At 60.9% G+C, this 52165-nt stretch carries 77 protein-coding genes (1 of these 77 cut by a window edge); 66 read left to right on the top strand and 11 right to left on the bottom strand.

What is annotated here, in order from left to right; genetic code table 11:
- From BMY25_RS16460 to BMY25_RS16375, 19 genes are all read left to right on the top strand, one after another.
- A protein-coding gene (locus BMY25_RS16460) for an ATP-binding protein (RefSeq protein ID WP_092498558.1) crosses the window boundary here: on the top strand, positions 1-1381 show its 3' portion. The gene continues 980 nt to the left of window position 1, outside the view; only the last 1381 of its 2361 coding nucleotides appear in the window; its start codon lies beyond the left edge, outside the window; its stop codon occupies positions 1379-1381.
- Entirely contained in the window at positions 1378-2715 is a 1338-nt protein-coding gene (locus BMY25_RS16455; protein ID WP_143062019.1) for a helix-turn-helix domain-containing protein, read from the top strand. Before BMY25_RS16460 ends, BMY25_RS16455 begins: the two co-directional genes overlap by 4 nt.
- A gap of 85 nt (positions 2716-2800) precedes the next feature.
- Complete coding sequence (locus tag BMY25_RS16450; protein WP_092498554.1) at positions 2801-3430, top strand: HD domain-containing protein; 630 nt, start codon at positions 2801-2803, stop codon at positions 3428-3430.
- Between the two features lie 3 nt (positions 3431-3433).
- Positions 3434-3682 (top strand): hypothetical protein, encoded by a 249-nt coding sequence (locus BMY25_RS16445; RefSeq protein ID WP_092498552.1) that lies wholly within the window; start codon positions 3434-3436, stop codon positions 3680-3682.
- Positions 3636-3980 (top strand): adenylate kinase family protein, encoded by a 345-nt coding sequence (locus tag BMY25_RS20515; protein WP_143062018.1) that lies wholly within the window; start codon positions 3636-3638, stop codon positions 3978-3980. The genes BMY25_RS16445 and BMY25_RS20515 overlap by 47 nt, the downstream gene beginning before the upstream one ends.
- A gap of 1 nt (position 3981) precedes the next feature.
- Positions 3982-4515 (top strand): HNH endonuclease, encoded by a 534-nt coding sequence (locus BMY25_RS16440; RefSeq protein WP_143062017.1) that lies wholly within the window; start codon positions 3982-3984, stop codon positions 4513-4515.
- 119 nt (positions 4516-4634) lie between these two features.
- A complete protein-coding gene (locus BMY25_RS16435; protein ID WP_092498548.1) occupies positions 4635-5060 on the top strand; it encodes a helix-turn-helix domain-containing protein in 426 nt (141 codons plus the stop codon).
- A 205-nt stretch (positions 5061-5265) separates the two neighbouring features.
- On the top strand, positions 5266-5829 hold the full coding sequence (locus BMY25_RS16430; protein WP_092498546.1) for a 3'-5' exonuclease: 564 nt from the start codon (positions 5266-5268) through the stop codon (positions 5827-5829).
- A gap of 73 nt (positions 5830-5902) precedes the next feature.
- A complete protein-coding gene (locus BMY25_RS20895; protein ID WP_177176903.1) occupies positions 5903-6076 on the top strand; it encodes a hypothetical protein in 174 nt (57 codons plus the stop codon).
- Between the two features lie 69 nt (positions 6077-6145).
- The gene (locus tag BMY25_RS16420) at positions 6146-6334 is read left to right on the top strand and encodes a hypothetical protein (RefSeq protein ID WP_143062016.1); all 189 of its coding nucleotides are present in this window, start codon (positions 6146-6148) and stop codon (positions 6332-6334) included.
- Positions 6335-6480: 146 nt separating this feature from the next.
- Positions 6481-7323 carry a hypothetical protein gene (locus BMY25_RS16415; protein WP_092498540.1) on the top strand — a complete coding sequence of 281 codons (843 nt, stop codon included), beginning with the start codon at positions 6481-6483 and terminating at the stop codon, positions 7321-7323.
- A gap of 74 nt (positions 7324-7397) precedes the next feature.
- A complete protein-coding gene (locus tag BMY25_RS16410; RefSeq protein WP_092498538.1) occupies positions 7398-7607 on the top strand; it encodes a hypothetical protein in 210 nt (69 codons plus the stop codon).
- Positions 7607-7834, top strand: a complete 228-nt coding sequence (locus tag BMY25_RS16405; protein ID WP_092498536.1) for a DUF4314 domain-containing protein — start codon at positions 7607-7609, stop codon at positions 7832-7834. Before BMY25_RS16410 ends, BMY25_RS16405 begins: the two co-directional genes overlap by 1 nt.
- Positions 7835-8041: 207 nt before the next feature.
- Positions 8042-8791: an N-6 DNA methylase gene (locus BMY25_RS16400; protein ID WP_092498534.1), complete on the top strand. Its 750-nt coding sequence runs from the start codon at positions 8042-8044 to the stop codon at positions 8789-8791.
- 70 nt (positions 8792-8861) lie between these two features.
- Positions 8862-9155, top strand: coding sequence for a hypothetical protein (locus tag BMY25_RS16395; protein WP_092498532.1), 294 nt, complete (start codon positions 8862-8864; stop codon positions 9153-9155).
- 211 nt (positions 9156-9366) lie between these two features.
- Complete coding sequence (locus BMY25_RS16390) at positions 9367-9747, top strand: hypothetical protein (protein WP_143062015.1); 381 nt, start codon at positions 9367-9369, stop codon at positions 9745-9747.
- Positions 9748-9776: 29 nt separating this feature from the next.
- On the top strand, positions 9777-10025 hold the full coding sequence (locus BMY25_RS16385) for a hypothetical protein (protein WP_143062014.1): 249 nt from the start codon (positions 9777-9779) through the stop codon (positions 10023-10025).
- Between the two features lie 124 nt (positions 10026-10149).
- Complete coding sequence (locus BMY25_RS16380; RefSeq protein ID WP_143062013.1) at positions 10150-10386, top strand: hypothetical protein; 237 nt, start codon at positions 10150-10152, stop codon at positions 10384-10386.
- Positions 10386-10580 (top strand): hypothetical protein, encoded by a 195-nt coding sequence (locus BMY25_RS16375; RefSeq protein WP_092498524.1) that lies wholly within the window; start codon positions 10386-10388, stop codon positions 10578-10580. The genes BMY25_RS16380 and BMY25_RS16375 overlap by 1 nt, the downstream gene beginning before the upstream one ends.
- Before the next feature lie 9 nt (positions 10581-10589).
- Here the strand turns inward: BMY25_RS16375 and BMY25_RS16370 are convergent, their stop codons facing one another.
- Positions 10590-10841: a hypothetical protein gene (locus BMY25_RS16370; protein ID WP_143062012.1), complete on the bottom strand. Its 252-nt coding sequence runs from the start codon at positions 10839-10841 to the stop codon at positions 10590-10592.
- Positions 10842-10891: 50 nt separating this feature from the next.
- Complete coding sequence (locus tag BMY25_RS16365; protein WP_092498520.1) at positions 10892-11299, bottom strand: hypothetical protein; 408 nt, start codon at positions 11297-11299, stop codon at positions 10892-10894.
- Between the two features lie 464 nt (positions 11300-11763).
- On the opposite strand from BMY25_RS16365, the gene BMY25_RS16360 reads away from it, so the two are divergent.
- The 10 genes from BMY25_RS16360 to BMY25_RS16315 all read left to right on the top strand — a co-directional run bounded on the left by BMY25_RS16360 (position 11764) and on the right by BMY25_RS16315 (position 17074).
- Positions 11764-12039: a hypothetical protein gene (locus BMY25_RS16360; protein WP_092498518.1), complete on the top strand. Its 276-nt coding sequence runs from the start codon at positions 11764-11766 to the stop codon at positions 12037-12039.
- A 264-nt stretch (positions 12040-12303) separates the two neighbouring features.
- The gene (locus tag BMY25_RS20890; protein ID WP_177176902.1) at positions 12304-12465 is read left to right on the top strand and encodes a hypothetical protein; all 162 of its coding nucleotides are present in this window, start codon (positions 12304-12306) and stop codon (positions 12463-12465) included.
- The gene (locus BMY25_RS16355; protein WP_143062011.1) at positions 12458-12835 is read left to right on the top strand and encodes a hypothetical protein; all 378 of its coding nucleotides are present in this window, start codon (positions 12458-12460) and stop codon (positions 12833-12835) included. The genes BMY25_RS20890 and BMY25_RS16355 overlap by 8 nt, the downstream gene beginning before the upstream one ends.
- Positions 12836-12906: 71 nt before the next feature.
- Entirely contained in the window at positions 12907-13143 is a 237-nt protein-coding gene (locus BMY25_RS16350) for a hypothetical protein (protein ID WP_092498514.1), read from the top strand.
- A gap of 529 nt (positions 13144-13672) precedes the next feature.
- Entirely contained in the window at positions 13673-13891 is a 219-nt protein-coding gene (locus BMY25_RS16340) for a hypothetical protein (protein WP_092498510.1), read from the top strand.
- Positions 13892-13899: 8 nt separating this feature from the next.
- Positions 13900-14196 carry a hypothetical protein gene (locus BMY25_RS16335; RefSeq protein WP_092498508.1) on the top strand — a complete coding sequence of 99 codons (297 nt, stop codon included), beginning with the start codon at positions 13900-13902 and terminating at the stop codon, positions 14194-14196.
- Positions 14190-14492 (top strand): hypothetical protein, encoded by a 303-nt coding sequence (locus tag BMY25_RS16330; protein ID WP_092498506.1) that lies wholly within the window; start codon positions 14190-14192, stop codon positions 14490-14492. The genes BMY25_RS16335 and BMY25_RS16330 overlap by 7 nt, the downstream gene beginning before the upstream one ends.
- Before the next feature lie 49 nt (positions 14493-14541).
- A complete protein-coding gene (locus BMY25_RS16325) occupies positions 14542-15300 on the top strand; it encodes a hypothetical protein (RefSeq protein WP_092498504.1) in 759 nt (252 codons plus the stop codon).
- A 5-nt stretch (positions 15301-15305) separates the two neighbouring features.
- Complete coding sequence (locus BMY25_RS16320) at positions 15306-15767, top strand: hypothetical protein (RefSeq protein ID WP_143062010.1); 462 nt, start codon at positions 15306-15308, stop codon at positions 15765-15767.
- Positions 15764-17074 (top strand): RtcB family protein, encoded by a 1311-nt coding sequence (locus tag BMY25_RS16315; protein WP_092498500.1) that lies wholly within the window; start codon positions 15764-15766, stop codon positions 17072-17074. The genes BMY25_RS16320 and BMY25_RS16315 overlap by 4 nt, the downstream gene beginning before the upstream one ends.
- Before the next feature lie 345 nt (positions 17075-17419).
- Here BMY25_RS16315 and BMY25_RS16310 read toward each other — a convergent pair whose 3' ends face one another.
- Positions 17420-17671, bottom strand: coding sequence for a hypothetical protein (locus BMY25_RS16310; protein WP_092498498.1), 252 nt, complete (start codon positions 17669-17671; stop codon positions 17420-17422).
- A gap of 109 nt (positions 17672-17780) precedes the next feature.
- On the opposite strand from BMY25_RS16310, the gene BMY25_RS16305 reads away from it, so the two are divergent.
- From BMY25_RS16305 to BMY25_RS16280, 5 genes are all read left to right on the top strand, one after another.
- Positions 17781-18140, top strand: coding sequence for a hypothetical protein (locus tag BMY25_RS16305; protein ID WP_092498496.1), 360 nt, complete (start codon positions 17781-17783; stop codon positions 18138-18140).
- On the top strand, positions 18137-18535 hold the full coding sequence (locus tag BMY25_RS16300; RefSeq protein ID WP_092498494.1) for a hypothetical protein: 399 nt from the start codon (positions 18137-18139) through the stop codon (positions 18533-18535). Before BMY25_RS16305 ends, BMY25_RS16300 begins: the two co-directional genes overlap by 4 nt.
- A complete protein-coding gene (locus BMY25_RS16295; protein WP_092498492.1) occupies positions 18532-18822 on the top strand; it encodes a hypothetical protein in 291 nt (96 codons plus the stop codon). The genes BMY25_RS16300 and BMY25_RS16295 overlap by 4 nt, the downstream gene beginning before the upstream one ends.
- Positions 18819-19205: a hypothetical protein gene (locus BMY25_RS16290; protein WP_092498490.1), complete on the top strand. Its 387-nt coding sequence runs from the start codon at positions 18819-18821 to the stop codon at positions 19203-19205. Before BMY25_RS16295 ends, BMY25_RS16290 begins: the two co-directional genes overlap by 4 nt.
- 321 nt (positions 19206-19526) lie before the next feature.
- The gene (locus BMY25_RS16280; protein WP_092498486.1) at positions 19527-20474 is read left to right on the top strand and encodes a DUF4238 domain-containing protein; all 948 of its coding nucleotides are present in this window, start codon (positions 19527-19529) and stop codon (positions 20472-20474) included.
- 32 nt (positions 20475-20506) lie between these two features.
- Here BMY25_RS16280 and BMY25_RS20885 read toward each other — a convergent pair whose 3' ends face one another.
- A complete protein-coding gene (locus BMY25_RS20885) occupies positions 20507-20683 on the bottom strand; it encodes a hypothetical protein (RefSeq protein ID WP_177176901.1) in 177 nt (58 codons plus the stop codon).
- 98 nt (positions 20684-20781) lie between these two features.
- Between BMY25_RS20885 and BMY25_RS16275 the strand changes: the two genes are divergently transcribed.
- From BMY25_RS16275 to BMY25_RS16255, 6 genes are all read left to right on the top strand, one after another.
- Complete coding sequence (locus BMY25_RS16275; protein ID WP_143062009.1) at positions 20782-21201, top strand: hypothetical protein; 420 nt, start codon at positions 20782-20784, stop codon at positions 21199-21201.
- 1328 nt (positions 21202-22529) lie between these two features.
- On the top strand, positions 22530-23528 hold the full coding sequence (locus BMY25_RS16270; RefSeq protein WP_092498482.1) for a hypothetical protein: 999 nt from the start codon (positions 22530-22532) through the stop codon (positions 23526-23528).
- A 472-nt stretch (positions 23529-24000) separates the two neighbouring features.
- Positions 24001-24231: a hypothetical protein gene (locus tag BMY25_RS16265; protein WP_092498480.1), complete on the top strand. Its 231-nt coding sequence runs from the start codon at positions 24001-24003 to the stop codon at positions 24229-24231.
- 252 nt (positions 24232-24483) lie between these two features.
- Positions 24484-24831 carry a hypothetical protein gene (locus BMY25_RS16260; RefSeq protein WP_092498478.1) on the top strand — a complete coding sequence of 116 codons (348 nt, stop codon included), beginning with the start codon at positions 24484-24486 and terminating at the stop codon, positions 24829-24831.
- Positions 24832-25443: 612 nt separating this feature from the next.
- Complete coding sequence (locus BMY25_RS20510; RefSeq protein WP_143062008.1) at positions 25444-26031, top strand: hypothetical protein; 588 nt, start codon at positions 25444-25446, stop codon at positions 26029-26031.
- A gap of 495 nt (positions 26032-26526) precedes the next feature.
- On the top strand, positions 26527-26979 hold the full coding sequence (locus BMY25_RS16255; protein WP_092498476.1) for a hypothetical protein: 453 nt from the start codon (positions 26527-26529) through the stop codon (positions 26977-26979).
- A 118-nt stretch (positions 26980-27097) separates the two neighbouring features.
- On the opposite strand, the gene BMY25_RS16250 is transcribed toward BMY25_RS16255, so the two are convergent.
- The 7 genes from BMY25_RS16250 to BMY25_RS16220 form a co-directional block, all read right to left on the bottom strand.
- Positions 27098-27433 carry a virulence factor gene (locus BMY25_RS16250; protein WP_092498474.1) on the bottom strand — a complete coding sequence of 112 codons (336 nt, stop codon included), beginning with the start codon at positions 27431-27433 and terminating at the stop codon, positions 27098-27100.
- 243 nt (positions 27434-27676) lie between these two features.
- Positions 27677-27937 carry a hypothetical protein gene (locus BMY25_RS16245; RefSeq protein ID WP_143062007.1) on the bottom strand — a complete coding sequence of 87 codons (261 nt, stop codon included), beginning with the start codon at positions 27935-27937 and terminating at the stop codon, positions 27677-27679.
- A complete protein-coding gene (locus BMY25_RS16240) occupies positions 27934-28578 on the bottom strand; it encodes a ParA family protein (protein WP_092498470.1) in 645 nt (214 codons plus the stop codon). Before BMY25_RS16240 ends, BMY25_RS16245 begins: the two co-directional genes overlap by 4 nt.
- A gap of 73 nt (positions 28579-28651) precedes the next feature.
- The gene (locus BMY25_RS16235) at positions 28652-29104 is read right to left on the bottom strand and encodes a hypothetical protein (protein ID WP_092498468.1); all 453 of its coding nucleotides are present in this window, start codon (positions 29102-29104) and stop codon (positions 28652-28654) included.
- A complete protein-coding gene (locus tag BMY25_RS16230; protein WP_143062006.1) occupies positions 29104-29667 on the bottom strand; it encodes a hypothetical protein in 564 nt (187 codons plus the stop codon). Before BMY25_RS16230 ends, BMY25_RS16235 begins: the two co-directional genes overlap by 1 nt.
- Before the next feature lie 78 nt (positions 29668-29745).
- The gene (locus BMY25_RS16225) at positions 29746-29946 is read right to left on the bottom strand and encodes a hypothetical protein (protein ID WP_143062005.1); all 201 of its coding nucleotides are present in this window, start codon (positions 29944-29946) and stop codon (positions 29746-29748) included.
- A 19-nt stretch (positions 29947-29965) separates the two neighbouring features.
- On the bottom strand, positions 29966-31552 hold the full coding sequence (locus BMY25_RS16220) for a DEAD/DEAH box helicase (protein ID WP_092498462.1): 1587 nt from the start codon (positions 31550-31552) through the stop codon (positions 29966-29968).
- 68 nt (positions 31553-31620) lie between these two features.
- Between BMY25_RS16220 and BMY25_RS16215 the strand changes: the two genes are divergently transcribed.
- The 26 genes from BMY25_RS16215 to BMY25_RS16090 all read left to right on the top strand — a co-directional run bounded on the left by BMY25_RS16215 (position 31621) and on the right by BMY25_RS16090 (position 52091).
- A complete protein-coding gene (locus BMY25_RS16215) occupies positions 31621-32292 on the top strand; it encodes a ParB/RepB/Spo0J family partition protein (protein WP_092498460.1) in 672 nt (223 codons plus the stop codon).
- Positions 32289-32480, top strand: a complete 192-nt coding sequence (locus tag BMY25_RS16210) for a hypothetical protein (protein WP_092498458.1) — start codon at positions 32289-32291, stop codon at positions 32478-32480. Before BMY25_RS16215 ends, BMY25_RS16210 begins: the two co-directional genes overlap by 4 nt.
- Entirely contained in the window at positions 32467-33132 is a 666-nt protein-coding gene (locus tag BMY25_RS16205) for a ParB/Srx family N-terminal domain-containing protein (protein WP_092498456.1), read from the top strand. The genes BMY25_RS16210 and BMY25_RS16205 overlap by 14 nt, the downstream gene beginning before the upstream one ends.
- A gap of 153 nt (positions 33133-33285) precedes the next feature.
- Positions 33286-33522 carry a hypothetical protein gene (locus BMY25_RS20505; protein ID WP_143062004.1) on the top strand — a complete coding sequence of 79 codons (237 nt, stop codon included), beginning with the start codon at positions 33286-33288 and terminating at the stop codon, positions 33520-33522.
- A complete protein-coding gene (locus tag BMY25_RS16195; protein ID WP_238858387.1) occupies positions 33522-34154 on the top strand; it encodes an ATP-binding cassette domain-containing protein in 633 nt (210 codons plus the stop codon). The genes BMY25_RS20505 and BMY25_RS16195 overlap by 1 nt, the downstream gene beginning before the upstream one ends.
- Complete coding sequence (locus BMY25_RS16190; protein WP_092498452.1) at positions 34151-34612, top strand: phosphatase domain-containing protein; 462 nt, start codon at positions 34151-34153, stop codon at positions 34610-34612. Before BMY25_RS16195 ends, BMY25_RS16190 begins: the two co-directional genes overlap by 4 nt.
- A complete protein-coding gene (locus BMY25_RS20880; protein ID WP_177176900.1) occupies positions 34612-34962 on the top strand; it encodes a hypothetical protein in 351 nt (116 codons plus the stop codon). Before BMY25_RS16190 ends, BMY25_RS20880 begins: the two co-directional genes overlap by 1 nt.
- Positions 34959-35915, top strand: a complete 957-nt coding sequence (locus BMY25_RS16180) for a hypothetical protein (protein ID WP_092498450.1) — start codon at positions 34959-34961, stop codon at positions 35913-35915. The genes BMY25_RS20880 and BMY25_RS16180 overlap by 4 nt, the downstream gene beginning before the upstream one ends.
- Positions 35915-36196: a hypothetical protein gene (locus tag BMY25_RS16175; protein ID WP_092498448.1), complete on the top strand. Its 282-nt coding sequence runs from the start codon at positions 35915-35917 to the stop codon at positions 36194-36196. Before BMY25_RS16180 ends, BMY25_RS16175 begins: the two co-directional genes overlap by 1 nt.
- A gap of 137 nt (positions 36197-36333) precedes the next feature.
- Positions 36334-36972, top strand: a complete 639-nt coding sequence (locus BMY25_RS20875; protein ID WP_092498446.1) for a hypothetical protein — start codon at positions 36334-36336, stop codon at positions 36970-36972.
- Positions 36969-38231 carry a phage terminase large subunit gene (locus BMY25_RS16165; RefSeq protein ID WP_092498444.1) on the top strand — a complete coding sequence of 421 codons (1263 nt, stop codon included), beginning with the start codon at positions 36969-36971 and terminating at the stop codon, positions 38229-38231. The genes BMY25_RS20875 and BMY25_RS16165 overlap by 4 nt, the downstream gene beginning before the upstream one ends.
- A 61-nt stretch (positions 38232-38292) precedes the next feature.
- A complete protein-coding gene (locus BMY25_RS16160) occupies positions 38293-39855 on the top strand; it encodes a hypothetical protein (RefSeq protein ID WP_092498442.1) in 1563 nt (520 codons plus the stop codon).
- A gap of 67 nt (positions 39856-39922) precedes the next feature.
- Positions 39923-40837, top strand: a complete 915-nt coding sequence (locus tag BMY25_RS16155; protein ID WP_143062003.1) for a DUF6651 domain-containing protein — start codon at positions 39923-39925, stop codon at positions 40835-40837.
- Positions 40838-40956: 119 nt separating this feature from the next.
- Positions 40957-41859 (top strand): major capsid protein, encoded by a 903-nt coding sequence (locus BMY25_RS16150; protein WP_092498438.1) that lies wholly within the window; start codon positions 40957-40959, stop codon positions 41857-41859.
- Between the two features lie 69 nt (positions 41860-41928).
- Positions 41929-42189, top strand: coding sequence for a glutaredoxin family protein (locus BMY25_RS16145; protein ID WP_092498436.1), 261 nt, complete (start codon positions 41929-41931; stop codon positions 42187-42189).
- The gene (locus BMY25_RS16140) at positions 42189-42794 is read left to right on the top strand and encodes a hypothetical protein (protein WP_092498434.1); all 606 of its coding nucleotides are present in this window, start codon (positions 42189-42191) and stop codon (positions 42792-42794) included. The genes BMY25_RS16145 and BMY25_RS16140 overlap by 1 nt, the downstream gene beginning before the upstream one ends.
- 3 nt (positions 42795-42797) lie before the next feature.
- Positions 42798-43649 (top strand): hypothetical protein, encoded by an 852-nt coding sequence (locus tag BMY25_RS16135; protein WP_092498432.1) that lies wholly within the window; start codon positions 42798-42800, stop codon positions 43647-43649.
- Positions 43646-44407, top strand: coding sequence for a hypothetical protein (locus BMY25_RS16130; protein ID WP_092498430.1), 762 nt, complete (start codon positions 43646-43648; stop codon positions 44405-44407). Before BMY25_RS16135 ends, BMY25_RS16130 begins: the two co-directional genes overlap by 4 nt.
- Positions 44407-44751, top strand: a complete 345-nt coding sequence (locus tag BMY25_RS16125; RefSeq protein WP_092498428.1) for a hypothetical protein — start codon at positions 44407-44409, stop codon at positions 44749-44751. Before BMY25_RS16130 ends, BMY25_RS16125 begins: the two co-directional genes overlap by 1 nt.
- Before the next feature lie 11 nt (positions 44752-44762).
- Positions 44763-45233, top strand: coding sequence for an HK97 gp10 family phage protein (locus BMY25_RS16120; RefSeq protein WP_177176899.1), 471 nt, complete (start codon positions 44763-44765; stop codon positions 45231-45233).
- Positions 45199-45627, top strand: coding sequence for a minor capsid protein (locus BMY25_RS16115; RefSeq protein WP_143062002.1), 429 nt, complete (start codon positions 45199-45201; stop codon positions 45625-45627). The genes BMY25_RS16120 and BMY25_RS16115 overlap by 35 nt, the downstream gene beginning before the upstream one ends.
- A 75-nt stretch (positions 45628-45702) precedes the next feature.
- Entirely contained in the window at positions 45703-46233 is a 531-nt protein-coding gene (locus BMY25_RS16110; protein WP_092498424.1) for a hypothetical protein, read from the top strand.
- A 75-nt stretch (positions 46234-46308) separates the two neighbouring features.
- Positions 46309-46668 (top strand): hypothetical protein, encoded by a 360-nt coding sequence (locus tag BMY25_RS16105; RefSeq protein ID WP_092498423.1) that lies wholly within the window; start codon positions 46309-46311, stop codon positions 46666-46668.
- A gap of 50 nt (positions 46669-46718) precedes the next feature.
- A complete protein-coding gene (locus BMY25_RS16100) occupies positions 46719-46985 on the top strand; it encodes a hypothetical protein (protein WP_092498422.1) in 267 nt (88 codons plus the stop codon).
- A 59-nt stretch (positions 46986-47044) separates the two neighbouring features.
- Complete coding sequence (locus tag BMY25_RS16095) at positions 47045-51718, top strand: tape measure protein (protein WP_092498420.1); 4674 nt, start codon at positions 47045-47047, stop codon at positions 51716-51718.
- A gap of 16 nt (positions 51719-51734) precedes the next feature.
- Complete coding sequence (locus BMY25_RS16090; RefSeq protein WP_092498418.1) at positions 51735-52091, top strand: phage tail protein; 357 nt, start codon at positions 51735-51737, stop codon at positions 52089-52091.
- Positions 52092-52165 lie beyond the last annotated feature (74 nt).

The raw sequence follows: 52165 nt of genomic DNA, 5'->3' as shown, positions 1-52165 counted from the left end.
TCTGGCGGACTTCGACTTTACCGGTGAGAAAATCGATCGGCGGGTCCACGCCGGCGCCGACGAGATCGCCATCGCCATAGCTAAGACGAGAACGATCAAGTCAGCGGATTTTGGGCGCTACGCGGTTAGCCGATTTCCCGATCATCGCCGTGAGTTCGCGCGCCGCTACAAGAAATGGCCCTATCCTGGCACCTTCCGTGACGAGGCCATCGAACAGGTCCGCCGCCGGACGCTGCGAGTGACGGGCGCGAACCACATGGGGCGGCTCTTCTACCGGGAGAAGAAGACCGGGCGGCTGCTTCCAATTCGCAAGTCGGACGACAGCTACGGCCACCAGTCCCCGTCTGATCAACAGGCGATGACGCAACTGCATTTGGTTATCGCGCCAAACCGCGAAACGGCGCTCAAGAGGGGCGGAGTTGGCTACTTTCTGATCGATCCCAAGCTCGGCGAAGCCGAACTGAAGGATATCCGGGAGCGGGCGGCCAAGCACGGTATGACCACCGAGCTCCTCGATCGCATCAAGCGGGAGAAGAAGCCGAAGCCTGATCCAGCGACGGTGATCGATAACAAGCCCAAGTACCTCGCGCTCGCGGACCTGGCGGTCAGTGCGTATGAGAAACGAGCCTATGTGGACCGGCCAAAGACGCTCGCCGAGCCAGCGGCATTCCTGGCAATGTCCAAATACTCGCACCACGATGTGCCTGCCGTCTCGTTCGGTGCGACAAGCCAGCCACAGTTCTGCATTCGCCTGTTGAACAAGCTGGTTCCGGCGACGGCACTGATTACCGGGATCCGGGAGCAGAAGAAGCTCCTGGATTCAGGCGCGAGAGCTATCGAGGACATCATCCTTGAGCGCCTGGAGAAACGGCTGAAGAAGCCGCGTCCCGAGGACGTCTTCATGCTGATGGCGGCGCAGTGTCACGAAGCCATAATGCATCGAGACCCGGAGAGCGTGCTCGCATCCGAACTCATGTTGCATTCTCGGCGCGCGGCGTACGCGGCCTTCGCCGAGCCTTATCGCGCCAGCAAAGGTGCAGATGCGTGCTGGGATTTGATCCTCTGCGCCAGCTTGTTGTTCCGGGTAAAGCCCGGCGGCTCCTACTCGATGGCCGGAAACTACAACGAGGAGTGCGAGCGTCAGGAACGGTTCAAGAAGCTCGTGGACGCTGTTCTTGAAAAAGCGGAACCGCGAATTCGCGATCTTAAAGAGCGAGCGAAGCTGACGGTGCGTCTGGCTCACCTCAGACCGCTGGCGGCAGTGCTCAAAACCCCATCCTTCGAGACCACGACCGAGAGCCTCGAGATCATCCTTCCCCTGGTCGAGAAAGCGGCCAAAGCGACCACAAACCAGCCCAAGACGGAGACGAACGCAGAATGAAGATGGTCACAGCAGTTGGCGTCATCGTCAGCCGGAACGGCATCACGCTGTTCCTGGAAGACGGAACGTCGGAGGTGTTGCCCCAGGAGAACTGGCGCACCCAGTCAATCATGGAACGCATCGCAATCCCACTCGCCACGCGCCATCGCGCGGAGATCGACCTTGATGAATTCTCCCTGGCTCAGAAGCTGGCGGAGATGACCCAGGGCGCCATTACGATGGAAGCGCAGCCCAACGGCACGGTTGCCCTGAAGACCTCGGCGGCCGTCATCCCGGACGCAGCTCCGCTGACGAAGTACGTGGAAGAAGCCGCGCACGGGTTCGGCGCCGAGGCTCTCGCCGCCTTCATGGACGACTTCGCCCGCATCCCGCACAAACACAGCGCGGACGAGCTCCTGCAGTTCATGCGCAACGGTGATCTGCCGATCGCCGATGACGGCTCCATCGTCGTCTACAAGTTCCTGACGCCCCACCGCGACAAGCCCGGCGTCTTCGTGGACACGCATACCGGCAAGGTCGAGCAGCGTCTCGGCTCTCGCGTGTCGATGCCCACCGAGAAGGTCGACGACAATCGCCGGACCCTGTGCTCGACGGGACTGCACGTTTGCAACAAGAACTACGGCAGCTACGGCACAGCCGTGTTCCTGGCGAAGGTTCGCCCGGCAGACGTGATCGCGGTTCCTTCGATCGAGACCGGCAAGATGCGGGCCTGCGCCTATCACCTCGTGGCCGAGCTGCCGAAGGGCGTCTACCAGAAGGTGGCGGGTAAGATCTCCGCGATCGAGGACGAAGAAGGTCGCGCCATCGTAGCGGCGGTGCTCGCCGGCAATCACATCGGCGTCCTGGAGGAAGTTGTCGTCGGCGGCAGCACGACCCAGAAAGGCATCGAAGTCCAGACTACGCCCGTTAAGGCGACAGCCTCGAAGCCCAAGAAGTCGAACTTCCGCCGGGGCTTCGTCGAGACTGCTGCCCGCATCGAACCCAAGGACGTCAAGGCGGCGGTCGCGGCCGCGGTGTCCGGCGACATGAGCGCGGCGATCACCGAGGCTGCCAAGAACGAGCGGCAGAAGGCACCGCCGGTCAAGCAGGCCCCGCGTGTGCATTCCGGGAAGTCGGCTCCGAAGGCGCTCGCCCAGGACTTCGTTGAAGCGAAGGGTAAGCCCGACATCGAAGCTCCCGCCGCCCCGCAGACCTTCGCTACCTACGAGGAGAAGTTCGCCGAGGCCAAGCGTCGCCACGAAGCTGGCGAGTCCATTCGCACTATCGCGAAAGCGCTAAAAATGGATCGGGAGTCCCTCTCGAAGAACCTGAAGGCATCTTCGCGTTCCGTTTGATAAGTCAATATTGACCTATCGCAACCCGCGCTCTGTCAGCTATAACTTACTGACAGAGCGCAACACACACGCACAGGACAGACTGATGAACGCCATCGTTCAGCCCGATCGCATCGGGAAGTACATGCACACCGCCGCCGGCAGCAAGTTCTGGCCGCTCGACCCGCGCCCGCTGGAGGTCGAGATCGAGACGCTTGCGCATCACCTAGCCACCCGCTGCCGCTACAACGGCGCGATCCAGCATCCGGCGCACAAGGAGCGGATCTTCTATTCGGTCGCGGAGCATTCGGTTCTCGCCTCCTATCTCGGGCCCGAGGAAGAAGCGCTGGAGCGTCTGCTGCACGACGGCTCCGAAGCCTACAACGGCGACCTGATCCGCCCGCTCAAGTACGACCCGCTGTTCCGAGCACCCTTCAAGAAGGTCGAGGACGCCAACGAGCACGCCATCGCCCGGCGCTTCGGTCTGCAGTTCCCCTATCCGCCGTCGGTCAAGGCGGCCGACGAAGCGCTTGCCGCGGCCGAGGTCAACCAGGTCGTTCCCAAGCGCGCCGGCGAAGACTGGGAAAGCGGGAAGCTCCATGACGACAGCGTCGTCGCCCCGGTGACCATCGAGTGCTGGCTGCCCTACGAAGCCAAGCAGCGCTTCCTCGCCCGCTTCTACGAGCTGTGGACCCCGGAGCGCCAGGCGCGCGCCATGAACCCCGGCAATCCCTGAGCCATGCCCTCCTGGGAGGACATCCAGGGCGAGCTTTCACGCAAGGTCGTGGAAGCCCTCGCCGAGCGGGTTCACCAGCACGAACAAGGCAAGATCACCGATCGCGAGCTCTACCTGGTGGTCAACTCGCTGTTCGACACGGTCTCCGGGCTCGTTCCCTGGGACCTCACCGACACCATCTACAACGTCAGGAAAGAACTCCTCAATGCGCGCAAAGCCCGCAAAGAAGCTCATTCACTTCGATCCCGATGACGCTGGTCGCCTCGTCTGTGACAATTCGGGATGCGGCTACGTCGCTCCGCACCAGAAGTTCGGCCCGCACCTGATCGGCACGCCCTGCCCCGAGTGCGGTTCCGATCTGCTGACGCGCGAGGACTACAACGCAGCCGCCCGCATGATGCGGGTCGTCGATTGGATCAATCGCTGGTTCGGTTGGCTCGGCAACGTCGATCAGAAGAGCGGACATCGGGTCGAAGTGCAAGCGCGCGCCCGCTCTGTGTCGATCGAGGGCAAGGGCCGTGTCGGTTCCGCCAAAACTCGGGAGATCTGAGTTGCTGGAGGGCATCACTCAGATTGGGCCTAAAAGGGTTCGTCCGCTGCCTACGATTGAACGCCTACGCGAAGTTCTCAGCTATGAGCCCAGCACGGGAGAACTGCGCTGGCGCGTCACGCGGCCTGGTCGTGGCTGCTTGGCTGGTGCGCTTGCTGGCGGCTTCCGCCCTGATGGATATCTCAAGCTGACAGTCGACGGCGCTCCTCTTCTCGGACAACGCGTCATCTGGGCTCTAGTCACCGGCACTTGGCCCGACCGAATTGTCGATCACATCGACACAAACCCCAGGAACAACCGATTTGAGAATCTCCGTCTCGCTGACGGGGGCGAGAGCGCCGCAAACAAGAACGCGCCGTCGAACAACACCAGCGGCATTAAAGGAGTTCGCGAACGAAACGGTCGTTGGCTCGCCCAAATCACCATCAAGGGAACAGCTAAATTTCTTGGCAGCTTCGCGACAGCGGCTGAGGCGCGCGACGCCTACGAGCACGCGGCGAAGCGCGCCTTCGGTGAATTCGGGAGAGCCGCATGACTTGGTCTAAGGACGCCTGGATCCTCCGGGCGCTTCGCTACCGGGTCTACGTTGCCCGAGAAGACGGCTCCGTTTGGTACAGAGCGCCGGCACCGAAGAGCGCGATCCGCACCGTCCTCATGGAAGGCAAGAAGTGGGTCTATCGCCGGGTGAAGCCGTCGCTCCACCGCAAGACGGAGCGTCTGTACTTCACCATGACGTTCGACGGCATCAGCAAGTCGGTCCTGGTGAACCGGGTGATCGGTCTGGCCCTGATCCCGAACCCGGACAACCTGCCCGAGGTCAACCACAAGAGCGGCGACAAGACCGACAACTCCGTCGGTAACCTGGAATGGGCGAGCCGCAGCGACCAGGAGAAGCACGCCTTCGCCCACGGTTTGAAAGCCACCCGCGGTACTGCAAACGGCAACTCCAAGCTCACCCCGGATGACGTCATCGCCATCCGCCAATCGGACGCAACCGTGACCGATCTCGCTATGAAACACGGGGTCAGTCGCGGAACCATCAGCGACATTCGTGAAGAAAGGACCTGGCGTCACGTATGATGGAAGTGAGTTGGAAGTCTCCAACCTTGAACAAAGGTCAAGCTATGGAGCGCGGATCAGACAACGTGACACTGGCAGTCAATCACGTCGATCGCACCATCGATCCGTACCTCGCGAGTGTCATCCGGAACGGGATCATCATCTACACCGGGCTGCACCCTACTCTCTCCAGTGCCCGACGGGCCTGTGAAGCAAAGGCTAACAAATGACCCTTCTCGCCGGCACCGATATTGAAACCACCGGCCTTGAGCCCGGCGACCATCGTCTGGTCGAGTTCTATGCGGGACTGTGGGACCTCCGCTCGCGCAAGCGGGTGTTCGAGCTGAACCAGCGCATCGATCCCCAGCGCTCCATCGGCATTGAAGCGCAGCGTGTCCACAAGATCAGTCTGGGCGATCTCGTCGGCTGCCCGACCTGGGACATGGTCGCGCCGAAGGCTCATGCCGTGCTTTCGCGCGCCGATATGATCGTGGCCCACAACGGTGACGGCTTCGACCTGCCGTTCCTGAACTACGAGTTCAAGCGGGTCGGCTTGCCGCCGATCGAGAAGCCCACCGTCGACACGATGCTACAGGGGCGCTGGGCAACGCCCATTGGCAAAAGCCCGAACCTCGGTGAACTCTGCTTCGCCTGCGACATGCCCTACGACGCCAGCAAAGCGCACGCAGCAGACTACGACGTTGGCGTCATGATGGACTGCTTCTTCGCGGGCCTGGACTGGGGCTTCTACACGCTACCGGAGATCGAGGAGCTGGCTCGTGCGGCTTAGGATCATTCGGCCGGAGCGTCGCCTGGATGCCCTCAAGCTAGCATTGCAGGATCTGTGGCGCGCGCCGGAGAGCTTGGTAATCGCTCTCTACTGGCCGCTCAGGGCGGTGACCATGTGCGTCCTGGCGCTCCTTCTCGCGCTCGTCACCCTCGCCCTGGCGCCTGTCTTCTGGCTCGGCGCCCGCCTCTTCCATCTCGTGTGCGCGCTCTTGGGTTTTGTCGCGCTCACCGACAACAGTCAGGATTGACTTATGAAGGCTGCAAACGAGAACGGCGCCGGCGTGACAGGGTGTTACCCGCGCTTCCGGAAGCCGCCCGTGCTCATGATGATCACCACCGGTCGCGAGCCGAAGGAGTGGCTTCTGGGCCGACACGACACGGCCGAGCGATATGGGCAGATGATCGCCGGCGTCCCGCATCCTTACGCGCAGGCCGTGAACAGCCGTCTGACGCCTCCCCTCCCCTCTCCGAAGAAGCGACCGAGCCATCTCTCGGTCGTGAATTAGCGCCTTCGCCTATTCGCTAGTTCGCGCTTTTCCGCAGGATCGAAAGCATGTCCCAGCCGCTATCCGAAACTCTGCGCAGTATAGACGACGACATAGAGAGCGCGTTGCTTTCTGAGTTCGACACACTGCAAGAGGAAATAGACACAATGGACCCGATGAATACCGGTGCGCATGAGCAAATCGACCCGAGCGAGTTCGACAGCATCGATGCGATCCTGTCCGACCTTGAGGTCGAAGACCAGAACGATGGCGAAATCATCGAGGAGATCGAGGATCTCGGCGAGCCCGAGCTGACCGCGACCACTGAGGAAGCGGTCGAGGAGACCACCCCCGTTGCTGCCGGCGACGAAGTTCTGGATGACGACGCCCTGGGCGAACTCGAGGCGAGCATTACCCGAGCGGAGATCTACGAGGAGCAGCAGAGCGACGCTGCCGTCGAGGTCGAGGCTGCCGAGGCGAGCATCGCCGCCGCCGTGCCCCCTGCCCGCGCTGCTCGTGCGCCCAGCACCCCGAAGACTCCTCGCCCGACTCGTGACCTGAACAGCCTGCCGCCGGAAGCCTTCATCCTGACCGCCGACGTGCCCGAAGACCTCGAAGCCAACAAGAAGGAGGTCCTCGCCAAGCGGCCCCTTCAGAAGAAGGTCGCCGAGAAGTTCGACAACCTGATCCTGTCGCTCGCGGCTGACCGCGAACCGTCGACCTTCATCATGAGCTGCTACAGCGTTCTGGACGCGAAGGGCGAGGTCACCTCCTCTGACCTGGTCGCTGCGCTGCGCACGATGTCCAGCAATCGCGGCACCACCTACAACGAGGGCACTGCCCGCTCGCAGGTGGGTCAGATCATGGCGCTGTTCGACGTGACCAAGATCGCCACGCGGGCCGGCAAGGTTCTCAAGCTCAATCCGGACTCCCTGTACGGACAGGCGCTCAAGCTCCTGCTCGACGGCGGCAAGGGCTACGCCGAGGAAGACGAGGAGGAGGCGGCGTAAGGCGGCTTTGCCAGTGCAGCCGGCGTGTCCGGCTGCATCGCTAAACCGCTTCTTCGCTGAATAGGGAACTCGCTATGATCCTCCGCGTCGATATCTGGGGCGGTGAGCGGCACATAAAGCTGCTCAAGCGCCAGCACTATGACCTCCACGACCAAAGCTGGATCGAGGAGTCGAAGCTCGACCTTGCCGCCGGTCTGCTGGTGAACACCCGGGTGCTGGAGAGCCACGAACTCGATCGCGCCTCTGACAACTTCGACCACCGCCACCACCAGAGGACCCACTGATGTTCAATCGTGGTGACCGCATCGAGCTGGTGAAGATGGACGACGACCCCTGCCCTATTCCGCCTGGCACCCGCGGCACGATCCGCGATCTGCGCCCGATGGGAAGGAACACGCAGGTCTGGATCGACTGGGACATTCCGCGGTCACTTGCCTGCATCATTCCGCCCGACGAGCTGGTGATTGTCGAAAAGGCTTCTTCGCGGAATAGCGAAGAGGCGAAATCGTGATTGCGGTAAATCTCGGCCCTTTCCTGCTGAACGCGCATGGAGCGCCGAACTCCTTGCGCGGCCTAGAGCGTCATCGCTCCGCCGGATGGGTCTACTTCGGACGGCATTGGTCGCTTGGGCGCTGGATCGGGCGCCGCAAATTCAGCGTCGGCCTGGTTCGCTAATCCACGGTTTTCACGAACTCGCTAAATCACGAAGGAGCGATTTATGGCGCAGCCGACTGCTCGGCGCGTGGTCGCGGATCCGCGCCACAAAGAAGCGACCAAGACATTCCTTGGTCTGCTCGCGGACGTCACCAATCGCGAAGGCTGGCGCGAACGTGAAGCTTTCCGGACCTGGCTTCACGCGGCTTTCTACAGCCTCCGCGGTTCGGTGCTGAAGCCCGACGGCGACGCCTGGCGCCACAACGAAGCCGAGTACATGAAGATCGTGGCGCGTTGTCAGATCGCTAAAGCGACAATGGGCGATTTCGCGAGACTGCTAGGGATTGCGGGCAGGGCGCTCGCCGAAGCACCGTATGATTTCCTGGGCCCGATCTTCATGGAGGTCGAGGCGAACACGCAGATCGGTCAGTTCTTCACCCCAGACAGCGTGTCCGAGCTGATCGCCCGACTGAGCCTGTCCAATGTTCCTGTGATCCTTGCAGAGGCGAGAGCAGAAGGCCGCGATCATCTCCTGCTGCAGGAGCCGGCGTGCGGGGTTGGCGGAATGATCCTTGCCAGCAATCGGGTTCTCACCGAACAGGGCCTGGATATCGGTCGCGATGCTTATTGGCACGCGATCGACGTGGACTTTGACGCGATGTGCGGCTGCTACATCCAGCTCGCACTCACCGGATCCAGCGCCGTTGTCTACCACGGCAACACGCTGACACTGGAAACCTGGCTCGCGACGCCCACTCCGGCCGCTCTGATGCGCGCGAAAAAGCCTGCTGCGCTACCCGAGGCCGCGGAATAGCCCAAGAAGTCGCCTCCGTGGTAGAGAACCAGCGAGCACACGGGCGCAAGGCATGTCACCACGGATCACAATGGCCATTTTCGCGGCTCTTCTGGCGACTCCGGCTCTCGCGGATACCATGCCGGGCGTGAATGATCCATCGCTTCGCCGACGCATCGAACTGCGTTGCGCTGACCGCTTCCCGGATAGCTTCGAGCTGCAGGTAAATTGCCACAAGCGCGAGGCCGCGGCGCTTTTGGAGCTGCAGCAGGACGACGTCGACCATCCTCGCTCGTCAAACCCTACGGAGCCTCCACGATCGGTCGAAGACGAAATGAAGAAGCTCGACGAGCTTTTGAAGAACTCGTTCCCCAGCGATCATTAAACGCGCTCACGCGCTCACTGACAGCGTTTCTAGCGCGAGACGATAGACGACAGCGCACAGAACTCCCCGACGCTCTACGAGCTTCTAAAAGCGAGGAGCGCGCCCTGCCCGATTTCGCGAAAACGCCCATTCGCTTTGACGCGATTTCCAGCCGACTCCCACCGGTCATTCTGCGATGTTCGATGCAACGCAACGCACGAGAGCGACTGACATGACCGAGAGCAAGGTCTGGACCGCGCAGGATATCCTCGATCTCCTGCAACGCAGCGATAAGGCGGTGGCTCGCGCCATCGGGCAACTGTGCGCCCGAGGCGCCACGTTCGTGGACAAGGCCGACGCCGACTTCCTGACATCGGTTGCCCAGGCGCTACCCCGATACAGGGATCACATGACGCCGCGGCAGCTTGCGCGCGCTCGACGCATCCTGCCGAACTACGTCCAGCAACTCCTCGGCATCATGGCGGAGGGTGGGAAGGCAGTTGACGAAGGCCCGATTTCGCGAAATAGCGAGATCGCGGACCGAACCGGGGAGGGTGGGTCTTCGTTCCAGCCTGCTCAAGACACCCGCGCAGCGGCGTGGGGCATCTTCTAATCGCTAATTCGCGCAAGGACGCTTTCGCTATGGTGGCAGACACTCTCTTGTATCCGAAGACCAACCTCGATCTCCGCCGCACCGGTTGGGGGCAGAACGATCGGCGCTGGTGGTTCCGCGCCGCTTCGTCCCAGGAACGCGCGATCGCCGAAACGTGCCAGGAGCTGTTCGGACGTCTCGGGCGTGAAAGCAATGTCTACGCGCTCGCCGGCACCGTTTTCGCCCGCGACGCGGAGACGGCCCGCATCTTTGACCAGGAGGTGAACGGCGAACGCTAGTTCGCGGTATCCCGAAAGCGCGCCTTCGTTCTCTCGCTATGACGGTACATCGCTAATTCGCGATACCGCGGTTGACTCCACGCCTTTGTTGAAGGAAGCGGAGACGACCGAACGAGGGAACCTGATGAAAGCCTTTCTGATCGTCGCCATCTTCTATAGCGGCGCCAACGCACCTGTCTTCCACAAGGAGTTTCGGCTCATGGATCAGCAGGAGTGCGAACGTAAGGCGAAGATGTGGGAGTCCTGGCAGGGCACTGTCGCCGGCAACGGGATCAACAAGATGTACGACCGGGTATATGCTCACTGCGAGCCCATCGATCAGTGGGACATGAAGGGCATGATGGAGTCGATGCAGCCGTGATGGATCAGAACCTCCTCGACGCGATCGCCACGCTCATACACCACGCTGAGGGGAAAGAGGTCGACCCCGTCGCCCTGGCTGACGCGATCAGGGTGGCCCGCGACTACGCGGAAGGGGAGGGGGTCGCCTTCATCTCCGAGGAGGAAGAGAAGAGCCCGGAACCGAAGATCGGGCTCGATACCTCGAAACTGTAGGTCGCCGGCTCAGGCGGCGACGAGAATCAACTTGGGAGCGATCGGACTCTCTTCCATGAGAGCCTCGCGAGCAACCTCGACCGGCCAAATGTCGCCGCCAAAGCAAAGCATTTCGCCGGCAACTTCCTGCAGGTCCATAGACATCTGCGAGAGTCCAGAGCGGCTAAACTCGGGCTGTCCCGCTTCCATCATGTATTGGCGCGCTGCTTCAATCAGTCTTTGAGCCAGTTCTTCTTTCCGACGCGCAAATTCCACCGACATTCGGACCTCTGTGTTCCACGGCTTTCCCTATCGAGCCGAGTGAGGAACAATTAAGAAACAGTTTCCGCCGGGTCAAACGCGGACTTGTCCAAAATGGATAGCAGGTCGACGTACTGACGCATGAGGCGAGCTGCCGTCTTCAAATGCTTTCCCCAGAGACTGAAGTCGGGGTCGATCAGCGGAATGCGCCTCGACCCCTTAGACTGCCAGCGCAAGCGCCCGGTTCGCTGCTCAAAGTCCCGCAACTTGCGGAGCACCGTGGTACGCGGCAGCCCGGTCATCGCCGCCAGCGCGGAGATATCCATCGGACGCCCTTCGAGAATTCCGATCTGTATGGTCAGGATGATGAAGGCGAGCTCGATATTCTCAGCGGAAGAGGCAAGGTTCAGGAGCTTGAAGAGCACCCGCGCAGTTGCGAGCTCCTCAAGGTTCTCGGTCGATGTAGGAAGTTCCGGCATTACGTCTCATGAGAGTCAGAGGAGGGACGTCGCGAGCTAGCTGCCCGCTGTCATTGGCCCAAACTCCTATAGATGTCGCTATTTCGCTAACGCATTAGAGCAGCTATAAGATTCACCGAATAGGATTCTTTTGCTATAATCTATTCCCTTTTGCGTTCCGAGATCACGCGCTGTAGCTTTGACTACTATGTGACGCAGAAGTTTTACTGGAGGCACGACAGAGTAAAGAGGACTCGCAATGAAGGTCAGAAAGCCCGTCAGGCGCAATTCGGCAGCTCATTCGCTGGAGAGCAAAAGGTTTGCTCCCCGCGTCGTGAAGTCAAAACGTGTTTATCAGAGGAAGCCCCGGAACGCCCGTTCTGGGGCTTCTGACTTACGACGGGACGAGCGGGTTCGACACGGCCGCCTGATCTTCAGCAACATTTCGCAATAATTGATCCAGATCAATCTCGAGGGACCTGCATTTGACCGCACTGCTCAATCACGAAAATGTCACCGCGACCCCTATCGAGGAGGGTGATGCCGGCATCATCCTCAAGCCCGATGGGACCTTCAAGGTCTTCTCGACGGGTCTCATTGATGGCGCCAATCTGACCACGGCTCAGCAGGAGCAGGGCAAGCGGCTCATGGCGCTCTCTGTCGCCCTGGCGCATCCACAGGTCATGGACATTCTGCTGCAGATGGCGGCCGATCCCGACATCGTCGGCGAAAAGGTGGTGGATACCAAGCTGTCGAGCTGAGTAGGGCAGGGCGGTTCCTCTTCCGGGGAACCGTCTGCAACGTTTTCGCGATTTCGCTATATCGCCTTTTAGAAGTCTATTTTGATTGGACCGGAGATGGATCATGAAAACGGTGACGCACGACGGCGTAGTGATCGAAAACGGAAGAAGCCGGCGGCCCCACCTGCGGGAGCTGGAGGAGCTGGCAGCCCAGCGTCGGAAGCTCGACCAGGAACGGCAGGACCGGACTCGGCGGGCACCACGCGACCGACCGTGAGAGTCTGCATGGACGCGCCCGGTCGCCTCTCATTGCGGTTGCCGAAGAAGGGCGCCAAATGGCATGGGTCGTTCAAGTCGATGGCGGAAGTGATGACGGCCGCGGCCAAGGACATCACGCCGCCCTTCACCGTTGAGTATGTGCTGCCGGAGAACAAGAACAGTGGCTGAAGTTGAGACCAGCGTCCTTATGCGCCGGCTGCGGAACGTGGCCCGCGCAGTCCAGGAGCTCGACCCCGCACAGCCTGACTTCCGGGACCGGTTCCTCGTACTGCAGGAGCAGGCGGCTACCGCTCTCGGCGGCGACGGCGGCCGCAAGGGAAACCCGTATCTCGCAGAGGCACGCCGCCGAGCCGGTGCCAAGCGCGGAGCCGAAGCTGAGGAAAGGCGCAACAAGCTTCGCCCGATCATCGCTAAACTGCGGGAGGAGGGTTTCTCATCATATCGGCAGATCGCCGAAGCCCTCGACGCCCGCGGTATCAAGCCACTCCACGCCGATCGCTGGTCAGCAGAGACCGTTCGCAACATCGAGCGCAAGTAGCCGAGAGCATCCGATCGCAACCCGAGCCTGCTTCGCTATGATCAATGAACACTGATTTAGACGGATAGCAGATGCAAGTTAGCGATGATCAGGCACTGGTCGCGACGAAGACCTTCCTCGTGGCTATGCGCCGTGAGTGGGTTCGTCGGAACCCCGGCTGCGAATGCCCAGTGAAACCCCTGGATGAGTATTCCCTGGCCGATCGCCAGTCGCTGATCAGTTCTGTGAAAGCGGCGGTGCGCTCGACCTCGGAAGAGAACATGCGGCGCTTGCGTGAGCGCGCTGCGGAGAACGCCGCTCAGCAGTAGCATCCCGCATCGGGGTGCGATAGAACGACGAGATTGATCAGGCGGTACGCCAGGGCCCTAGGGAAGCGGGGCCCCACGTCGAGTAGGCTACTCGGCGTCCTCGGGCGGAGGCCCCGCTTGGTCAGTACGGAGGCACAGACGATGATGTGGCTAATACCACGCATACGCCTGTCGGTTACCGTCGAGAAAATTAAGGGCCGCAGCTTCCAACTCGCCCTTGAAATCTCGATAGGCTAGCCAAACGGAGCGAGGGGAAACCCTCGCTCCACTCCGAATAAGATAGCGCCAATTGGCGGGCTGTCAAAGGGCCAAGAATCTCAACATCTGCAGCGCGGGTTGCGGCGCACTGACGACCGCAAATAGAGGACCCACGAGCGCTTCGTAGGACTGGAGCTTGTGAAGCAGGCTCATCATCGGACTCTCTCCCGATTGACAATCAGTTTTGATTTATCCTACCACAGCCAAGCGACTTCCATAATGCTTTGTCGCATAACGAATTCGCAACACACGCACACATCAGGAGCGACTTATGTCTCCCGAGCAGATCGTGACCGTTCGGCAGCATTCACTGCGGCCAGGCTTCTATATTGTCGAAGGCGCTGACTGGGACGAGGTCTCCCGGCGCCCGTCGCTTGCCGCGGCCCAGGAGTGTCTCCGGCGCGGCGCTAGCCCGCAGTCTATCCTCACCATTCAGCACGAGAACGGCGGCCGCGTGTCTGCCCCGATCGCCAGCTATCTCGACCAGTAGGACACCCTATGCGCAGCACGATGAAGAAGATGCTCGACGCCCTGCCAATTCTAAATCCGGAGATAAACAAGTTAATCGGCTCGATCAGCCTTAGTCTGTCGGATGGAGGAGTCATCGCGACCGACAGCGTCATCCTCGATGGAACGTCCATCTACGCACGAGTTCGAGAGTCCTCCGACATCGTCTGGATCGACCAAGACGATCTGATCGGGATGAGAGTCGAGTTCAATGAGGCCGCCTGCAAGGCGTATGAAGTAGAGCCCACAATTCCCGCAATTCTAAACTGGGCAAAAACGACATGGTGACCGAGTCTTCTCTGGTCAGCTTCGGCTTTGCGTCAGGCGGCTATTGGTGCCGATGCGGCACCTGCGCCGAGCCGTTCGAGGGAGACAAGCGGGCCTTCCGTTGTAAACCGTGCGCCCAGAAGGCGAAGGTCGCGACGGAAAAGGCTGTCGAGCTGCAGGAGCTCGTCGCGTTCATGTACGTCGAGGCTGCCGGAGAGCGGGTGATCTCCCAAGGCCACGCCCTGAAAGCCTTCAACTTCTTCGTCCGGAATATCGAAGACATCTCCCATCTGCTGCCGAAAGCAACCCGCGCCTGATCGCGTAAGGTCAACGAAATCAAGACGTTAGTTCTGGAGAGAGAGAGAAATGCGCTCCGTCGAGCAGATGGTGCGGGCCCACACGCTCGCCGATGTTTCCGATTTGATGCTCGCTCTGGCACAGGGCGACGATCTGGTCGACATCAACACTCACCGCGTCACCGACCGGATTGAATTGGCCCGACTTTGCAATCGAGCCATGAAGTTCGCCGGATTTCCGCAAGCCTACGAGAAGGCAGCTCGTTCCTGCGGATGGTTGGTAGATGATGGCTTGTTCGTTCATCATCAGCAAGAAACAGCCGCTTCCGCGTCACCCACGGATGAAACCGGCTGGGAAGATCTTTGTTTGGAATACGGCATCGATCTAAACGATGCCGACACTTCGGAATGCTGGGTCGTCACCGACTGGTTGGCCTATCACCTGGAGCAGCGTGGCGAGCGGATCGACTTCGACTTTGGCGGCCTCACTCTATGGGCCCGCACCACCGGCGGCCGCCCCGTCTGGTGCGACCCGGTCATTCAGGACATCTTCGGGGCTCAGTTCGGAGCGCCGGCGATCAACAAGCACACCGAGCTCCTCGCGCATCCGGCTAGCATTCCTGACGACCTGCCGCTGATCGCGGACTCCGCGGCGCAGGTTGCGTGTCGGACGTTGGTGAACACCTACTGCAACGACCCGGAAGACGTGGACTGGAGCGACGTGCAGACGGCCCTACAGGCAGCGCTTCGAGCCTTCGGCTTGCCCAGCGATTACCCTGACCAGGCACACGCCCTGCACACGTTCGGCAACCCTGGGGAGACCCGCTGATGTTCGTGCGCATCACCGAGGAAGAGGCGGCGCTGATCGCCTTCGTGCCCGCGCTCGCGTCCGTCACCGAACGCTACAAAGCCACCGCAAGCGAGGCGGCCGCCGCCGAAAGCGAAATCGCGATTGCGCGAGAGCGCTATGCCGATGACGATCTGGAAATCGATGATGATCCGATCGTCTCCAATGCCGAAAACGGCGTGTGGGTCAGTGCCTGGGTGTGGGTGCCGAGCGAGACCTTCGTCTGCGAGTGCTGCAACGGCGAATGGACGCTTGATGAACGGGCCGACAGCGGCCTTTGCAAGGAATGCGAGCGAACGCAGGCCGCCGAGGAAGAGAACGAGGATCTCTGCCGCACCTGCGGCGCCCAATACGAGGACGGCGGCGACGGCTTCGATGGCGAATGCCCGAGCTGCGCGGACAAGACCGATCAGAAACTCCACCCTGAGAATTACGAGGACCAGGAATGATCACCGGCAAGACCCTCATCGAGTGGGGCTACCAGCCCGCATCGTGGTTCGGCGCCGCGCTCCACGACGCCAATGATGCGGAAGCGCACGGCGCCACCGAGGCGGAGATCCGGGCGATCATCGCCCAACACGTTCCGCCACCGGTCGAGCCGCGCGGCCTTCGAGCCGCTGGCGAGGTCGCGTTTCACCTCAACATCCATGCGGAAGGGGAGGGGGACGCGGACAACATCGCTGCCGTCTCCGCCACGATGCAGGAGCTCATGCGCGTACCGACGGTTGAAGCCGGCGCGGTGATGCCCGATGCCTGCCCGGCCGGCGTCATCCCGGTTGGCGGCGTGGTTGCGGTGAAGGGCGCCATTCATCCCGGCTTCCACTCAGCCGACATCTGCTGCTCAGTAGCTGTCGCCAATCTCGGCCGCGTCGACCCGAAGGAAGTGCTCGATCGGGCGATGACCGTGACCCACTTCGGCCCCGGCGGCCGTCAGCAGCGCGATCAGCACAAGCCCTCGGCCGAGGTGATGGACCGCTTCGAGCGTAATCGCTTCCTGCAGTGGCACCTGCAGCCCATGATCTCGCACTTCGCCACCCAGGGCGATGGCAACCACTTCCTCTACGTCGGCACGCTCCAGAGCACGGGCGATACGGTCGTCGTAACCCACCACGGCTCGCGCGGTCCCGGCGCCAGGCTCTACAAGGCCGGTATGCAGGACGCAGAACGCTTTCGCGAGAAGCTGGCGCCCGAGGTGCCCAAGGCTGCGGCCTGGATCCCCTTCGATACGAAGGAGGGCCAGGACTATTGGGAAGCGCTGCAGGCGATCAAGGACTGGACCCGCGAGAGCCACTTCAAGATCCACCAGCTCATCGGCTTCCCGATCAACGACTGGTTCTGGAACGAGCACAATTTCATCTTCCAGCGCGGCGACACCTTCTTCCATGCGAAGGGCGCGACCCCGGGCTGGGCGGAGTACGATCGGACCATCGTTCCGCTGAACATGGCGGAGCCGATCCTCATCACCCGCGGAACGGACGCAGCCAACGGCCTCGGCTTCCTTCCGCATGGGGCGGGGCGCAACATGAGCCGGACCCAGTTCCTCAAGGAGTCCGCGCCGGCGGCCTGGCCCGAGCATATTGACGTCAGGTCCTTCTGCGGGACGCCGGACTTCTCGGAGCACCCCAATGCTTACAAGAGCGCGGCGACGGTGCGGTCGCAGATCGCCCACTACGGGCTCGCCGAGATCGTCGACGAGATCCTCCCCTATGGCTCGATCATGGCGGGTGATCAGCCCCAGCCCTGGAGGAAGAAGTAATGGGTCGCTATGCCGATCGCCTCACCGCCGTCTCCGGCACCCCGAAACGTCCACGTCCGGACTGAAGCTGGACAAGGGCCTCTTTCGCGGGTCGTGCAATCGCACGGCCTGCCAACGCCCCGGCGCGACCTGGTTCAACATCTCCACGCGCGCCTACTACTGCCGAGACTGCGCCCACGACATAAATCGCGCCTGTACGCAGTTCAGGGAAGAGATCATCTGCTTCGACAAATCGAGCGAAGCGATCGGAACAGCGTCGTGAACGCGCAGAGACGCGCACTGAGCGACGGAAACGCTTTTCACGTCACGTTGTAGCGCTCGCAAAAAGCGCGTCTCTGTGAGCTTCTAAAGCTCTGTCGCGATAAAGTCGGCCGCAGCGTCACGATCCGGCGGCCGGAAGACCTTCAGCGCCTTGGAACCGCAGTCGCCGCACTTCAGCAGACGCGAGACATGCACCAGACTGACGTCCGGGTGCAATCTGGCAGACCGGGAGAGCAGGTACTCGGATTCCATGACCGCCTTATGGTGACAGTTCAGGCATTCCACGCAGATCGGAACGTCGGTGCTCTGGCACGCCCGGATGTTTTCAGGGATCATGTTCCATGTTTGTTCTAGTCCATGGCGAGAGTCAATTCTCCTGCTTGTGCCAGCCGACATCCTCACGCAGACGTGCGAGAGTTGAAGATCACGAGAGCAGAGAGGGACCATGAGCAAGGTTGAGATCGACGTCCATCACCTGGCTACTCTTCGCCGGGTTGCGGAAATCTTCGCTGAAGGTGCACCATCCGAGGAGCAGCGAACGATCCAAGCGGCACTCGAGGCGGCGCGCGAAGCTCTGCGACCTTTCGAGAACGCCGGACAGGTGCCGGTGAGCGAAACCGACGAAGAGGCGCAATGGGTCATTGGGTACGCCGGTCAGAAGCTCCTCATTCATCGGCAATTCGGCCCTGGAGGTAGATGGGGCGGCTACTATCTCGAAGATAATGAGACACTCGGTTCTCAGGAAGCTGAGGAGCTGGCGCGAAGGTTCAAGTTCACCCTCGGTGGTGGGAAGTCGCCGTTTTGAAGTTCAACCTGGTCGCGCCCTGTAAGGATTGCCCGTTCCGTCGGGACGTTCAGGGCTATCTACATCCGGAGCGCGCCCAGGACATCCTGGACAGCATCGTGCGCCAAGACGCTAGCTTCACCTGCCACAAGACGATCAGCGGCGATCGGTGGGATGAGGAGCTGCAGGTCGAGGAGGAGAACTGGGACGACACCTATCGCCCCTATGAGCCCGGCCCGGACGATCAGTTCTGCGCCGGTGCCCTCATCATGCTGGAGAAGCTCGGTAACCCCAATCGGCTTCCTCGGCTGGCGAATTTCCTCGGTTTGTGGCATTCAGAACAAATGCGGAACCGAGACCAGGTCTTCGAGAGTGAGGCTGAGATGGTCGCGCACATGAAGGAGGGAACAGGGTGAGCCACAGACCAGGTTTCAAGCATCCGATCAACGTGCGGATCCTCAAGTCGCGCCCCGATCGCCTGGTCGACGAGGAAGAGCTCCTCATCTCCGGCGACAACGAGCGCGAGGTCTGTCTGCGCGCCGAGGAAGCCTACTGCAGCCTCATGGAGCACCACCAGAACGTGGCGGTGGAGGTGCGATGCCGAACGCTCGACGTGCAGAACCGCGTCCAGGAATACATGAACTTCGTCACCAGCGCCGAAATTCGCGAGCGCTTCATCAGCGTCCATGAGGAAGGTCGATGATCACACCTGAGAGCCAGGGAAGCTGGAAGCAGGGCGGACATACCTTCGAGATCGTCAAGGATGACGAGCGCCGCTACCGGAAGATGGACGCGCTCGCGACCTCTCGGAAGTTTCGCCTCTTCTGCGATGGGAAGGCTCCGCCGCGGGAATGGTTTCACAGCATGAAAGCGGCCGTCGACTACGTTCAGACCTTTGTGCGCGAGCTGAATGGACTCCCACCCAAGGAGATCGTTCCAGGCGTGTCGGTTAAGATCGAGCAGGCAGAGAGAGCGTTGGAGAGAGACTTCGCCGCGGTGCGCCGTAGGCTTAATCTCAAGATCGAGCCCGAGCGCGTCGAGCCCACGCCGGAGCTCCTGGCAAACAAGGAATGGGGAGTATTTTGATGACGCCTTTCTACAACCCTGGCGCTCGAGTGCGCACGATCTCAAGCTCCGTCCACTGTGAAGAGTGCAAGAACCTGCCAAATTGGACAAAGCTTACCGTTAGAGAGCGCTTGCCACTTGTTGACGGCCAGCACCATTATACGTTCGAGGAAATTGCTGAGACGCTCCCGCATAGCTGCATCGAGTCCCGCTTGCCCGGCTACACTCCGGAAGGAGTCTCCGACGGCACCGACGAAGATGAAGACCCAGAGATGCATTTTGGTATGAGATGAGCGAGCAATCGCGCGCTCGCTCCCTGCTAAATGAAATAGGAGAGCAACTTTGGCTTTGTCGGGCGGTGATGAATTGAAGGTGGAAGATGATCCCTCCCGTAAACATCACTTCGTTCCCGAGTTCTACCTTAAGGGCTGGAACGCACCTAATCGGAGGCTTGTCCAATACCAGCGTGTCTACAGCGGAGTGGTCAATTCTCAGTATAGGTCTCCAGGTGGAACGGGCTACAAGGAACTCGGCTACAGTTCGCTAGACGGTTCAGCTCCCAGCCTAGAGAAGCGTTTCTTCGAGCCAGTGGACACCGCGGCGTCAGAGGCGCTCGACTTTCTGTTACGAGCTCCCGCACCTTCTATACTTCCAGATCGGCTAAGGCTTGCCTGGTCCAAGTTCATTATGACGATGATCTTTCGTCACCCTGCCGATCTCGAAAACTTTCGAAGAACAATCAAAGAGGACTGGCACAATCTCACTCCTGAGATGAGAGCTAGATACGAGCTCAGTCGGACGCCGGATCAACCGACGAGTGCGGATGAGTTCTGGGATTCAAGGAAGGATGCGTGGTCCGAGCGAGCTACTTTCCAAACCTACGAAAGTCTGGTGTCGAACCAAAAGGTCATCACAACAATCAAAGCGATGAAATGGGTCTCTCTGGAGCTTCGACACAATTATCATTTCGTAACATCTGATCGGCCAGTTGTTTACACCGTTGTCTTGGTTAATCCGGATAGTTACTTGCTGATGCCAATCAGCCCAACAAGACTGTTCGTAGCTTATCGACACGAAATGACACTGGAGCGCCTTCGGCAACTTCCAAGCTGGAGACTTGCCCGAACGATGAATCTGGACGTGATCGGGCAAGCTGAGCAGTTCGGGTACGCATCTGATCGGGAGCAGGATGAACTCATGAAAGAGCATCTTGGCACCGCAAAAGCGAAAACGTTAGCTCTTTACCTTGAGGAGAGGCGAAAGATCGACCGAACTCGCAAAGGCATTTAGACCCGTTTATAGCGAGATTTAGCTATAAACGCCTAAGATCCGCTCTTCTGCTCCTCGATGACAGCGGAGACCGCCAGGATCGCGTTCTCCAGCTCAGCCACCTTCTTCACGTCCGTATGAGAGGGCAGGGCGTCAATCTTCGCCATGGCAAGCACCAGGCGCCGCTGTTCGTCCTTCAGTCTCTTCAACAGCCTCTGCAGATCGATCATCCAATATCCTTCACTAAGTTCACCCAGTCGAGTTGAGGCAATTGCCATAGCTATCGTAGGCTGCCTCAGCAATGGGCCAAGCTGGGTGGGTGGAGACAATGATCAGCGAAGATATGTTCATCGGCGCAATGATTGAGCGGCAGAACGGCGATAGGGACTTCAACACGGCCGTCGCTCAAATCCACAAGGCCAATGCTGAGATCGAGAAGGCAAATCGGTATATTCGTGAGCAGGCTCAGACCATCAATCAACTCCGCTCCGAGCTTGAGAGCACAAAGGCGAGAGCCGATCGCCTTCAGTTGCACTTTGATGTCGAGCAGGCACACACGGCTGGCCTCACCGCCGAGATCGACAAGCTGAACGAGATGTACGGAGACAGCGTGCTATTTACGGACAGCGGCCAGAGATTCCGGGACGGCACCAAGAAAGCGAAGCTGCACCTGATATACGAGAAGGCTTTCGACGCGAAGGGCCGCGGCCTCGGTATGAGCGACCCCACTAAGTACCGGAAGAGCTGAGACCGGTTCGACATCAGCCATCATTGACCCACGCTCTAGTCCACCGAACACAGGTACTGGTCCATCAGGCCACGGCCGAGGGCAGGTCTCAAACCCTCAGGCCGCCTGAAACATTTCCCATCAGACGACTAATTACGTCTTGATGGCTATGTATATGAAATGTTGGTGCTATGTTTCAGCTAAGTTACAGCCGAAACCCATAGCACCCGTTGCAACATCATCAAAAGCCCAGAACTCCGCGATTTCCCAAATCCAAATGTTTCAAGAAAGGGAACATTCGAGCGAAACGCATCTGAGCCCGGAAAATAGCATCGAAAACGATCGCTCCCGGAAGAGACTGACAGCTTCTGCCTAAGAGAGACAGAGAGCGCGACCATCTCCGGAAGAGTGAGAAAACCAACGAATGCCCAAAGCCGCGTCTTCTAATAATATATATACGTAAGTATCTACTTATTGAGCGCGAGGGCTTGGGCATCACCATACCCAAAGAGGTAGAGACTCTCCGGAATGCGCACCAGAGACCCCAAGAGAGAGTGACCGCGTATAGAGGGACAGAGGTGTGCCCGTGTGTGGGGAATAGATGCGTGAGGGTGTGGATCTAGAGGAGGGACCGGCGACGTCCTCTTTGAAAGCCTCATCCTCGAAAATCCGCCTTCTCCCTCGTGACAGCCTCGTTCGATCAGCTATAAACGATCTTGTTCAGCGAACGACGCTCACCGAGCAGCTTCGCCGGACACTCTGTGTTTGCGCGGCCTCGACACCCGCGCTTCAACTCTCAAGGCGCTCTTCGGAGCGCCTTTTCTTTTGGCGGCATTTCTCCATGGTTCGCCGCTCAGCCGGAAATTAGGTACGGACGCATGTCCCGGTAGAGGCGGGACCTGGTACGGACTTTCCGCGCTTCCACGGGCGTCCTCACTATGGCGATCCACACGCGCCACGCCCCATGAACCTCTATGGCGAAAGCCTCATCGGCATGGCGCCCCATGGATTGTCCTCATTCCAGGATTCCCGGAATAGCCTCGAGACCATGGAGAGCCATGATCTGCCTCGGGGTGCCATGGAGGTCCTCATCCACACTTCCGAGGAAAGCCATCATCCGGCGTGGAGATCCTCACCAAGGTGAACCATGGGACTTCAAGTCATACCATGGTCGGGCGGCGCAGGTGATTGCTTATATATAGAGTACGTGCGCGCGTGTGTACACCATGGCGCGAAATAAGAAAGAAAACGTCCCACTACGTTCCAGTAGTACCCCTAGCCTCAATCAGTAAATTGATACTTGTCAGCGACGCAAACGAGCGCTGAGCAACGCAGAGGACTAGAATACTATGACACGTCGCAAGAAAAACATCGCATCCGCCACCGTCGCCGCCTTGAGCGACGCCGAACTCATCAACGCGGTCTCCGAGATCGTTGCCGAGGGTCAGCCCGTCGTCGAGACGATCGCCGAAGACGCGATGGAGATCATCGCTCCGGAGAGCGCCGACACCGCTGCGCCCCAGGACGAACCTGCTACCATCGAGCTCTCGGCTGAGGAAGTCGCCGAAGCGACCCTGGAGACCGAGGCCCAACCGGAAGCCGCTCCGGAGAGCGACGAGCCCGTCTCCGAGAAGGACCTGGAAGCAGCGGTCCTCCACCTCGAGGCCATCGAGGTCCAGGAACCCGAGGCCATCCACGAGGTCCAGGAGGAGCAGGCCGAGGGCAACAACGAGCCGGAGACCTTCGACGCCATGCTCGACGCCGTCGACGAGGAAGAGGTCGACACCATGCTGCACGCCATCGGCAAGGAGATCGACGAGCGCGCCGACTTCGAGAAGTGGAAGAACGAGGACAACGCCAACATTCAGCGCACCCTCAAGTCGGCCCGGCAGAAGATGGTCCGCCCCGGTGTCGCCAGGGTCCTCCTCGCCGCCAACATCGACCCCGCCTTCATGAACGGGTCGCGCCATGACGGGTCCCGCTACAACGTCTACGCCATCGGCAAGTTCGCCGACATCGCCTCCATGCTCGGAGGTGGGGCGCTGACCAACGCCATCAACATCGCCTGCATGAAGTCGCTCTTCCGCTTCCGGGCCGCGGGCCTCGACTTCACCGGTGAGCTCGCCAAGGCTGCAGCCTCCGACAAGGTCCGCGTGGAAGCGGCGCTCAGGAAGCACCTGGTCTCGCACACGGTCTCCGCCTCGACCGCGCCCACGCAAGCCTCCTCGACCATGCAGGCCCTGCAGACGATCGGCGCCGTCTCGGTCCAGGGCTCGACCCGCAACCCCGTCTACCGCGTGACCGATACCCCGGTCGCCCGGAAGATCGAGGAGCTCCTCGCAGCGTAACGAAAGGAGGGATGGAGAAGGGACGCTTCGGCGTCCCTTTTTCGCGGCACGAGGATCCCATGGAGCTGCCGCGCCAGGCGGAAACCAGGTACGGTCGCGTGCGCGGTTAGGTACGGCTTGGGTCAGTGGGACCCGAGGAACGACGTTCCTCCATGGCTCTGCCGCGACTCAGGGGCCCCAGGGCGGGTTCCATGGCGTCCCGAGGGCATCGGTGGGGCTCCAAGGCACAAACGCGCTCCACGGGGCTCCCAGGAGCTCCATGGGAAGCCACTTGCGATCCCACCAGGTGCCAACCGCATCCCGTCTCGAGCTGCGCGACACTCTGACAGTCAACACTGACTGGACGGAGATAGCAGATGAAGAAGTTCCTCAACACCGCCGACCTGATGCTTTGGCGCTATGTGAACTCCGATCTGTTCGCCTGCACCGTGCTCTTCCTGACGTTCGTCATCGTCCTCGCGAGCGTCCGCTGATGAGCGCGCGGACCTCCATCATCGTTCGCCTGGAGCGCGACCCCAGGAAGCTCTTCCGGTGGCAGCTTCGGGTTCAGACCTGGAGCGACGAGTTCGGCGCCTATGTGCGCCACATCGCCCATGAGCAACGCTCCATGATGCTCTCGGAGGCGACGCTGATCGCCAAGACCTATCGCAAGTACCACCGACGGTTCGGGCGCATCCCCGATCTGAGCCCCTGGGGCTACTGAGGTCCACGCACCATAGGCCGGTCTGGTCTCTCGAGGCCAGGCCAGGTCTTTTCTCCGCAGGCCGCCATGGTCCGTGAAACTCAGGCCGTGGCGCTCCATGGATGACCATGGCGCCGGCGATCGCCGTCTCCCGCGGCCATGACCTCCCAAGCGTCTCCGGAGCGCGCACGCGCCATCCGCTCCCGCCCGCATCCCAGAAGCGGACGCGCGACAGTGACGATGTCGAAAACGACACGAACACGGAGCAAGCAAATGTCGTCCCGCATCACTCTCGTCGCCCCCTCTGTCATCACCCGCGCCGCTGACTACATCGAGTTCATGGACAGCTCGTTTGAGATCGTCTTCGGCGTGCGCCAGACGGCGGAGCAGGAGCTGCTCTGCGATCGGGCTCGCGATCAGTGGGCGAAGCTCTGGGTTCGCTTCGAGCGTGCTTGCCCCGAGGGCATCACGATGCAGGACGTGCGGGAGCAAGCGCGTAGGCTCATCTCGGAGCGCAAGCGCGAACGGGTCGCCATTCTTCGCCGCCGCTCCAAGACGCAGCGCGCCAACGACGCCGCTGCAGCGCTCGCCATCGAGATGGGATTGAACGTCGCGATCTGACGCGACAGGGGAGGGGTGCTACGGCGCCCCTTCTCTTCGGAGCGCGTCTACGGGGCTCCATGGTGCCGGTTGCTCCCCGGTGCCCCATGGGGCTCTCAGGGACACATATTCGCCACGGTCTCGCCAGCTTCTCGCCATGAGCACGCATGGGTTGGATTTCATGGCCCGGGAAGGGCGAAATCTCCGGGCGGCGCGGATTTTAGGTACGGCTTGGGTCAGTGGGATCCGCGGAACGGCGCCATGGAGAGCCATGGCATAAACCGCGGGCCGGACATGGGGCGCCTCGGGGCGCCGTGGGCAGGAGGGCTGGGGTGTTGTGGCGGAAGAGCCACTGGGGTCCGCGGTCTGGCGCGGTGCCGATCGGGGCTGGGATGTGGCGCCTGGGCCACTGTGGCTTTTGCGCCGTTTCGGTCAGCTCGTGTCATCCGTTCGCTTCATCGTTCGCTCCTCTCAATCTCTGAAAACACAATTGCATTTTGCGCTATCTCTGTCAACGCACTATCTCACATATTTATGCATCACAGCTATGCGTTCTTGTGCTTGACCCGTTCTGTCAAAGCTCTATTCTGCATCTTGTCGATAACGACACATAACAAACACAGAGAGAACACCATGTCCGACGTCACTGCCTACCGCGCTTCGCTCATCGCCGCTTTCGACGCTCGCGCTACTTACGAAAGCGCTAAGAATAGCGAAAACACGTCGATGCAAAACACGCTCGCGACGATGAAAAAGAGCGTCGATCACGACGCAATCGCAAGCATCATGCTCGCTGCAAACGTCGATGCTACTTTCATCAATCGCGCAGAACGTAGCAATGCACGCTTCAACGTGTATGCCTCTGAAAAAGTCATCAACGTTGCTCGCGCTTGCGCAAGCGCAGCGCAGCTTAATCACTACACGCGCGCTATTCTTCTGACTGCGCAAGCATTTCAGAACGCAGAACTTCGCATGACACACAAAGACGCTATCAGCGCGTGCTCTATGTCTTGCAAGAGCGATGCAAAGCGCGAAAAGATCATTGTTAAGTACATGAAACACGTCGCTGCTAATACTGCTTCAACGCAGTCGTCATCTTCAATCAATGCGCTGCAAATGTTCGATGTGCTTCGCGAAACGCGCGACGAAAGCAATGCGATCTGCTACACGCTCAACACAGAAAGCGACGTGACGAAAGCGCTGCTTGCGAAGCTGCAATAAACGATCACAGAGCGACACAGAGAGCGTTTCTAGCGCTCTCTGCTACGCTCGTAGCTCATTCGCTAAATCGCTGTCAGTGAGCTTCTAAAAGCGTTCTAGAGCGTGTGACTTTCGAGTCACATGCGAGCGCGTTGCGAGTGGGATTGGTGGTGTGCTTGCGCGTGACTTCCCCGCCACAGGGGTCGATGTCCTAGAAAAATTTTGCGTGTGCCAGGGGGATGCCTTCTGGCTCGCCTCTCTTCCGGTGACCTATCCTTGGCGCCCGCAGGAACCCGCGGTTCCTAGCCTTGGCTCACCCAACATCCCGCAACATTCCCGACATCTCCGGCGCTCAGGAGCTCGTTCGCTCAATTTGAATATTCGGAACCACCTGATCGCAGCTCGCGCGGAGATGACTCGCAATGAAGTCAGTCGTAATGCAAACCTGTCGGTATGAGGGCTTGGCACAAAACGATTGCATTGCGGGGAATCACCTTTTGCTCGTGGGTTCTTCCCATGACGATCCCGACCCTGCCGCCTTGGATCGGCTGGCCGCTTTTGACCGTCGGGGGAATAGTGTCCATCTATGGAGCTTTCGGGTGGATGCTTATTGCGTGCTGGAAATGGCTTTTTCCCCTATCTCCCTTAGGATGGGCTGAAGGGAAGACCCGGTTCCGCATTTGGGAAGCTGCCTGCTACATCGAAGGGATTGCTCTCGGAGATTATGAGAAGAGCGACAAAGCTAAAGGGCTTTGCACGGACCTTGCGTATTATACAGGACGCGGGTTGCTGCGTCTGGCAAACGAGACGGATTCCCAGCGCAATATGCGAGCTATTGGAATGAGCGAATCGGTCCTTGTTGACAAGGACTCGATCCTTGATCGTGAAAGCGTCCTTCAATTGAAGGATAAAAGCCTGCGCACTTGGCTTCCCGCAATTGACAAGGCCAGCAAGGAAGCAGGCTTTTAGCTCAAGCAGACGAACTCTGCCCCGATAACGGTCATACTCTGAACGACAACACGGCTATGCTTCTCCTGTGGGCGCCCTGTCGCAGAAATGCGGCTCGTTCTCTTGCACGCCACAGCACCTAAGCTGAGGTAGCAAAATTCGCGTCTGGCTCTTCTAATTCAAGTTCCAGTTCCGCAATCGCCGGAAGCAAATCGCTGTGCTCTTCGATGCGAAGCATCCGAATGTCGGAAACGGCCTTCCCGAACCAAGGATACCGTTTCTGCATCGCCTGCACTGCCATGACGCATGTGACCGGCGTCACGGTATCGTTGCCGAAATAAACGCTTCCTTGCTGCCGATGAAAACCGAATCGCTCCAAAACTCGGCGCACGGACTCATAAGCGTTGTTAGGAGAATTACCTGGATAGTGCGCAGCTAGCGCCTCCTGATCCATGTCGAATGCGATTGCGTACATTCTCCCTGCCTTTCCCTCCGAAGAGGTCTTCCAGATGGAGTTGTGCCCGATGGAAGGTCTTTGTCTTTCCGGCCTGGACGTGGATGACGCTGGCCGCCGCAGCGCTGCACTCCGCATTGGGATGCCCTCTCGAATGTCGTCCAATGTGAACTATAGCTGATTTGCCGATTAGCAAATCAACAATTCGGGTTGCCACTACACGGGCATCCACCCATTGAGATCGTCACCAAGACCCCCGCATCATCACTCCCCTGGGAACTTCCCGTGCTTCTCCACCCAGCCCTTGTAGGCGGCCTCGAGAAGCTCCTTCATTGACATGCCCCAGGCGGTCGCCGTCAACTTGAAGTCGCGATGCAGATCCGGCGAGACCTTGAAGTTGAGATCCTTCAGCTCCTCAGGTGACTTCGACAGGTTGTCGGGCGTGAAAGTCGGCGTCGGCGCCGAGACCATCAGACGCTGCCTGGGTGCCCTTGGGGGCTTGGGAACATTGCTCGCCATCGTCATTCACCCGTCAATTCCGTCGCGCGGGCGACGATTTCACCTGCAAGCGCCTCGGCGCGCTCGTTGAGCGTGGGAAAGCCCGTCTCCGAGACGGCTCGGCCGCTGTTCTGGGCGATCTGGTAGCCGGTCTTCATCGGCAGGTCGTTCTTGGCGACCTTGTAGCCGGCGTCGGAGAGATACCGGTGTGCATCCGCGATCGCGACCTGGCTGTCGGCCGTTTTGTTGATCACGAACATGATCTTCTTGGCGTCGATACCGCGGGCGCGGAGCTCGTGGGCGAAGAGGACCTGGGGCTTCATGTCGTCCAGGGAGACGCCGGAGGGCAGCACGATGAGATCCGCCTCCTTGGCGATCTCGAGGGTTGTGGGCTCGGAATCCGGGCGCCCGTCGAACACCATCAGATCGTAGTCCTGCTTGAGGGCCGTCTTGACGGAGTTGAAGGCTTCCGCGGCGATCTCCGGGGTGACACCCTGCTCCAGGCGGAGGGCGACCCAGTCGACGCTGGTTTTCTGCTTGGGATTGAAGTCCGCGATCTTCACGCGCCACTCCGCGGCGGCATAGGTGCGGGCGATCAGGCGGGAGAGTGTCGATTTTCCGACGCCGCCTTTCTGCGAAAGACAGGCGATGCTGAGAGATACAGGCATGATGTGGCGGCTCGCGCGTTTTCGCTAAAACGCCACATCGTTAACTAACGTTCGGTTAAAGGGCCAGCCCGGGTCAGTACGTGTCCACGGGAAGGTCGACCATCTTCCACTTCTTGCGGGCGACATCGAACAGGTTGTGGTTGCCATAATCGTGCATCACGGCCCGTCGCTTATAGGTGCCCCAGTTGTTGATGTGGGTATCTGCCAGCAGGCTGGGGATGCGGGCAGGGCGCTTCGCGATCGGGCCGGTTCGCTTCTGAACCAGGACCGAGCCGTTCGCAGAAATCGCCACGCAAGGCGCGAACCACTTGGAAAGCTCCGGATCGTCCTTGAACTCATCCCAGATCGCCCATTCGTGGATGTTGCAGAACTGCTTACTGTCCTTGGTCTCCAGCTTGATGACGAGGCTCGGGTCCAGCGCATGGGCGTAGACCTCCCGATGCCAGCCATGACCCAGCTTCTCACCGACGAAGAGGTTGTTGAGGTCGAGCTGAACGGAGACCGGAATATCCTGCAGGATCGACATCAGGAGCTTTCAACCATCCGCAGCGCCAGCTCATGAATTTTCGCCGCCAGATCGAGCCTGGCTTCCTCGGCGGGCAGCCCGCGGGCCAGCGCGTCGTTCTCGATGGTGAAGTTGACAGCCTCGCGTGAGTACCAGTCGAAGTCGTAGGGTGAAGGCGGCGCGAGCGGATTGCTGATCTCGATCACCACGCCGCCCTGAGCCCGGAAGAACTCGCCCTGCAGCTTACGAACGGACCCGAAGGAGAAGCTGCCCTCGGCCGGCAGCCCGCGGGTCGCCATGAAGGGCATGATGTGCTCTCCGAACATCCCTTCCAGCTTGTTGCCGAGTTCGCCCAGGATCTCCCGGTTCTGCCAGGTGCCGCCGAGGATATCGGTGTAGCGGGCCTTGCCCTCCTGCGTCTGCACGTCTTCCCAGGAGAGACCCAGGTGACGCACGGCGAAGTGCCGGAGCGCGAAGCCATCATCCACCGGCTGCACGCCGTACTGCTCTTTCAGGATGCGTTGCGCTTCGGACTTGCCCGAGCGAGGATTGCCGCAGATGCCAATCAAACGCGGGAGCTGCATGTCTTTGTCTTTCATAAGTCAATATTTATTGATGATCACGGACGAGCAGAAACGCCCCGCGATCAGCGGAGCGTCAGATCAGTGAAAACGGAGTCGGTCTTCCTCGGGCGGCGGGTCGCCGACGAAGCGCAGCCGCTCCTGAGCCGCTTTCAGCCGCCGGCGCAGATCGGCGTTCTCACGGCCGAGCCTGTCGTTCTCGCGGGCCAGATGCTCGCTGTTGAGCTTGGAGGCGCCGTCGCGCTCGAAGACATGGACCGGATTGGGTTTGTTGCGTGTCATCTGACGGGACATAGCGAGGTCACGCAGCCTTCTTCATGCTTTTGAAGATCGACCAATCGAAATCGATCACGACGTTCTCAGCAAAGCCCGGCGTTGAATCCACGACGGCCCGGCGCTGACGAGTGTGATCGCGCAGGGTGATGTTGACGTTGCTGGAATAGTCCGCGATGAACGCCACATTCGGGAACGGCGGCTTCTTGGAGCGAAGTCCGCGGCCGATGCGCTGACGAAGGGCGACCTCTGCCTTTCCGCCGCCAGCGAGCTGCACCAGGCCCACCGCCGGAACGTCGACACCGACATCGAGGATGGTGGTGCCGATCAGAACGTCGATCTTGCCGCTGCCGAGTTTCTTTAGCGCCGCCTTTCGAGCGTCCTGATCGTTCTCGCCCTGGATGAACTCGACCCTCAGGCCCTTTTCCTGCATCGCCTTCTTCAGCGTGAGCCCGTGCTGCTTGCGCTGGATCAGCGTCATCACCGGGAGCCCGTGCTGTGCCGCCAGGATCACATCGTTGATGATGTCCTCGTGCATGAAGGTGTTCTCGGTGTAGCCGAGCTGATAGGCGCGCTGCCAAGGCGAAGTCTTGCGCAGCTTTGGATGCGGCCGCGAGTCCACGAACTTGAAGTAGGGCCGGGCGAGAATGCCGCGTTTGATCAGCGTGTCCTCGCTCACCTTGATTAGGATGGGTCCGAACGCCGCCATCAGCCGCATGTTGTCTTCGGCGTCGTCGCGCATGAACGGCGTGGCAGTCAGAGCGACCCGGATGTTGGCGTTCTTGCAGTGGCGCAGGATCTCGAAATAGCTGTTGCCGCCGGCCTCGTGCGCTTCCTCGCCGATGACGACCTCGACCATCTCCAGGAACTTGATGGTGCGGGCGCGCGTGATCTGCTTTTCACGGAAGCGCTGCTGGGCAAGCTCCAGAATCTGATCCTTGGTGGCCTTGATCTCCTTGAGGTTCACCTCCTCGATGACCTTGCGCACCTCGGCGTCGAGATCCGGCTCCTGCAGCCGGGCAACCAGCGTCTGCACCATTCCGACGTTGGCGCCCTTCACCGGCGACCAGACGCCATCGCCCACAACACCGACATTGAAGCCGGTGGACTCGAAGCCTTCCTTCATCTGGTACATGAGAACGCCGCGGGTGGTCAGAAACAGCGTCATGCGCCGATAGCGGGCGACGAGCAGCTTGGCGATCTTGGATTTGCCGCCACCGGTCGCGATCTGCACGATCCCGCGGCCGTGACGCTCGACCTGGCGCAAAGCCTTGAGCTGGTAGTCGTAGCGGGGATCGTCGTTGCCGAACTCGTCGACGATCGGGTTCTCCGGCCCGAGCGGTGCCGGTGCGGGTTTGCGCACCAGGTTCACCTTGTGGCCGCGGCGCGTCAGCTCGGAATGCACCAGATGGACGAAGCCCGCCGGGAAGCTTGCCGTGCGGTGTGAGAAGAACGAGGAGCGACCATCCCAGGTGCCGCTCTGGAAGCCACTCATGAACTCCTTGCCCTCCACCTGATAGGACAGAAGCTCGGAAACGATGTCCTTCACCTCCTTCTCAGGATTGATGAGCTTGGCGACAGTGGCGTTCGCGGCGATGGTCACATGATAAGTCATTATTGATTTCCGCTTGCCAGCCTGAGGATCTATGATAAGTAAGCGCTGACTTATCATAGGAAAGCCAGGTGGCTGAAGCCCTTTCTCTCGATCCCGCCCTTTTGCGGGCCAATGACTGGAACACGAACTTCGTCTCGCCGGAGAACGAGACCAAGCTCGACGAGGCGATCAAGCGCTTCGGCTTCTTCAAGCCGATCATCGTGCGTGAGGTAGGGGACGATTACGAGATTCTGGGCGGCGAGCATCGCTGGGAGTCGGCGCAGCGCCTCGGTCTGAAGGAAGTCCCGGTCATGAACCTGGGACCGATCGATGACCAGAAGGCCAAGGAGATCTCGCTCGCCGACAATGCTCGCTACGGCGCGGACGACACGCTGTCTTTGGCAGACCTTCTGAAGGATATCGGCACGGCTGACGACCTTCAACAGTTCCTTCCCTACACCGACGCAGACATCACTTCGATCTTCTCAAGCGTAGACATAGCGCTGGACGAGCTTGAGTTAGACGAAAACTTCGACAAGTCAGCCGAAATCGAAGAGCCGCCAGCGGCAAAGGCACCCAAAACGCACACGGTGATGCGCTTCAAGGTGTCGATCGGCGATTCCGAGCGCCTCACTGCGCTGATCGCCCAGACCCAGAAGCGCTTCGGCTACACCTCTTCCGACGATCTCACCAATGCCGGCGACGCGCTGATCCACCTCGTGATGGGCGCGGAAGGTCTCGAGGAGACCGACGAGGCATGAATACCCGGTTCAAGCCGAAGTTTGAGGATTGCCGGGACTGCCGTTTCTACTCGCCTTCGCGCCCCTCGCCCCTCTGCGTGCGCTGCGGCGCCGGCGAATTCTTCGAGGAGCGGATCGACGACGATCTGCCCGACGAGCGCGAGCTCATGACCTACCTCTCCAGGATGGAAGACAATGACGACGAGTGACAAGATCTCGGTCGAGCTGTTGCCGCTCGAAAGCCTGAAGCCCTACGCCGGAAACGCCAAGATCCATTCCCCCGAGCAGGTCGAGAAGCTCGCCAAGGCCATTCAGGGTCTCGGCTGGTCGCAGCCGATCGTCGTCGACCGGGACTATGTGATCATCGCCGGTCACGGGCGTCGCCTTGCCGCGCTGAAGCTGGGCCTGAAGAAGGTCCCGGTGGTTGTTCGCAACGACCTCAGCAAGGAACAGGCGAATGCCCTGCGCCTGGCCGACAACCGCGTCGCCTCCACCGACTACGACATGAAGCTGATCAATGACGAGCTTTCCGAGCTCCTCAAGAACGGCTTCGACATGGATCTGACGGGCTTCGATCTCAAGGAGATCGAGTTCGCGGCCGACGATATCGGCGATCTCGATCTCGGCGCGTTCGTGGATGACATCAGCGCCGCGGTGGAGACCCAGAAGACCGAAAACGCCAAGAAGGTCGGCGAGATCGACGAGAGCGCGGCACCCATCGGCGACGCCTTCGGCTTCAAGCGCGTGACGATCCTCCAGTCCCGGCGCATCCGGGCTTTCATGACCAAGCTTGAGGCGGAAACGGGCAAGAAGGGGGCTGACGCCTTCCTCGAGCACCTCAACTCCGCAGGCTACATCTAAAGTCAGGACTGACTCATGACGGACTCGCCAGAGACTGCGGAGGATCGGAAGGTTCTGAGCATCGCGACCCGCGATGTGTACGTGCCTCCGCCGCCCGTTCACGAACCAGACCCCGCTCGGCCCGATATAGCGACCCAGGATGCACTCGCCCGCTTGAAGGAGCGCGTCGACACAGGGGAGCTACAGGGCTTCGCAGCGGTGGTCTGGAATGCCCGGGACCGCGGCTTCGTCCACTATCTCGTGCTTCCGCCTGATCCGGAGGTCGGCCCGCTGCGCATGGTGGGAGACCTCGAACTTCTGAAGTCCGATCTGCTGCTGCTCGCCGACGGGGTCGATCCGAGCCAGCCGCCGGAAGGCTTTGACGATCCCGACCTGGATTGGGTGGACTGATGACCTACACGATCAATCGCAAGTTCACCTCGTCGGTGGAGCGGACACCGCGCGTCCTGGAGATCGCCGAAGGCTTCGGCCTGGGCCTCTCCGACAAGGAATTCGTGGTCTACGACAACCTGGCGCTCGACGTGCGCGCCGACGATGTCGTCTACATCACCGGGCAGTCGGGCTCGGGCAAGTCGCTGCTCCTCAAGGACCTCAGCGCCCAGATGCGGGCCGCCGGGCTCAAGGTCGCGGATCTGAACGAAATCGAGCTGGAGGATCGTCCGGTGATCGAGCTCGTGGGCCGTACCACGACCGAAGCCGCCGATCTTCTCGCCAAGGCCGGCATTTCCGACGCCTGGATCTACATCCGCAAGCCATCTGAGCTCTCCGACGGTCAGCGCTACCGCCTGAAGCTTGCCAAGGTCATGGAATCCGGCGCCGACGTCTGGATCGCCGACGAATTTGGCGCCGTGCTCGACCGCGTCACCGCGAAGGTCATCGCCTTCAACGTCCAGAAGGTCGCTCGCGCGCAGGGCAAGACCCTGATGGTCGCCACAACCCACACCGATCTCAAGGACGAACTGGGACCGGACCTCACCATCACCAAGCGCTTCCGCGAGCGCGTCGACGTGGAGACGAAATGAGCCGCCCCTGCATCATCATGGATATCGACGGCACCCTGTCGAACGCTGAGCACCGCGTGCATCTCCTGGGCGGCCGCACGAACTCCGCCATCGACCAGGCGCCCGACTGGGAAGCCTTCCTGGCCGCGGCCGCCGACGACACGGTCAACGAGGAGATCAAGCTCCTCAACAACGCGATGTCAGCCCATGTGCCGGTGTTCATCTGCACCGGGCGCAAGGACGACCAGTTGGAGATGACCTCCGCCTGGCTGAAGAAGTTCGGCATCACCTACAATTTCCTGCTCATGCGTGACCGCCGCGATCGGCGGCCCGACACGGAGATCAAGAAGGAGATGCTCGATCAGATCCGGGAAACCGGGTTTGAGCCGCTCTTCGCCGTGGAAGATCGCAAGTCGGTGACGGCGATGTGGCGCGAGAACGGTGTCCGCTGCCTGCAGGTATGCGAGGGCGACTACTGATGCCCGCGGTTACCTCCTGCGGACGCTACATCCTGAACGTGCTGGTTTCCATCGACCAGCTCGCCAACACGCTCGCCGGCGGCTACCCGGACGAGACGATCTCCTCGCGCTCCGCCAAAGCCTGGCTCACCGGAAAACGCTGGGGCTGCGTCATGTGCCGCTGCCTGGATTTCCTGGACAAGGATCATTGCCGGCGCGTGATCGAGCTCAACGAGGGCGACAGCGTTTCCGGCTCGCTGGATGCGATTGCCGGCATCTTCTCGTGGGGTGATCTGAAAGGCTGGATTCGCGGTCTCGTCTTGGCGGCGATTGCGCTGGCCGCGTTCGCGCTCGTGCTGGTGCTGTCGTGACAGAAACGCTTCAGGAGCTCACCAGCGAGCATTTCGATTCGGGTGCTACGACGACACTCATCGAGCGTGTGGATGCGCCCAGAGCGCATTTCTCGCTGCTTGACGACATGATTGTCGAGCGGGGTGACAAGAGCGACTGGAATCTGCTGCACGATCTTCACTACAAGGCGGAGAACCTGCCGATCGGGCCGCGTTTCTGGAAGCTGACGCTCTACGGCGAGACGATCGGCGTCCTGGTGACGGCGAACCCGAAGGGCCTGCTGAAGGAGCGACACATCGCTTTCCCGAAGCTGAAGCCCGACGGCAACGACACGCGCTTCACCAACACCCGGCGCTACAACTTCATCAACGGAAATTTCCGCGTCATCTCGCGCTTCGTGGTCGACACGATGTACCGCGGCATCGGCTGCGGCTACCGGATGATGAATCTCGTCTCGCGGATGGAGGGGAACACCTACATGGAGATCCAGTCCTCCATGTCGAAGTTCAACCTCTTCGGCCAGAAGGCCGGCTTCTCATTCGTGCGGCCGCTGAATGCCGCCAAGTACGAGCAGGGGCTGAAGTTCTTCCGGGCCCATTTTGAGGCGAGCCCGCAGGATTTCGAGGCGATCCTGGCGGAACTGGAAGCGAAGCCGGAGATCGAGCGCGAGCTGCTGCTGCAGAAGTGCAAGGACTTCTACTATCGCCACTCGGCGCTGGAGAAGACCGGCAACAACCGCGACAAGGGGCAGGGGCGCGTCGATGCCATGTCGGCTCGCACCGTCATCAAGTCCCTGCAGCAGATCGTGCTGGCTTCGCCCATGTACGGTGTCTGGAAGAACCCGGACGCGGGGCGCGACATTCCCGATCGTCTGCCGCTGACCGCCTTCGACAACCAGGCGCCGAACGCGCCCTTCCTGTTCACTGGAGGTTTCATCCCCGGCGACGCGTCCGTGCCGAGGATCCTGCACTGATGGGCGCCTGGGGTGAATTCAACCGCACGCCGAAGCAGGAAGAGATCATGACGCTCGTCCTGACCGCCGCCCACGCCGGAGAGCATCTGAGTCTGGCAGAGCTCAAGGAAAAGCTCTCCTACGGCGCCGAGGTGACCAAGCAGGCGGTGCAGTGCTCCATCCGGTTCCTCGTGAAGTGGAACATGGTGGAGAAGGAATACCGTTCCGGGAAGCTGTTCATCAAGCCAACGCTGCTGGCTTACAAGCATTTCCGGAAAGACGAAACCAATATAGAAGCATAGGACGTGGTGATGACCAAAGCCGCGCGTTCAAATAATGTATATACGTGGAGACTACTAACTGTGTATTATATATTTGAACGCGCGGCTTTGGGCATTGCCACGTCCGGAGTGATAAGTAAGCATTGACTGGCAAGACGATGGCTGAAGCTGATGCCGGAGATGATCCGGAAACCGAAGAGAAGAAGGCCAAGCGCCTGACCCCGGCACAATGGGCCGAGGCCACAGAGCTGTGGGAACTCGGGCAAATCACCATGTCGGATCTGGTCGCCCGGTTCGGCATCACGCACACCGCGATCTCCAGCTACTTCAAGCGGCACAAGATCACCCGGGGTTCGCGCAAAGCCGAGGTCGCCGAGGCGGTGGGTTCGCGCGTGAAGGCGGAGGCGGTCGAAGCCGTCACGAACTTCGCGATGCTCAAGCGCGCCCGTATCGAGGAGACCAAGCAGCAGGCGTACCAGGCGACCACCGTGGTTCATACCATGGTGATGAAGGCTCTGGTGGAGGCTCACAAGGGCTCCAAGCCGCTTGCGGCCGCGGAGATGAAGCATCTGCGCGCCGCGTCCGCCATTCTCGCCCAGGTCCGTCAGGAGCGTTACAAGATCCTGGAGATCGAAAACGAGATCGATGACAACTCGCTTCCGGACCTGATCGTCCGCGATCTGAGCGACGAAGAGATTACGGACCTTCAGAACCGCGACGAGGACGATTTCGACCTCGAGCTGCCGGAGCTTGAAGACCTCGCCGACGACGATGTCGTCTTGGAAGGGGAGGAGTGACCGCTCACACTCTCACACTACACAAGGGACAGAGAACAGTTTTCAGGGACCACCGCCGCTTCAAGGTGGTGGTCGCCGGACGCCGCTGGGGCAAGACGCAGCTTTCCAAGATCTCGATCTGCCGGAAAGCATCGAAGCCCAAGCAGCTCATTTGGTACGTCGCGCCGACCTACGGCATGGCGCGCTCGATCCTTTGGGACGAGCTGCGCGAGGCGATCCCGCGCGCGTGGATCCAGAGCGTCAACGAGACGCGCATGTCGATCCGCCTGCACAACGGCACCCGCATCGAGCTGAAGGGGGCAGACAAGCCCGATACCCTGCGCGGCGTCGGCCTTAATCACCTGATCATCGACGAAGCCCAGGATATCCGCGAGGACACCTGGTACAAGGTCCTGCGCCCGACGCTCGCCTCCACGCGCGGCGACGTGCTCATCATTGGCACGCCGAAGTCGTTCAACTGGCTCTACGACCTTTACATGCTGGGTCAGCGCGGCGATCACTACGTGACCAAGAAGGGTCAGCGCCGGCTCAACCCGTGGAAGTCCTGGCAGTTTCCGACGATCACTTCGCCCTTCATTCCGAAGGAGGAGATCGAGGCCGCGCGCGGCGACATGGACGAGAAGAGCTTTCGACAGGAGTTCGAGGCGTCCTTCGAGACCATGTCCGGTCGCGTCTACCATGCCTTCGATCGCAAGATTCACGTCGGGGACTACGCCTTCAATCCGAAGCTGCCGATCTGGGTTGGTCAGGACTTCAATATCGACCCGATGTCGTCCGTCATCATGCAGCAGCAGGAGAACGGCGAGGTGTGGATCGTCGATGAGGCGATCCTGTTCGGCTCGAACACCCAGGAGACGGCAAACGAGATCTCCCGGCGCTATTACCGGCACATGGGACAGACCACCTTCTATCCCGATCCCGCCGGCGCCAACCGCGGACACTCGCGCGGCGAATCCGACCTGGACATTCTTCGCGAGGCTGGCTTCAAGCGTCTGAAGTACCGCCGCAAGCATCCGAAGGTTGCCGATCGTATCAACGCCGTGAACCGCATGTTCCAGTCCGGTGACGGACAGATCCGCCTCCGGGTCGACAGCAAGTGCAAGCACGCGATCGCCGCTTTCGAGCAGACGATCTACAAGCCGGGCACGCGCGAGGTGGACAAATCCGCCGGCTACGAGCATCCGGCCGACGCCGTCGGCTACTGCATCGACCTGGAATTCCCGGTTCGTGAGGTGACGATCCTCGGACTTTCTCTGTGACCTTGTAGATAAATCAATGTTGACTTATCATAGCTTCGATCTTGTTCAGGAACGTGTTTGAATGGCTGTGACAACCGATCAGGAGACGCTGAAGAACTTCCTGAAGCGTCGTCACCCGGAGTATTACACGTCCCTGCCGCACTGGACCTTCGTGGAGTCCACTTACCAGGGTGGCCGCGACTGGTTCGGGGCGAACATCTTCCGCTACATCAAGGAAGGCGAGAAGGAGTTCAACGACCGTCTCGGCCGCGCGTACCGGTTCAACCATACGCGCGAGACCGTCGATCTCGTCCAGAAGTACATCTTCAAGTCCGACGTCGAGCGCTCGAATGATGCGCCGAAGGAAATCGGGGACTTCTGGAACAAGGCGACGCAGTCGGGCCTCGATATCGATCAGTTCATGATGCTGGTCTCCTGCATGTCGGCCATTTTCGGTCGCATCTGGGTGTTCACCGACACCAACAAGACCCAGCAGGTGGTGACCGCGGCTGACGAGAAGGAAGCCCAGGTCGGCGTCTACGCCTATTTCGTGAAGCCGCAGAATATCCTGGACGTCGGCTTTGCCCGTGACGGCAGCATTGCCTGGATTCTGGTGATGGAAACGCGGCGCGACGATCAGGACCCGTTCACCGCGACTGGCAACATCACTCTGGAATATCGCCTCTGGACCCCGGACGCTTGGTATCTCTTCGACATCATCCAGGCGGGCAAGCGCGGCGAAGTCGTCCGTATGCTGGATTCCGGCATCAATGAGCTGGGCGAGGTCCCCTGCTTCCCGGTCGACCATGTGCTGGGTGAGAACCGCTACACGGCGCCCGGCCTCATCGACGATTCAGCCTATCTCGACCGCGCCGTCGCCAACTACCTCTCTAACCTGGATGCAATCATCCAGGATCAGACCTTCAGCCAGCTCGCGATGCCTGCGCAGGGTATGCTTCCGGGCGAGGACAAGTACAACGCGCTCCTGGAGATGGGGACGAAGCGCATCTTCGTCTACGACGGCGAGGGCGGGGCCAAGCCCGAGTACATCTCCCCCGATCCGTCCCAGGCGCAGTTGATCATCACGGTGATCAACAAGATCATTGCCGAGATCTACAACACCGTCGGCATGGCGGGCGAGCGCACCAAGGAAGACAACGCCGTCGGCATCGACAATTCTTCCGGCGTCGCCAAAGCCTATGATTTCGAGCGCGTGAACTCGCTGCTCGCCAACAAAGCCGACAGCCTGGAGAACGCAGAGAACCGTCTCGTCGAGATGGTCATGAAGTGGCACGGCAAGGCTGCGCCGGCTGAAGAGCTGGTGAAGTACCCGGACACCTTCGACGTTCGCAGTCTCTTTGACGAATTCACGATCGCCCAGAACCTTTCCCTCGTGGACGCGCCCAAGACCGTGCGCCGCGAGCAGATGCTGCAGGTCGTCGACAAGCTGTTCCCGCGCCTGGCTGCGGATCTCCGGAAGACGATCGAAACGGAGCTGAAGAGCTGGCCCGCTGATCCCGTCGATCTGGCCGCGGCTGCCTCCAGCAAGCCACCCACCAGTTTCAACGCCTCGAACAAGAATCCTCAGACCCAGAACAGACAGGGTCAGGTGACTTCCGAGACCGCGAATAAGCAGGTCGCCTGATCTGCTCAACGGACCAAGAGACAGGTCCTTTCAACCCGACCGAGAGACAGGTCGACAGGAGTAAGTGATGAACATCGTCCACAACCGCACCGCTCTCGTCGGAGCATCTGCCGTCCGCATCTTCGCCTCTCCGCTTCAGTTCGGTCTTCGGATCGCGCTGGAAGCTGAAAACGGCACGGGCACCGGCAACGCCGACGACGAAGCGGCCAAGGCTGCTGCTGATGCGGCTGCCAAGGAAGCTGCGGACAAGGCTGCCGCCGAGGCCAAGGAAAAGGCCGAGGAGGAGACTCGGAACAAGTCTGGTCTCTCCGATCGGGAAGCTGAGCTTCTCAAGGAGAACATGGACAAGAAGACCAAGCTGAAGAAGGCCAACGAGGAGCTCGAGGCGACCAAGACCCGTCTCGCGGCGTTCGACGGCCTGGATCCGGACGAGCTGCGCAAGCTCGTGAAGGAGAAGCAGGACGCCGAGAAGGCTGCGGCCGAGGCGAAGGGCGACTTCGACCGGGTGAAGCAGATGATGGCTGATGAGCACCAGAAGGAGCTCGTCGCGCGCGACGCCAAGCTGACGGAGAGCGAAACGGCTCTGGCGAAGGCTCGCGCAACCATCGACGAGCTGACCATCGGCAATTCCTTCGGCACTTCCGAGTTCGTCAGCAAGGAGACGGTGCTCACGCCCGCCAAGGCGCGCAAGGTGTATGGCGAGCATTTCGAGGTCAAGGACGGCGAAGTTGTCGCCTACGACAAGCCCCGCGGCTCGGAAGGCCGCACGCTTCTCGTGGATGGCTCCGGCAAGCCGTTCAGCTTCGAGGCCGCCATCAAGAAGCTCGTCGAGGCGGACCCGGATCGTAACAGTCTGGTACGCTCGACCCTGAAAAACGGGGCCGGCTCCAGCACGCAGAATGATCGGGTGCCCCCGAATACGGGCGATGTCTTCGGAAAGGGCCGCATTGCCGCGGCGCTCACGAAGCTCGCCTCGAAGTAACGAGGAAAATAAGTCAGTATTTACTGCATTTTCCTCTTGGTGAAATGGAGATCGCCGTCCTAAAATAATGGTCAGTCAGTTTTGACCTATCGGCGATCTATCCCCAAGGAGTGATTCAAATGCCGTTGCTTGTTGAAGAGGCCGCGAAGCTCTCCCAGGAGCAGATGGAGCGCGGAGTCATCGAGGAGATCATCGATACCGATGAGCTCTTTGCTCTCATTCCGTTCATGGGCGTGAACGGGAAGGCTTATGTCTACAACCGCGAGGACACCCTCTCGGAAGGTGAATTCCTGGATCCCTACGAGGTGGTCCCGGAGGGCGCTGCCACGTTCAAGGAAGTCATGACCAAGCTGCGCATCCTTGCCGGCGACGTCGACCTGGACAAGTTCCTGATCACCACCCAGTCCGACACCAACGACCAGCTCGCGATCCAGATCGCGTCCAAGTCGAAGGCGCTCGGCCGCAAGTTCCGCCGGGCTCTGGTCCAGGGCGACTCCAGCGTCAACGCCAAGGAATTCGACGGCATTCGTGCCCTCACTCCGGCCGCGCAGACCCTGGTTGCCGGTGCCAATGGCTCCGCGGTCAACTTCGGTATGCTGGACGAGCTGAAGGATGCGGTGAAGAACGGCGCCGACGTCCTGATGATGCGTCAGGGCACCTGGCGCGCTGTGCGTGCGCTGCTCCGTGCCGCCGGCGGCAATGAAGCTGCCACGATGATGATCAAGAACTTCGGTCAGGCGGTTCCCTGCTATGACGGCAAGCCGGTCATCATCAACGACTTCCTGCCCGCCGACGAGGTCCAGGGCACGGCCGATGCCACCTGCTCGATCTACGCGCTGCGTCTGAACGAGACGGACGGTTTCCACGGCATCTACGGCGGCCCGAACGCCGGCATCCAGGTCGAGTCGATCGGCACGATCCAGAACAAGGACGCTGTCCGCTACCGCGTGAAGTGGTACGTCGGCACCGCCCTGAAGGCAACCCACTCGGTTGCCCGTCTGCAGGGTGTCACCAACGTTTAATCGTTGACGTAAGTCAACATTGACTTACCATAAGGGCGAGGGCAACCTCGCCCTTTTGCTTGAGGCCCCATGCACGTCGAAATCTATGGCAGCCCTGTGCTCTGCGCCGATACCGAGGCCGCCAAGGCGCTCTGTGACCGCCGGCGATATTCTCATGTCGTCCGCGACGCCGCCGGCGACCTGATTTCGCTCTGTGAGCTCCGGCGTCGTGCGCCTCTCAGCGCAACTCTCCCGCAGATCTTCGTCGGAACCCACCACGTCGGCGATCTCGCCGCGTTTGAGGCGGCCGAAAGGGCGGGGATCATCGAACAGCTTCTCGGAGGACAGTGATGAAGCATCTCAGGATTACCGCCAAAGGCTGGGAAGGGTACACCGGTCATATCGGCATGGTCGAATTCGTTGACGGTCGCTCCGTGAGCGTCGTGCCGCAGGTTCTGGCGGATCGAGTTTCGGCCAGCATCGGCGTCGTGGAAATCGACGAAGACGGTCTGGAAGACGAAGCGGGTGCTGCGGCGCGCATCATCGGCGGCGCCACATTGACTGTGCAAATCGACCCGCTCGCCCGCGCCAGCGAGGCTGATCGCGAAGCCGAGCAGAAGCGGCTGAAGGATACCGCGGGCCGCCCGCCCGCCGACACGCTCTACACCCAGAAGGAGCTGATGGCGATCGCGGACGACAAGGGCATCAACGGACTGCGTGAGATCGCCAAGCCCTGGGGCGTGCGCGATCGGTCTATTCCGGGTCTGCTTGTCGCAATCCTGAAGGCTCAGGCCGAGTTCGTCGCCCGCAAGAACGGCACCAAGATCGCCGGCGAGAAGGTCGAGGTTCCCGTCGAGGAGCTGGTGGAGAAGGAGCCCGTGCCGGCTACCGGCGATGAGGGCGCATCCTTCACCGGCGCTGGTGACGAAATCGACGCGACCGAGACACAGGCGTAATCCATGCACACGTTCCCCGCCGGCGTTGCCGTCAACGTTGTCATTCCGCTCATCGACCTGAATGGTGATCCGGTCACGCCGACGGGGCTGCGGGCGCGCGTGCTCGATCAGAACGGGGAGGAGGTTGTAGCTTTCTCCGACATCTCGTTCGAGACCGGCGCCACCGACATCGACATCATGGTCAAGGCTGCCACTAATACCCTGGCGCCTTTTCCCGATCAGAAGCAGGACGGCACCTTCGACGAGGAGGGCATTCTTCAGGCAACCACTGGCGCTCGCACCGTGGAGCTGGAGATCACCACCGAGGGTGGCGTCTTCACGACGGGGCAGACCTACCTGCTACAGGCGCGTAATCGCTTCGTGCTGCTGCGCAACACCTTCCAGACCTACGAGCAGGCGTTGATACACGTCTCCACCATGCCTCGTCTCGCCGGTTGGAACGCTGCAACGGACATGGAGCGGCAGAACGCCCTGGTGGAAGCCTTCCGGCGGCTGACCAGACTCGGCTATCGGGTGCAGCGCCCGGAGGATCAGGACATCATGTACCGGGCAGCCGTCGCGGACGACACGGTCATCCCGGCGACGCTGTGGCGCTACATGGACGCCGAACTGTGGCAGCGCTATCCGAGCCGCTTCCGCCTGGCGCTCTGCAAGGCGCAGGTTGCCGAGGCAGACGAGGTTCTGCAGGGTGGCACAGCAAACGCCAAGCGGCGCTCCGGACTGCTCTCCGAGTCCATCGGCGAGAGCTCGATGATGTTCCGCTCCGGCAAGCCGCTCGATCTCGGCATGAGCTCCGCAGCGCTGGAATATCTCGCCGGCTACCTCGAATTTAGAGTGACGACGACCCGCTCATGATCACGACCCGTATGACCGCGGAGAGTGAAGCCGCGGCCCAGCGTTACGAACTCCTGATCGAAGCATGGCGCGCAATCTACCAGGCCGCCATCGCCTCCCCCGATTTCGGGTCCGCTCGGCAGCTCGCCGACGTGCGTGCAGAAGCCTACGATCTGGCTCGCACCTTCATCAGCACCGAAGCGGCGATGATTGACGCGCACAGCGTCGAAATCGCTTCAGAAGCTCACCAGACGACTTTGCGCGAGCTGGGCGCTGAGAGTGCGAGCGAGCTCACGGAAGCTGCCGGTGAGCACCTGATCGCTGCGGTGAGCTATCTGACGCACGAACTCTCGGTGCAGATCGAGCGCGACGTTGCGCATCTGGTGGAATCGCTGCGTAAGGCGGTGCTGCAGGTAACGATCGCGGCCCGCTCCCGTCGGATTACCATGAAGGCGGCGCTGCTGCAGTACCGCATTGGCAACGCCGCCGACATCCAGTTCTTCTTTCACGATCGCGGCAACGCCAAGTGGCCATCCCGTAAGTTCGTTCGCGCCGTGTGGCGTCATCACCTGCTCAGCCTCTACAACGAGATCGTGCTCCTGACGCTGGCCGATCACGGCCTGGACCAGGCTGAGGTGAGCCACGTCGATCCGAATGCGCAAAGCCATGGAATGCGGATCGCCATGTCGTCCGATTCCGAGCTTCCGACCTATGCAGAGGTGCGCTCCGGCATCTTCCACCCCAATGCGGACGCGATCCTGACCAGGGGAGCCGACTGATGTTCATTCCCAACAACACCGGGCGGCTCAGCCGCAAGATCGGCATGACCATTAAGGCCGAGGCGCGCTTCAGCATCCCCGAAACCGTCGACTGCGGCGTCGTCAGTCTCGCCAACACCGATCAGAAGACGTCCGTTCGCTCCGACAGCTCCGCCTCCCGCGGCTCGGCGCAGGAAACCGTGTCCGACGCGAAGATCCTGTTTCCCGCCACCGTCACGATCATCGCCGGCGACCGCTTCGAGATCGCCGGCTTTACACTCAAGGTGATCACGGTCCAGCCGCGATACAGCGTGCTCGGGATCCTGGATCATTACGAGGTCGATTTCGCGCACTGGGGTCCTTGATGAAGGCGAAGATGCGCGCGGAAGGCTTTGACCAGCTCGTCATCGCCCTTCGCCATGCCGGAGAGCGCGTGGAGGACAAGGCGCGCAAGACGATGCGGCGCGGCGCCGACAAGATCGTAAAAACGGCGCAGCTCTACGCCCCGGTCGACAAGCACAACCTGGAAGACTCGATTCACAAGGAGATCGGGTACGAGCGCCGAGGTCGTCTGAAGATCGACATCGTGATGGGTGGCGAGGTGAACGGCGTTAATGTCGACCGGTACGCGCTGCTGGTGCACGAAAACTATTCCAGCTTGAAGCCAGGCGCCGGCACGATCGCCAAGCGCATGGCGAACCCTGGCGTCTATATCGGCGAAAAGTTCCTGGAGCGCGCCATGGCGGACAGCGAGGCCAAGCTCAAGAACGCGATGATCAGCGCCGTTGCAGAGGAATGGACCCTGGAGGGCGGTGAAGGAGATTCCGACGATGACGATGAGGATTGATCTGCTGGCCGAGCTTCTGAGCGACGCGGGCTTGGGCGTCGCCGGAGAAAGCCTGTTTCTCTACGAGATGCCTGCCGAGTGTTCGCAGGGGCTGCTGATCAAAACGCCGCTGACCGGCATCGCCATCAATGAGGAGCTGCCGGGCTATTTCAAATTCGGCCTGCAGGTGATCGTGCGCGCGATGACGCACGGCGCCGGCGAAGACCTTGCGGGCAAGGTGATCCAGGTCCTTACGATCAACCAGCGCCGCATCTTCACCAATCAGGACGGCTCCTTTGCCATGCAGGTGAACCGCCTGATGCCGGAGACGCTGCCGATCGTGTATCCCCGGGCAGATTCCGACGCCCTGGAGTGGTCGATCAATTTCGCCTGTTCTTTGGTTCTGCCCCACTAAGTCAATTTTGACTGTTTCTATCTGCCTCAACGATGCTAGAATAAGTCAACATTGACTTACCGTAGGGACAGAACCATGGCATCCGATACCAAGAACGTGAAGCTCGGCGTTTGCCGGGTACTGCTCGCCGGTCAGGATCTCGGCTACACCAAGGGCGGCGTTGACGTCGAGGTGCAGACCCAGACCCACGAGGTCGAGGTCGACCAGTTCGGCCAGAGCCCGATCAACGAGTACATCATGGGCCGTACCGTGACGGCGAAGGTTCCGCTGGCGGAAACCACGCTGGACAACCTGGTCCGCATCATGCCCGGCGCCACGCTGATCACCGATCACGTCGACCCGACGAAGAAGAAGGTCGTGGTCACGAACGGCATCGGCGTTTCGCTGCTCGAGCTCGCCAAGGAGCTTGTGCTGCATCCGATCGCGCTGGCCGACGACGACTATTCCGAAGACTTCGTGATCCCCAAGGCGGCGACCTCCGGCGCTCTGCAGTTCAGCTACAAGCTGGATGACGAGCGGGTCTTCACGGTCACCTTCAAGGGCTATCCGGACCCGGACACCAAGACCCTCTTCACCGTCGGCGACGACACCGCCGAAGCCGCGTAATCGCGGCTCCATTTCACAATCATTACTGACTGACGACGGGAAATCCGTCGTCAGTCCTCCAGCAGAGCAGGAAGCATGACCGATTCCGTCAAGTATCTCGACCTCGACGCCATTGACCTCACCGAGAACGAATTCGTCGTGAAGCTCGGCGGCGTGGAGCATCATCTCAAGCCGGTCACGGTCGAGGACTTCGTCGAGAACACCAAGCTCATCCAGTCGCTGGGCGTCAGCGGCAAGCTCGAAGACGAGGTCGACACCGTCATCCAGATGCTCGTGCGCGCCTTCCCGACGATGACCGTCGAGCAGCTCAAGAAGCTGGAGCTGGTGAAGCTCAACGCGCTCCTGGATTTTGCCCACAAGAACAACGGGCAGAAGCAGGGTGAAGCGAGCGCGGAGGCTGAGGCTACCGCAAACCCTCCGGCGGCGGGGCAGTAAGAGCCGTCGACTTCGGCTACATCTTCACCCGCATCGTCTCTGAATACGCAATGAAGCCCAGAGACGTTCTCGATCTGCCGATCGAGATGTTCTGGCTCCTTCACAAGAACATCGACCGAATGGCCGCCGAGCGGGACTACCGCACCGCGACCATCCTCGCCCAGGTCCACACACCCGAGGGCGTTCGAGAGCTTCTCACGGGGCTTCGGAAGCAGATCGGGACCGTCGTCGAGTACGACGAGGGCCAGCTCGCCATGCAGGAAGCAGCATACGACCGGGACGGTCTTCTCGCGCTCAAGGGGCTGGGAAAGCTCTAAAGGCCGGGAAACGCCTGCCCGCCGTCGGTAGTCAATATTGACTTATTCAGGTGGTGAGTATGGCCGGAATTCGCGTTGAACTGGAGCTTGATACCGGGGAGTTCACTTCCCGGATTCTGCACGCCGGGCAGTCTGTCCAGCAGTTCCAGAGCACCGTGAACGGCAACATCGTTGCCCTGGAGCGCATGACTGACAGCTCGAAGGGCTTCCTCGGAACCCTTCGCGACGTCTCCATCGTCGCCGGTGTCGCGACCGGCGCTTTCGGCAAGCTCCACGATGTCGCGACCGGCTGGCTCGGCGATATCATCAAGGTCAACGCCGAGATGGAGCGGCTTACCAAGCAGCTCCAGGGAATGAGCAAGGCCGCCGATCCGATCAAGGATGCGGCCGATCAGGTCGATTGGCTCCGCCAGAAGGCCCTGCAGGTCCCGTACTCGCTGCAGGGTATGACCAAGGCTTACGTCCAGCTCAAGTCGACCGGCATCGACCCGATGGCGGGCTCGATGCAGGCTCTGATGGATGGTGTCGCCGCGATGGGTGGCACCGACGAGACCCTGCAGCGCGCCACCCTCGCGATCTCCCAGATGGCGGGTAAGGGCGTCATCCAGATGGAAGAGCTGCGCCAGCAGTTGGGCGAGGCGATGCCGCGCGCCACCGAGCTCATGGCGCGTTCCATGGGCGTTTCCGTCACCGAGCTGTTCCAGAAGATCAACACGGGCACGGTTCAGGCACGACCCGCGATCGAAGCTCTCTCGCTGGAGATGGAGCGCGCCTTTGGTGGCGCTGCCCAGGCTCAGATGAGCACCTGGAACGGCCTCATCTCGAACGTCAACACCAACATGCAGAGCCTCGCCCTCAAGGTGGGGCAGGCTGGCTTCTTCGATACGGTGAAGCAGCAGGTCATCGACCTCAACAACCTGCTCTCCGGGCAGTTCGCGAACGGCCTGGCCGATTCCCTCGGCCGCGGCCTCAGCAGCTTGATCACCGGGTTTCGTGAGGTCATCGAGACCGCGATCGAGTACCGCGGCGTCATTGAGCAGGTCGGCGCGGTTTTCGTTGCATGGTTCGGCGGCAAGATGGTGCTCGCCCTGCATGAGCTGATCGCCAGCGGGTTCACCGAACTCGGCCTTCAGTTGCAGCTCCTGCGCAATCAGGCGTCCGTAGTGGGTAATGCCTTCGCCGGCTGGGGCGGAGCCGTCACCGGTATTCGCAGTCTTCGGGATGCATTGGCGGCCGTTTCACTCACGTCTGAAGGGCTGGCCTCCGTCGCGCCGATGTTGCTCACCGGCTTCACCTCCATTGTCGGCATCCTGCCGGCGCTGGGTATGGGTGTGGTCGCGGTCGCGAACTACTTCGGCCTGTTTCAGGATAAGGCGCGGGACGCTTGGCAGGAGCTGGAGAAGTTCGGCGCTGTCTCCCGCAAGCAGATCGAGGACGCGTCCGGCTACGTCAAGGAGCAGCAGGCGCAGCTCGACAAGCTCTATGCACAGCGCGACCAGCTCAAGAAGGCGGGCTTCGACACCCTGTCGGAGAACGACCCGAACCGTCAGTGGTACGACGACACGCTTCAGCAGATCGCCGATCTCGAGGCGAAGATCCCGAAGCTGCGCGAAAAGCTGGATACCTGGACTGGGCAGCAGGAGAAGGACGAGGTCAGCAAGGGTCTGCAGCTCGAACTGAGCCGGATCCAGGACAGCCTGACCGCGACCTCGCGTGCCTATGACCAGCAGGCTCGTGTAGCGGCCGACGCGCACGACAAGCAGGTCCGCGAGCTCTCCACGGCGCACAAGTCCATCAAGGACGAGGATGAGCGCTATCAGCAGGAGTCCCGGAAGGCTGCGCTCGATTTCTACGACAAGCAGATCGCCGATCTCGAGACCTACCTGACGCACTACCAGGAGCAGGCTGCCAACGCCGTCGACGCGGTGCAGAAGGGCACGGCGCTCTCGGTTGCGGATAACATCACCGGACAGATCCGCACGCTTCAGCAGCAGCGCGAGTCCACGCGCAGCCTGATCAGTGGCGTTCCGATGGCGCCGAAGGCCGTCAACGACGACAAGGCATTCCAGAAGGGCGCTCAGCTCCTGGAAAGCCTGACGGACAAGGCGACCGCCTACAAGGCTGCGCTGCAGGGTGCGGACGTCGAGGTGATGAACCTCACCCAGCTCCTGCAGAACGGCAAGTATGGCGACATGGGGCGCCAGGAGGTCCAGGACCTCACCGACAAGCTCATCGCGGCTAAGGCTGAGGTGCGCGAGCTCCAGGAGCTGATGGAGGGCCGCAACAAGCTCGACAACGATCTCCGGGCTGCCCAGGCGAGCGCCGAGGAGTCGTACTACAAGGAGGTCATCCGCAGCGCGGAGCTCGGCAAGACCAAGCTCACCGAGACCGACAAGATCGCGATCGGCGTGAAAGCCGGGCTCTACAAGGGCGTCGGGCCCAACGCCACGCCTATGCAGCGCGCGGTCGAGGGTATCAACACGCAGCTCGCCAACACACAAACGGCTGCCCAGAACGCTGCCCGCACGATGCAGTCGACCGTCTTCGGTGGCCCGATCATCAATGCGGCCAACACGCTGATCAACGCCGTGCAGCGCCTGAATGAAGCCTGGAGCTCGTTCCGTGGCAACGTCTCGGGCACGAACGTCGCCGGCGCGCTGTCATTCGATCCCAGCGCGGTGCGCAGCATCGGTGGCGCCTTCAGCTCGCTCTCCGGCATCATCCCCGGCGCCGGCTTCCTCGGGAAGCTGATCCACTCCGAGAGCAGCGGCAACGCCAATGCGCAGTCCTCGACCTCGTCTGCTCTGGGAGCTGCCCAGTTCATCAAGGGCACCTGGATGCAGTTCATCCGGGAAATGCACTCCGAGCTGATCCAGAAGGACGGCAAGGGCGGTGTGATGAACTCAGCCCAGCTTCTCGACATGCGTCGCAATGCGGCCATGTCCGTGGAGGCTGCCACCTGGTACGCGAACAAGAACGCACAGGTGCTCCAGTCCAAGGGCTTCCAGGCCAACGACTGGCAGCTCAAGCTCGCGCACATGCTGGACTCCTCCGGCGCCTTGAAGGTGCTGCAGGCCGCGCCCGACACGTTGCTGAGTGCTCTTTTGGGCGCGGATCAGATCTCCGCGAACAAGTGGCAGAACGTCACCGCGGGCCAGCTCAAGAGCCGTCTTGCAGCTCAGTTCGGCTCTAATCGGACTTTCGCGCCCACCACGGCGCCGATCGCCGGCGGGCAGTATGCGGGGCCGAAGAACCCGGGCGATCCGACGCTTGCTGCGCCGGCGGGTCTGAACGGTGACGAAGTTTCGCAGTTCAATGCGACCCAGCAGATCGAGCAGTTGGCAAATGCCAAGAAGCTGGAGAACGATCTCGCCGAAACGTTCCTGAAGACGAAGGATGCCATCGCCCAGGCTACCGAAAAGGCCGACGGGTTCGGCGCGCACGTCTCCGCTCTGCGCAAGCAGATCAAGGAAGGCGTCTATGGAGCGGACAAGAACCCCGACAGCGATCGCTACAAGGAGCTGATCAAGCTCACGAAGGACTGGGACGACGCCGACGCGAAGGCGAAGAAGAACCAGCGCCTGCGCTCGTCCGTTGATTCCGGTCAGGACCGTCTGGCGTCGCAGGCAAAGGAAGCTGCCGACAAGCAGGCCGAGGCCATGGCCCGGCTGAACGACCCGTCTGCGACCAAGCAGTCGGACGGCTACTTCTCGCTCTCGCGCCAGTGGGACGATCAGATCCAGAAGCTCGGGGAGCTCTACGGGAAGGACAGCCAGAACTACAAGGACGCGCTGGAGCAGAAGAAGGTCGCGCTTCAGAACTTCCAGAACTCCGAGGTCACCTCGACGATCGCGGGCCTGGCTCAGCAGGATGCCGAGCTGGAGCGTTCGCTCATGGCCCAGGGCGCTGCGCGCGACAACTCGCTCCAGCAGGAGATCGACCGCACCCAGAAGCTCCTCGACAACTTCAAGGGCAGCGCGGAGGAGCGTCAGCGTCTCGAAGATGCGATTCAGAAGCATATCCGCCTGGTGCGTGAAAAGACTGCCCAGGAGAGCCCCATCGCCAAGGAGCTTCAGCAGTATGCCGACTTTGGCGGCAATCTGCAGAAGGGCATGGCTGGCTGGATCGACAGCGGTCTCGATGGTCTTGCGACCTTCGTCACCACCGGCAAGGCCGACTTCGCGTCGCTGACCCAGTCGATCCTGAAGGATCTTGCCAAGATGTCCCTGCAGTGGGCCACGAGCGGCCTGACTCGCAGCCTGAAGGGTGGTGGCGCAGGTAAGGGCGCGGCCGCTGGCGGCGGCGCAGGTAAGGGCGGCGGTCTCGCGAAGCTCACCGGCACGGCTCACACCGGCGGCGTCATCGGCGCATCCAATCTGCGCTCCACGATGGTCAATCCGGCGATCTTTGCCAATGCCCCGAAGTTCCACACCGGCGGTGTTATTCGTGGCCGCGGGCTCGGGCCGGACGAGGTGCCGATCGTTGCTCGTCGCGGGGAGGGCGTCTTCACGCCCGAGCAGATGGCGGCAATGGGTTCTGCCGGCGGCGGAAACATGCAGGCGATCACCATCAACTCGCCGGTCACCGTGAATGCCAGCGGCGGCACCCACGATCAGAACGCAGATCTCGCCAAGCAGGTCTCCAAGCAGGTCGAGGGCTCGATGCGCAGCCTGGTCGTCAACGAATTGCAGAAGCAGATGCGGCCGGGCGGTATCGCCTACGGCCGCCGGTAATCAGTAAGGGTCGATCATGGCACTCAGGGTCTTCTATCCCCCGATCCCGCCTTCGCCGGGCACCAGCGACAAGCCGAAGCTCACTCTGCTGAAGGCTGAGTTCGGCGATGGCTACACCCAGACGACGCGCGCCGGGCTCAACCACATTCGACGCGTACTCTCGCTCAACTGGGACCGGCTTCTGCCGGACCAGGCTGCCTTCATCGTGAACTTCCTGGAAGCGCACGGTGGCGACACCTCCTTCTACTACACACCCTCAGACGAACTCCGGGCCGTGAAGTGGACCTGCGAGGAATGGGAAAGCAAGAAAAACGGCAACGACGGATGCTCGGTCTCCGCCACGTTCGAGCAGTCCTTTTCGCTTGAAACATAAGTCAGTATTGACTTACCATAGAAGCCTCAACTCAAGGCTCCTATGTCCGATCTTCTCTCCGTTGCTCAAACACC

The sequence above is a fragment of the Faunimonas pinastri genome (genome assembly GCF_900110915.1).
GTDB lineage: Bacteria > Pseudomonadota > Alphaproteobacteria > Rhizobiales > Afifellaceae > Faunimonas > Faunimonas pinastri.
The sequence above is the reverse complement of the archived record's forward strand: the minus strand, read 5'-3'. Positions and strand labels throughout refer to the sequence as shown.

What these genes read in the sequence shown, in the direction of transcription:
- BMY25_RS16140 (WP_092498434.1), top strand. Translation starts at nt 42,189, where the DNA reads ATGAAGCATCTCAGGATTACCGCCAAAGGCTGGGAAGGGTACACCGGT.
- BMY25_RS16445 (WP_092498552.1), top strand. Translation starts at nt 3,434, where the DNA reads ATGCCCTCCTGGGAGGACATCCAGGGCGAGCTTTCACGCAAGGTCGTG.
- BMY25_RS16255 (WP_092498476.1), top strand. Translation starts at nt 26,527, where the DNA reads ATGACGATCCCGACCCTGCCGCCTTGGATCGGCTGGCCGCTTTTGACC.
- BMY25_RS16090 (WP_092498418.1), top strand. Translation starts at nt 51,735, where the DNA reads ATGGCACTCAGGGTCTTCTATCCCCCGATCCCGCCTTCGCCGGGCACC.
- BMY25_RS16370 (WP_143062012.1), bottom strand. Translation starts at nt 10,841, where the DNA reads ATGTCGGTGGAATTTGCGCGTCGGAAAGAAGAACTGGCTCAAAGACTG.
- BMY25_RS16125 (WP_092498428.1), top strand. Translation starts at nt 44,407, where the DNA reads ATGTTCATTCCCAACAACACCGGGCGGCTCAGCCGCAAGATCGGCATG.
- BMY25_RS16450 (WP_092498554.1), top strand. Translation starts at nt 2,801, where the DNA reads ATGAACGCCATCGTTCAGCCCGATCGCATCGGGAAGTACATGCACACC.
- BMY25_RS16100 (WP_092498422.1), top strand. Translation starts at nt 46,719, where the DNA reads ATGAAGCCCAGAGACGTTCTCGATCTGCCGATCGAGATGTTCTGGCTC.
- BMY25_RS16210 (WP_092498458.1), top strand. Translation starts at nt 32,289, where the DNA reads ATGAATACCCGGTTCAAGCCGAAGTTTGAGGATTGCCGGGACTGCCGT.
- BMY25_RS16415 (WP_092498540.1), top strand. Translation starts at nt 6,481, where the DNA reads ATGGACCCGATGAATACCGGTGCGCATGAGCAAATCGACCCGAGCGAG.
- BMY25_RS16435 (WP_092498548.1), top strand. Translation starts at nt 4,635, where the DNA reads ATGGAAGGCAAGAAGTGGGTCTATCGCCGGGTGAAGCCGTCGCTCCAC.
- BMY25_RS16410 (WP_092498538.1), top strand. Translation starts at nt 7,398, where the DNA reads ATGATCCTCCGCGTCGATATCTGGGGCGGTGAGCGGCACATAAAGCTG.
- BMY25_RS16325 (WP_092498504.1), top strand. Translation starts at nt 14,542, where the DNA reads ATGCGCTCCGTCGAGCAGATGGTGCGGGCCCACACGCTCGCCGATGTT.
- BMY25_RS16385 (WP_143062014.1), top strand. Translation starts at nt 9,777, where the DNA reads ATGGTGGCAGACACTCTCTTGTATCCGAAGACCAACCTCGATCTCCGC.
- BMY25_RS16220 (WP_092498462.1), bottom strand. Translation starts at nt 31,552, where the DNA reads ATGACTTATCATGTGACCATCGCCGCGAACGCCACTGTCGCCAAGCTC.
- BMY25_RS20890 (WP_177176902.1), top strand. Translation starts at nt 12,304, where the DNA reads ATGGACGCGCCCGGTCGCCTCTCATTGCGGTTGCCGAAGAAGGGCGCC.
- BMY25_RS16095 (WP_092498420.1), top strand. Translation starts at nt 47,045, where the DNA reads ATGGCCGGAATTCGCGTTGAACTGGAGCTTGATACCGGGGAGTTCACT.
- BMY25_RS16260 (WP_092498478.1), top strand. Translation starts at nt 24,484, where the DNA reads ATGTCGTCCCGCATCACTCTCGTCGCCCCCTCTGTCATCACCCGCGCC.
- BMY25_RS16380 (WP_143062013.1), top strand. Translation starts at nt 10,150, where the DNA reads ATGAAAGCCTTTCTGATCGTCGCCATCTTCTATAGCGGCGCCAACGCA.
- BMY25_RS16120 (WP_177176899.1), top strand. Translation starts at nt 44,763, where the DNA reads ATGCGCGCGGAAGGCTTTGACCAGCTCGTCATCGCCCTTCGCCATGCC.
- BMY25_RS16175 (WP_092498448.1), top strand. Translation starts at nt 35,915, where the DNA reads ATGGGCGCCTGGGGTGAATTCAACCGCACGCCGAAGCAGGAAGAGATC.
- BMY25_RS16135 (WP_092498432.1), top strand. Translation starts at nt 42,798, where the DNA reads ATGCACACGTTCCCCGCCGGCGTTGCCGTCAACGTTGTCATTCCGCTC.
- BMY25_RS16315 (WP_092498500.1), top strand. Translation starts at nt 15,764, where the DNA reads ATGATCACCGGCAAGACCCTCATCGAGTGGGGCTACCAGCCCGCATCG.
- BMY25_RS16330 (WP_092498506.1), top strand. Translation starts at nt 14,190, where the DNA reads ATGGTGACCGAGTCTTCTCTGGTCAGCTTCGGCTTTGCGTCAGGCGGC.
- BMY25_RS16155 (WP_143062003.1), top strand. Translation starts at nt 39,923, where the DNA reads ATGAACATCGTCCACAACCGCACCGCTCTCGTCGGAGCATCTGCCGTC.
- BMY25_RS16390 (WP_143062015.1), top strand. Translation starts at nt 9,367, where the DNA reads ATGACCGAGAGCAAGGTCTGGACCGCGCAGGATATCCTCGATCTCCTG.
- BMY25_RS16130 (WP_092498430.1), top strand. Translation starts at nt 43,646, where the DNA reads ATGATCACGACCCGTATGACCGCGGAGAGTGAAGCCGCGGCCCAGCGT.
- BMY25_RS16195 (WP_238858387.1), top strand. Translation starts at nt 33,522, where the DNA reads ATGACCTACACGATCAATCGCAAGTTCACCTCGTCGGTGGAGCGGACA.
- BMY25_RS16250 (WP_092498474.1), bottom strand. Translation starts at nt 27,433, where the DNA reads ATGTACGCAATCGCATTCGACATGGATCAGGAGGCGCTAGCTGCGCAC.
- BMY25_RS16395 (WP_092498532.1), top strand. Translation starts at nt 8,862, where the DNA reads ATGGCCATTTTCGCGGCTCTTCTGGCGACTCCGGCTCTCGCGGATACC.
- BMY25_RS16235 (WP_092498468.1), bottom strand. Translation starts at nt 29,104, where the DNA reads ATGTCGATCCTGCAGGATATTCCGGTCTCCGTTCAGCTCGACCTCAAC.
- BMY25_RS16305 (WP_092498496.1), top strand. Translation starts at nt 17,781, where the DNA reads ATGAGCAAGGTTGAGATCGACGTCCATCACCTGGCTACTCTTCGCCGG.
- BMY25_RS20515 (WP_143062018.1), top strand. Translation starts at nt 3,636, where the DNA reads ATGCGCGCAAAGCCCGCAAAGAAGCTCATTCACTTCGATCCCGATGAC.
- BMY25_RS16145 (WP_092498436.1), top strand. Translation starts at nt 41,929, where the DNA reads ATGCACGTCGAAATCTATGGCAGCCCTGTGCTCTGCGCCGATACCGAG.
- BMY25_RS16310 (WP_092498498.1), bottom strand. Translation starts at nt 17,671, where the DNA reads ATGATCCCTGAAAACATCCGGGCGTGCCAGAGCACCGACGTTCCGATC.
- BMY25_RS16205 (WP_092498456.1), top strand. Translation starts at nt 32,467, where the DNA reads ATGACGACGAGTGACAAGATCTCGGTCGAGCTGTTGCCGCTCGAAAGC.
- BMY25_RS16365 (WP_092498520.1), bottom strand. Translation starts at nt 11,299, where the DNA reads ATGCCGGAACTTCCTACATCGACCGAGAACCTTGAGGAGCTCGCAACT.
- BMY25_RS16110 (WP_092498424.1), top strand. Translation starts at nt 45,703, where the DNA reads ATGGCATCCGATACCAAGAACGTGAAGCTCGGCGTTTGCCGGGTACTG.
- BMY25_RS16230 (WP_143062006.1), bottom strand. Translation starts at nt 29,667, where the DNA reads ATGCAGCTCCCGCGTTTGATTGGCATCTGCGGCAATCCTCGCTCGGGC.
- BMY25_RS16405 (WP_092498536.1), top strand. Translation starts at nt 7,607, where the DNA reads ATGTTCAATCGTGGTGACCGCATCGAGCTGGTGAAGATGGACGACGAC.
- BMY25_RS16430 (WP_092498546.1), top strand. Translation starts at nt 5,266, where the DNA reads ATGACCCTTCTCGCCGGCACCGATATTGAAACCACCGGCCTTGAGCCC.
- BMY25_RS16290 (WP_092498490.1), top strand. Translation starts at nt 18,819, where the DNA reads ATGATCACACCTGAGAGCCAGGGAAGCTGGAAGCAGGGCGGACATACC.
- BMY25_RS20875 (WP_092498446.1), top strand. Translation starts at nt 36,334, where the DNA reads ATGGCTGAAGCTGATGCCGGAGATGATCCGGAAACCGAAGAGAAGAAG.
- BMY25_RS16150 (WP_092498438.1), top strand. Translation starts at nt 40,957, where the DNA reads ATGCCGTTGCTTGTTGAAGAGGCCGCGAAGCTCTCCCAGGAGCAGATG.
- BMY25_RS20885 (WP_177176901.1), bottom strand. Translation starts at nt 20,683, where the DNA reads ATGATCGATCTGCAGAGGCTGTTGAAGAGACTGAAGGACGAACAGCGG.
- BMY25_RS16275 (WP_143062009.1), top strand. Translation starts at nt 20,782, where the DNA reads ATGATCAGCGAAGATATGTTCATCGGCGCAATGATTGAGCGGCAGAAC.
- BMY25_RS16245 (WP_143062007.1), bottom strand. Translation starts at nt 27,937, where the DNA reads ATGACGATGGCGAGCAATGTTCCCAAGCCCCCAAGGGCACCCAGGCAG.
- BMY25_RS16335 (WP_092498508.1), top strand. Translation starts at nt 13,900, where the DNA reads ATGCGCAGCACGATGAAGAAGATGCTCGACGCCCTGCCAATTCTAAAT.
- BMY25_RS16225 (WP_143062005.1), bottom strand. Translation starts at nt 29,946, where the DNA reads ATGACACGCAACAAACCCAATCCGGTCCATGTCTTCGAGCGCGACGGC.
- BMY25_RS16340 (WP_092498510.1), top strand. Translation starts at nt 13,673, where the DNA reads ATGTCTCCCGAGCAGATCGTGACCGTTCGGCAGCATTCACTGCGGCCA.
- BMY25_RS16160 (WP_092498442.1), top strand. Translation starts at nt 38,293, where the DNA reads ATGGCTGTGACAACCGATCAGGAGACGCTGAAGAACTTCCTGAAGCGT.
- BMY25_RS16400 (WP_092498534.1), top strand. Translation starts at nt 8,042, where the DNA reads ATGGCGCAGCCGACTGCTCGGCGCGTGGTCGCGGATCCGCGCCACAAA.
- BMY25_RS20880 (WP_177176900.1), top strand. Translation starts at nt 34,612, where the DNA reads ATGCCCGCGGTTACCTCCTGCGGACGCTACATCCTGAACGTGCTGGTT.
- BMY25_RS16240 (WP_092498470.1), bottom strand. Translation starts at nt 28,578, where the DNA reads ATGCCTGTATCTCTCAGCATCGCCTGTCTTTCGCAGAAAGGCGGCGTC.
- BMY25_RS16265 (WP_092498480.1), top strand. Translation starts at nt 24,001, where the DNA reads ATGAGCGCGCGGACCTCCATCATCGTTCGCCTGGAGCGCGACCCCAGG.
- BMY25_RS16350 (WP_092498514.1), top strand. Translation starts at nt 12,907, where the DNA reads ATGCAAGTTAGCGATGATCAGGCACTGGTCGCGACGAAGACCTTCCTC.
- BMY25_RS16190 (WP_092498452.1), top strand. Translation starts at nt 34,151, where the DNA reads ATGAGCCGCCCCTGCATCATCATGGATATCGACGGCACCCTGTCGAAC.
- BMY25_RS16105 (WP_092498423.1), top strand. Translation starts at nt 46,309, where the DNA reads ATGACCGATTCCGTCAAGTATCTCGACCTCGACGCCATTGACCTCACC.
- BMY25_RS16455 (WP_143062019.1), top strand. Translation starts at nt 1,378, where the DNA reads ATGAAGATGGTCACAGCAGTTGGCGTCATCGTCAGCCGGAACGGCATC.
- BMY25_RS16375 (WP_092498524.1), top strand. Translation starts at nt 10,386, where the DNA reads ATGGATCAGAACCTCCTCGACGCGATCGCCACGCTCATACACCACGCT.
- BMY25_RS16270 (WP_092498482.1), top strand. Translation starts at nt 22,530, where the DNA reads ATGACACGTCGCAAGAAAAACATCGCATCCGCCACCGTCGCCGCCTTG.
- BMY25_RS20510 (WP_143062008.1), top strand. Translation starts at nt 25,444, where the DNA reads ATGTCCGACGTCACTGCCTACCGCGCTTCGCTCATCGCCGCTTTCGAC.